This window comes from Streptomyces sp. NPDC002032 (assembly GCF_042890765.1).
Taxonomy (GTDB): Bacteria; Actinomycetota; Actinomycetes; order Streptomycetales; family Streptomycetaceae; genus Streptomyces.
The window spans coordinates 479,540-536,705 of the sequence record NZ_JBIASM010000003.1 but is presented as its reverse complement, the minus strand read 5'-3'; the positions used below and the strand labels follow the sequence as shown (position 1 = coordinate 536,705).

General features: G+C 72.6%; 50 protein-coding genes and 1 pseudogene (2 of these 51 cut by a window edge). 40 read left to right on the top strand and 11 right to left on the bottom strand.

Translation table 11 applies throughout. The features are described from left to right. The 12 genes and pseudogenes from ACFYYT_RS10590 to ACFYYT_RS10535 all read left to right on the top strand — a co-directional run. A protein-coding gene (locus tag ACFYYT_RS10590) for a DUF6716 putative glycosyltransferase (protein ID WP_351825462.1) crosses the window boundary here: on the top strand, positions 1-357 show its 3' end. Its footprint begins 996 nt before the window's first position; 357 of the gene's 1,353 nt are visible here — the last part of the coding sequence; its start codon lies off the left edge, out of view; its stop codon occupies positions 355-357. Beyond that, positions 354-743 (top strand): annotated as a pseudogene (locus ACFYYT_RS10585) (cytidylyltransferase domain-containing protein); the annotation flags it as partial. The gene ACFYYT_RS10590 and the pseudogene ACFYYT_RS10585, both read left to right, overlap by 4 nt. A 348-nt stretch (positions 744-1,091) precedes the next feature. Beyond that, complete coding sequence (locus ACFYYT_RS10580) at positions 1,092-2,015, top strand: N-acetylneuraminate synthase family protein (protein WP_351825522.1); 924 nt, start codon at positions 1,092-1,094, stop codon at positions 2,013-2,015. Between the two features lie 40 nt (positions 2,016-2,055). Continuing rightward, on the top strand, positions 2,056-3,285 hold the full coding sequence (locus ACFYYT_RS10575; RefSeq protein ID WP_351825464.1) for a hypothetical protein: 1,230 nt from the start codon (positions 2,056-2,058) through the stop codon (positions 3,283-3,285). 137 nt (positions 3,286-3,422) lie between these two features. Then, positions 3,423-4,667 carry an amidohydrolase gene (locus ACFYYT_RS10570; protein ID WP_351825524.1) on the top strand — a complete coding sequence of 415 codons (1,245 nt, stop codon included), beginning with the start codon at positions 3,423-3,425 and terminating at the stop codon, positions 4,665-4,667. Positions 4,668-4,909: 242 nt separating this feature from the next. Next, positions 4,910-5,977, top strand: coding sequence for a BMP family ABC transporter substrate-binding protein (locus ACFYYT_RS10565; protein ID WP_351825466.1), 1,068 nt, complete (start codon positions 4,910-4,912; stop codon positions 5,975-5,977). A gap of 174 nt (positions 5,978-6,151) precedes the next feature. Continuing rightward, complete coding sequence (locus ACFYYT_RS10560; RefSeq protein WP_388607598.1) at positions 6,152-7,897, top strand: ABC transporter ATP-binding protein; 1,746 nt, start codon at positions 6,152-6,154, stop codon at positions 7,895-7,897. Continuing rightward, entirely contained in the window at positions 7,894-9,009 is a 1,116-nt protein-coding gene (locus tag ACFYYT_RS10555) for an ABC transporter permease (protein ID WP_351825468.1), read from the top strand. Before ACFYYT_RS10560 ends, ACFYYT_RS10555 begins: the two co-directional genes overlap by 4 nt. After that, entirely contained in the window at positions 9,006-10,268 is a 1,263-nt protein-coding gene (locus ACFYYT_RS10550; protein ID WP_351825470.1) for an ABC transporter permease, read from the top strand. Before ACFYYT_RS10555 ends, ACFYYT_RS10550 begins: the two co-directional genes overlap by 4 nt. Further along, entirely contained in the window at positions 10,265-10,675 is a 411-nt protein-coding gene (locus ACFYYT_RS10545) for a cytidine deaminase (RefSeq protein ID WP_351825472.1), read from the top strand. The genes ACFYYT_RS10550 and ACFYYT_RS10545 overlap by 4 nt, the downstream gene beginning before the upstream one ends. Positions 10,676-10,777: 102 nt before the next feature. After that, positions 10,778-12,055, top strand: coding sequence for a thymidine phosphorylase (locus ACFYYT_RS10540; RefSeq protein ID WP_351825474.1), 1,278 nt, complete (start codon positions 10,778-10,780; stop codon positions 12,053-12,055). Between the two features lie 110 nt (positions 12,056-12,165). After that, positions 12,166-12,504 (top strand): STAS domain-containing protein, encoded by a 339-nt coding sequence (locus ACFYYT_RS10535; protein ID WP_351825476.1) that lies wholly within the window; start codon positions 12,166-12,168, stop codon positions 12,502-12,504. On the opposite strand, the gene ACFYYT_RS10530 is transcribed toward ACFYYT_RS10535, so the two are convergent. The 3 genes from ACFYYT_RS10530 to ACFYYT_RS10520 all read right to left on the bottom strand — a co-directional run bounded on the left by ACFYYT_RS10530 (position 12,391) and on the right by ACFYYT_RS10520 (position 15,685). Further along, on the bottom strand, positions 12,391-13,401 hold the full coding sequence (locus ACFYYT_RS10530) for a sigma-70 family RNA polymerase sigma factor (protein WP_351825478.1): 1,011 nt from the start codon (positions 13,399-13,401) through the stop codon (positions 12,391-12,393). The two genes, ACFYYT_RS10535 and ACFYYT_RS10530, sit on opposite strands and share 114 nt — an antisense overlap. Before the next feature lie 77 nt (positions 13,402-13,478). Next, positions 13,479-14,195 (bottom strand): L,D-transpeptidase, encoded by a 717-nt coding sequence (locus tag ACFYYT_RS10525; protein ID WP_351825480.1) that lies wholly within the window; start codon positions 14,193-14,195, stop codon positions 13,479-13,481. A 200-nt stretch (positions 14,196-14,395) separates the two neighbouring features. Then, positions 14,396-15,685 carry an MFS transporter gene (locus tag ACFYYT_RS10520; RefSeq protein WP_351825482.1) on the bottom strand — a complete coding sequence of 430 codons (1,290 nt, stop codon included), beginning with the start codon at positions 15,683-15,685 and terminating at the stop codon, positions 14,396-14,398. Positions 15,686-15,804: 119 nt separating this feature from the next. Between ACFYYT_RS10520 and ACFYYT_RS10515 the strand changes: the two genes are divergently transcribed. Then, positions 15,805-16,734 (top strand): LysR family transcriptional regulator, encoded by a 930-nt coding sequence (locus tag ACFYYT_RS10515; RefSeq protein WP_351825484.1) that lies wholly within the window; start codon positions 15,805-15,807, stop codon positions 16,732-16,734. Here ACFYYT_RS10515 and ACFYYT_RS10510 read toward each other — a convergent pair. Next, the gene (locus tag ACFYYT_RS10510) at positions 16,731-17,813 is read right to left on the bottom strand and encodes a helix-turn-helix transcriptional regulator (protein WP_351825486.1); all 1,083 of its coding nucleotides are present in this window, start codon (positions 17,811-17,813) and stop codon (positions 16,731-16,733) included. The genes ACFYYT_RS10515 and ACFYYT_RS10510 overlap by 4 nt on opposite strands. 267 nt (positions 17,814-18,080) lie before the next feature. On the opposite strand from ACFYYT_RS10510, the gene ACFYYT_RS10505 reads away from it, so the two are divergent. Continuing rightward, the gene (locus tag ACFYYT_RS10505; protein ID WP_351825488.1) at positions 18,081-19,340 is read left to right on the top strand and encodes an ATP-grasp domain-containing protein; all 1,260 of its coding nucleotides are present in this window, start codon (positions 18,081-18,083) and stop codon (positions 19,338-19,340) included. Continuing rightward, entirely contained in the window at positions 19,327-20,835 is a 1,509-nt protein-coding gene (locus tag ACFYYT_RS10500) for a CehA/McbA family metallohydrolase (protein ID WP_351825490.1), read from the top strand. The genes ACFYYT_RS10505 and ACFYYT_RS10500 overlap by 14 nt, the downstream gene beginning before the upstream one ends. 42 nt (positions 20,836-20,877) lie before the next feature. Here ACFYYT_RS10500 and ACFYYT_RS10495 read toward each other — a convergent pair whose 3' ends face one another. After that, positions 20,878-21,597, bottom strand: a complete 720-nt coding sequence (locus ACFYYT_RS10495; RefSeq protein ID WP_351825492.1) for an alpha/beta hydrolase — start codon at positions 21,595-21,597, stop codon at positions 20,878-20,880. 113 nt (positions 21,598-21,710) lie between these two features. Between ACFYYT_RS10495 and ACFYYT_RS10490 the strand changes: the two genes are divergently transcribed. The 3 genes from ACFYYT_RS10490 (at position 21,711) to ACFYYT_RS10480 (ending at position 24,177) form a co-directional block, all read left to right on the top strand. Then, complete coding sequence (locus ACFYYT_RS10490) at positions 21,711-22,859, top strand: adenosine deaminase (protein ID WP_351825494.1); 1,149 nt, start codon at positions 21,711-21,713, stop codon at positions 22,857-22,859. 139 nt (positions 22,860-22,998) lie between these two features. Then, complete coding sequence (locus tag ACFYYT_RS10485) at positions 22,999-23,268, top strand: hypothetical protein (RefSeq protein WP_351825496.1); 270 nt, start codon at positions 22,999-23,001, stop codon at positions 23,266-23,268. Between the two features lie 129 nt (positions 23,269-23,397). Next, positions 23,398-24,177 (top strand): hypothetical protein, encoded by a 780-nt coding sequence (locus tag ACFYYT_RS10480; protein ID WP_351825498.1) that lies wholly within the window; start codon positions 23,398-23,400, stop codon positions 24,175-24,177. Positions 24,178-24,216: 39 nt separating this feature from the next. Here the strand turns inward: ACFYYT_RS10480 and ACFYYT_RS10475 are convergent, their stop codons facing one another. The 3 genes from ACFYYT_RS10475 to ACFYYT_RS10465 form a co-directional block, all read right to left on the bottom strand. After that, positions 24,217-24,429 (bottom strand): PspC domain-containing protein, encoded by a 213-nt coding sequence (locus ACFYYT_RS10475; protein WP_351825500.1) that lies wholly within the window; start codon positions 24,427-24,429, stop codon positions 24,217-24,219. 80 nt (positions 24,430-24,509) lie between these two features. Further along, positions 24,510-25,085 (bottom strand): VanZ family protein, encoded by a 576-nt coding sequence (locus tag ACFYYT_RS10470; RefSeq protein WP_388607431.1) that lies wholly within the window; start codon positions 25,083-25,085, stop codon positions 24,510-24,512. Between the two features lie 83 nt (positions 25,086-25,168). Continuing rightward, a complete protein-coding gene (locus ACFYYT_RS10465) occupies positions 25,169-25,798 on the bottom strand; it encodes a PH domain-containing protein (protein ID WP_351825502.1) in 630 nt (209 codons plus the stop codon). Between the two features lie 137 nt (positions 25,799-25,935). Here ACFYYT_RS10465 and deoC point away from each other — a divergent pair, with 137 nt between their 5' ends. The 3 genes from deoC to ACFYYT_RS10450 are packed head-to-tail and all read left to right on the top strand — an operon-like array spanning position 25,936 to position 29,247. Next, entirely contained in the window at positions 25,936-26,898 is a 963-nt protein-coding gene (gene deoC, locus ACFYYT_RS10460; protein ID WP_351825530.1) for a deoxyribose-phosphate aldolase, read from the top strand. A 5-nt stretch (positions 26,899-26,903) separates the two neighbouring features. Next, the gene (locus ACFYYT_RS10455; RefSeq protein WP_351825504.1) at positions 26,904-28,340 is read left to right on the top strand and encodes an aldehyde dehydrogenase family protein; all 1,437 of its coding nucleotides are present in this window, start codon (positions 26,904-26,906) and stop codon (positions 28,338-28,340) included. Then, positions 28,333-29,247 (top strand): aldehyde dehydrogenase family protein, encoded by a 915-nt coding sequence (locus ACFYYT_RS10450; protein WP_351825506.1) that lies wholly within the window; start codon positions 28,333-28,335, stop codon positions 29,245-29,247. The genes ACFYYT_RS10455 and ACFYYT_RS10450 overlap by 8 nt, the downstream gene beginning before the upstream one ends. 71 nt (positions 29,248-29,318) lie before the next feature. Here the strand turns inward: ACFYYT_RS10450 and ACFYYT_RS10445 are convergent, their stop codons facing one another. Beyond that, entirely contained in the window at positions 29,319-29,669 is a 351-nt protein-coding gene (locus tag ACFYYT_RS10445) for a hypothetical protein (protein WP_351825508.1), read from the bottom strand. A gap of 166 nt (positions 29,670-29,835) precedes the next feature. On the opposite strand from ACFYYT_RS10445, the gene ACFYYT_RS10440 reads away from it, so the two are divergent. Next, positions 29,836-30,471, top strand: a complete 636-nt coding sequence (locus ACFYYT_RS10440) for a hypothetical protein (protein ID WP_351825510.1) — start codon at positions 29,836-29,838, stop codon at positions 30,469-30,471. 183 nt (positions 30,472-30,654) lie between these two features. Here ACFYYT_RS10440 and ACFYYT_RS10435 read toward each other — a convergent pair whose 3' ends face one another. Next, positions 30,655-31,350, bottom strand: a complete 696-nt coding sequence (locus tag ACFYYT_RS10435) for a SigE family RNA polymerase sigma factor (protein WP_351825512.1) — start codon at positions 31,348-31,350, stop codon at positions 30,655-30,657. 173 nt (positions 31,351-31,523) lie between these two features. Here ACFYYT_RS10435 and afsQ1 point away from each other — a divergent pair, with 173 nt between their 5' ends. From afsQ1 to ACFYYT_RS10405, 6 genes are all read left to right on the top strand, one after another. After that, positions 31,524-32,201: a two-component system response regulator AfsQ1 gene (gene afsQ1 / locus ACFYYT_RS10430; RefSeq protein WP_180291024.1), complete on the top strand. Its 678-nt coding sequence runs from the start codon at positions 31,524-31,526 to the stop codon at positions 32,199-32,201. Continuing rightward, positions 32,198-33,694, top strand: a complete 1,497-nt coding sequence (locus tag ACFYYT_RS10425; RefSeq protein WP_351825514.1) for a HAMP domain-containing sensor histidine kinase — start codon at positions 32,198-32,200, stop codon at positions 33,692-33,694. Before afsQ1 ends, ACFYYT_RS10425 begins: the two co-directional genes overlap by 4 nt. 10 nt (positions 33,695-33,704) lie before the next feature. Beyond that, positions 33,705-34,346: a hypothetical protein gene (locus ACFYYT_RS10420; protein WP_351825516.1), complete on the top strand. Its 642-nt coding sequence runs from the start codon at positions 33,705-33,707 to the stop codon at positions 34,344-34,346. Between the two features lie 1,203 nt (positions 34,347-35,549). Further along, positions 35,550-37,856 carry a UvrD-helicase domain-containing protein gene (locus ACFYYT_RS10415; protein ID WP_351821682.1) on the top strand — a complete coding sequence of 769 codons (2,307 nt, stop codon included), beginning with the start codon at positions 35,550-35,552 and terminating at the stop codon, positions 37,854-37,856. Positions 37,857-38,303: 447 nt separating this feature from the next. Further along, positions 38,304-39,707 (top strand): NAD-dependent malic enzyme, encoded by a 1,404-nt coding sequence (locus ACFYYT_RS10410; RefSeq protein ID WP_351821685.1) that lies wholly within the window; start codon positions 38,304-38,306, stop codon positions 39,705-39,707. A gap of 436 nt (positions 39,708-40,143) precedes the next feature. Then, the gene (locus tag ACFYYT_RS10405; RefSeq protein ID WP_007264399.1) at positions 40,144-40,425 is read left to right on the top strand and encodes an HU family DNA-binding protein; all 282 of its coding nucleotides are present in this window, start codon (positions 40,144-40,146) and stop codon (positions 40,423-40,425) included. A 194-nt stretch (positions 40,426-40,619) separates the two neighbouring features. Here the strand turns inward: ACFYYT_RS10405 and murA are convergent, their stop codons facing one another. Next, on the bottom strand, positions 40,620-41,957 hold the full coding sequence (murA, locus tag ACFYYT_RS10400; protein WP_266577095.1) for a UDP-N-acetylglucosamine 1-carboxyvinyltransferase: 1,338 nt from the start codon (positions 41,955-41,957) through the stop codon (positions 40,620-40,622). 262 nt (positions 41,958-42,219) lie between these two features. Between murA and ACFYYT_RS10395 the strand changes: the two genes are divergently transcribed. The 12 genes from ACFYYT_RS10395 to ACFYYT_RS10340 form a co-directional block, all read left to right on the top strand. After that, a complete protein-coding gene (locus ACFYYT_RS10395) occupies positions 42,220-42,780 on the top strand; it encodes a YqgE/AlgH family protein (RefSeq protein WP_351827009.1) in 561 nt (186 codons plus the stop codon). A 29-nt stretch (positions 42,781-42,809) separates the two neighbouring features. Then, positions 42,810-43,100 (top strand): DUF3039 domain-containing protein, encoded by a 291-nt coding sequence (locus ACFYYT_RS10390; RefSeq protein ID WP_267826198.1) that lies wholly within the window; start codon positions 42,810-42,812, stop codon positions 43,098-43,100. 162 nt (positions 43,101-43,262) lie between these two features. Beyond that, positions 43,263-44,957 (top strand): beta-N-acetylhexosaminidase, encoded by a 1,695-nt coding sequence (locus tag ACFYYT_RS10385; RefSeq protein ID WP_351827007.1) that lies wholly within the window; start codon positions 43,263-43,265, stop codon positions 44,955-44,957. Positions 44,958-45,339: 382 nt separating this feature from the next. Next, the gene (locus ACFYYT_RS10380) at positions 45,340-46,251 is read left to right on the top strand and encodes an FAD binding domain-containing protein (RefSeq protein WP_351827005.1); all 912 of its coding nucleotides are present in this window, start codon (positions 45,340-45,342) and stop codon (positions 46,249-46,251) included. Then, positions 46,248-48,554 carry a 2Fe-2S iron-sulfur cluster-binding protein gene (locus tag ACFYYT_RS10375; protein WP_351827004.1) on the top strand — a complete coding sequence of 769 codons (2,307 nt, stop codon included), beginning with the start codon at positions 46,248-46,250 and terminating at the stop codon, positions 48,552-48,554. Before ACFYYT_RS10380 ends, ACFYYT_RS10375 begins: the two co-directional genes overlap by 4 nt. An 89-nt stretch (positions 48,555-48,643) precedes the next feature. Next, a complete protein-coding gene (locus ACFYYT_RS10370; RefSeq protein WP_351827014.1) occupies positions 48,644-50,893 on the top strand; it encodes a xanthine dehydrogenase family protein molybdopterin-binding subunit in 2,250 nt (749 codons plus the stop codon). Between the two features lie 144 nt (positions 50,894-51,037). Then, positions 51,038-51,562 carry a DUF2563 family protein gene (locus ACFYYT_RS10365; RefSeq protein ID WP_351827002.1) on the top strand — a complete coding sequence of 175 codons (525 nt, stop codon included), beginning with the start codon at positions 51,038-51,040 and terminating at the stop codon, positions 51,560-51,562. After that, positions 51,562-52,998 carry a hypothetical protein gene (locus ACFYYT_RS10360; protein WP_351827001.1) on the top strand — a complete coding sequence of 479 codons (1,437 nt, stop codon included), beginning with the start codon at positions 51,562-51,564 and terminating at the stop codon, positions 52,996-52,998. The genes ACFYYT_RS10365 and ACFYYT_RS10360 overlap by 1 nt, the downstream gene beginning before the upstream one ends. Positions 52,999-53,019: 21 nt before the next feature. Beyond that, positions 53,020-54,177, top strand: coding sequence for a S8 family serine peptidase (locus ACFYYT_RS10355; RefSeq protein ID WP_351826999.1), 1,158 nt, complete (start codon positions 53,020-53,022; stop codon positions 54,175-54,177). Positions 54,178-54,204: 27 nt separating this feature from the next. Next, a complete protein-coding gene (locus ACFYYT_RS10350) occupies positions 54,205-55,626 on the top strand; it encodes a hypothetical protein (protein ID WP_351826997.1) in 1,422 nt (473 codons plus the stop codon). A 21-nt stretch (positions 55,627-55,647) separates the two neighbouring features. Next, complete coding sequence (locus ACFYYT_RS10345; protein ID WP_351826996.1) at positions 55,648-56,805, top strand: S8 family serine peptidase; 1,158 nt, start codon at positions 55,648-55,650, stop codon at positions 56,803-56,805. Positions 56,806-56,829: 24 nt separating this feature from the next. Beyond that, positions 56,830-57,166: the 5' portion of a hypothetical protein gene (locus ACFYYT_RS10340; RefSeq protein WP_351826994.1), read on the top strand. It continues 74 nt past the right edge of the window; the window shows 337 of its 411 coding nt (coding positions 1-337); it begins with the start codon at positions 56,830-56,832; its stop codon lies beyond the right edge, outside the window.

Sequence of the window (57,166 nt, the reverse complement as noted above, 5' to 3'; positions counted from 1 at the left end):
GGGCTGCTGCCCGCCGCCGACCCCGCCTGGCTCGCCGCCCAGGGGGTCGCCCCCGGCGCGGCCGACCCCTACGCCGCCGCCCGGGCCCGGATCGCGCAGCTGCTCGGGCCGGCCCCGAGGGCGCCCGTGGCCCCGTACTACACGCTCGCCACCGCCCCCGGCTACCTCCCCGGGATCCTGGCCCGCCACCACCTCGCCCCCGACGGGACCCCGCTGCCCGGGGCCGCAGCCCGCGCGGCAGGGGAGTCCGGGGCGCGCCGCTGGCTCCGCTCCCACCTGCGCGAAGCCGCCCGCGGCGCCTACCGGCACGGGGTCCAGCGCGTGGCCCCGGTGATCCGACGGCTGGGCGAGCTGTGAGGGTCCTCGCGGTGGTGCCGGCCCGCGGCGGCTCCAAGGGCGTGCCCGGCAAGAACACGGCGCCCGTCGGCGGGATCCCGCTCGTCGCCCGCGCGGTACGGGCCTGCCGGTCCGCGCCCACCGTCACCGACGTGGTGGTCTCCACCGATTCCCCCGGGGTCGCGGCGGCCGCCAAGGCCGCCGGGGCCGATGTGATCACCCGGCCCGCGGCCCTGTCCGGGGACACCGCGAGCAGCGAGGCCGCCCTGCTGCACGCCCTGGACTCCTTCGAGGAACTGCACTCCCTCACCGTGGACGTGCTCCTCCTGGTCCAGTGCACCAGCCCCTTCCTGACCGCCTCCGACGTGGAGGCGGTGGCCGCCGCCGTGGCCTCGGGCGCCGCGGACTCGGCCCTGACCGCGGCCCCCTTCCACGGCTTCCTCTGGCGGTCCGGGCCCGACGGCCACGGCGCCGGGGTCAACCACGAGGCGGCTCACCGGCCCCGGCGCCAGGACCGCCCTGCCGAACTCCTGGAGACCGGCGCGGCGTACGCCATGGACGCGGCCGGCTTCCGCGCCGCCCGGCACCGCTTCTTCGGCCGCGTCCTGCCCGTACCGGCCGACCCGGCGCGGGTCCTGGAGATCGACGACCCGCACGACCTGGCCCGCGCCCGCCTCCTGGCCCCGCTCTTCGACCCGCCGGGCCGCCCCGCACGCCCCGCACCCGCCCCCACCGAACGAAGGACACCCCCCGCCATGACCGACGTCACCGCCAACTCCCGCCTGCGCAGCTTCGGTTCACGGACCGCCGGCCCCGGCCGGCCGGTCTACGTCGTCGGCGAGATCGGCATCAACCACAACGGCGACCTCGGCACGGCCTTCGCGCTCGTCGACGCCGCCGCCGAAGCGGGCTGCGACGCCGTCAAGTTCCAGAAGCGCACCCCCGAGATCTGCACCCCGCGCGACCAGTGGGACGTCGAACGCGACACCCCCTGGGGCCGGATGACGTACATCGACTACCGCCACCGCGTCGAGTTCGGCGAGGCCGACTACCTGGCCATCGACGAGCACTGCGCCCACCGCGGCATCGCCTGGTTCGCCTCCCCCTGGGACACCGAGGCCGTCGCCTTCCTGGAGAAGTTCGACGTCCCCGCCCACAAGGTGGCCTCCGCCTCCCTGACCGACGACGAGCTCCTGCGCGCCCTGCGCGCCACCGGCCGCACCGTCGTCCTGTCCACCGGCATGTCCACCCCGAAGCAGATCCGGCACGCCGTCGAGGTGCTCGGCAGCGACAACATCCTGCTCTGCCACGCCACGTCCACCTACCCGGCCAAGGCCGAGGAGCTCAACCTGCGCGTCATCCACACGCTCCAGGAGGAGTACCCGAACGTCCCGATCGGCTACTCCGGCCACGAGACGGGCCTGCAGACCACCCTCGCCGCGGTCGCCCTCGGCGCCACCTTCGTCGAGCGGCACATCACCCTCGACCGGGCCATGTGGGGCTCCGACCAGGCCGCCTCCGTCGAACCCGGCGGCCTCGCCCGCCTCGTGCGCGACATCCGCACCATCGAGACCGCCCTCGGCGACGGCGTCAAGCGCGTCTACGCGTCCGAGCTCGGCCCCATGAAGAAGCTCCGCCGCTTCCAGGGCCAGGACGGCCAGGTCCCGGCCGCGCTCTGATCCGGCCCCACCCCTCCTCCTCGCAGAGCGGAGACCCGTGGTGAACTCCCCCGCCCGCACCCTGGCCCTGGTCGAGAGCCCGGTCCAGCTGCTCAACGTGCTGGAATGGGCGCACGCCCAGGCGCAGGCCCAGGCGCACGCCCAGGCGGCCGCCCAGGCCCGGCACCAGCCCGAGACCGACGCCCGGACGGGGGACGGCCCCCACCGGTGCGGCCCCCTGCTGTCCGGCGTCCCGAGCCAGCCCGGCCCCCTGGCCGGCCGCCGCCCGCAGGACGGCCCGCCCGGGCCGGGGGCCCACCACGGCCCGCACATCATCGTCCTGCCGCCCACCGACCCCATGTCCCGCGGGCAACTGCGCCGCGTCGCCGCCCTCGCCCGGGACGAAGGCCACACCGTGCGCTGGCAGGAGGCCCGCGGCGGCTCCGGCAGCCCCCTGGGAGCCCTGACCACGCTCGCCGCCGCCGTGCGCCGGGCCGAGCGGATCGTCGTCGGCGACCCCTTCTCCCGCCTCGTGCAGCTGCTGCTGGTCCCGGCCCGGGGCGCCGAACTGGTCGTCGTGGACGACGGCACCGCCACCATGGAGTTCGTGGCGCAGCTCGGGCGCGGGGAGCGGCTGCGCCGCTGGCACAGAACCGGCGGCGGGGCCCTGGCCCGGGCGCGCGAACTCGCGTACGCCCCGGTGTCGGGGACGGCCCGGCGGCGGCTGACGCCGCGCGGCGGGCGCGCCATGGAGGTGTTCACCTCGATGCCGGTCACCCCGCTGCCCGGGATGGAGCTGCGCGTCAACGACTTCGCCTGGACCCGCTCCCGCTTCGGCCCGCCCCGGCTGACCAGGGGCACCGACCTGGTCGGCACCTCCCTGGTGGAGACCGGCGTGGTGGATCCGGCCCGCTATCTGGACGCGGTCCGCGCCCTGACCCTGGAACACGGGGTGACCCGCTACTTCGCGCACCGCCGCGAATCCCCGGAGAAGCTGCGCGCGCTGAGCGAGGCGGCCGGGCTGGAGATCGTCCGTCCGGACCTGCCGCTGGAGCTGATCGCCCGGCGCGGCCCGGTCGGCCGTACGATCGTCAGCTTTCCGTCCACCGTCGTCCACACGCTGCCCTACGCGCTCACCGGCACTGGCGTGACGGTGGCGGTATGCGATATCGACCCGGCCTGGCTCACGGCCGCCGCCTCGCCCCGGGCCCGCGGGTTCCTCGCGGGCGTCACCGACACGGCCCGTGATGTGCGCAGACTGCCCGCTCAGGCCGCTCCCGCGGCCGGATGAGCGCGCGAGTTTACCCCCGGCCGCAACCGGTCATGCGTCCAGAGGCCGGGTTTCTTTCCCCTAACGGCATGAACTTTTGGTGATCTCCAGCCAGTTGAGCCATCCGTGGGCCTACCCTTCAACGGGTGAACCAGTTGATGTCCCGCGAGTCCCCGACCGCCCTGCCCGGCAAGCCCGACCGGCCCGAGCTGCCCGGCAAGCTTCCGGACCACCTGCGTGCCGAACTGATCGCCTTCCGGCGGGATCTGCACATGCATCCCGAGCTAGGACACCAGGAGTTCCGCACGACGGCGGCGATCAAGGCACGGCTGGAAAAGGCCGGCCTGCGCCCCCGCGTGCTGAAGTCCGGCACGGGGCTGATCTGTGACGTCGGCACCTGGGACGGGGGGCGGCCCATGCTGGCCCTGCGCGCGGACATCGACGCCCTGCCGATCCCGGACGCCAAGACGCACGTCTCCTACCGCTCCACCGTCCCGGACCGCGCCCACGCCTGCGGGCACGACGTGCACACGGCCGTCGTCCTGGGGGCGGGCCTGGTGCTCGCCGACCTCGACCGCCAGGGGCTGCTGCCCCACCCGGTGCGGCTGCTGTTCCAGCCGGCCGAGGAGGTGCTGCCGGGCGGCGCGAGCGATGCCATCGAGTCCGGGGTGCTGGACGGGGTGGGCCGGATCATCGCGGTGCACTGCGACCCCCGCGTCGACGCGGGCCGGATCGGCCTGCGGCCGGGGCCGATCACCTCGGCCTGCGACCGCCTGGAGGTCAGCCTGTCCGGCTCCGGCGGCCACACCGCCCGGCCGCACCTGACCACCGACCTGGTGACGGCCGCCGCCCGGGTCGCCGTCGACGTCCCGGCCCTGCTGACCCGGCGGATGGACGCCCGCTCGGGCATGTCCGTCACCTGGGGCCGCATCGAGGCCGGGCACGCCTGCAACGTCATCCCGATGCACGCGGAGCTGTCCGGCACCGTGCGCTGCCTCGATCTGAACGCCTGGTACGAGGCCCCCGACATGATCCACGCGGCGATCGACGAGGTCGCCACCATGCACGGCGCGAAGTTCGAGATCAACCACGTGCGTGGGGTCCCGCCGGTGGTCAACGACCCGGTGGTCACCGAACTGCTCCGGGAGGCGATGGCCGCCCGCCGCGGTGCGGGCTCGGTCGAGGACACCGAGCAGAGCCTGGGCGGGGAGGACTTCTCCTGGTACCTGGAGCACGTCCCCGGCGCCATGGCCCGCCTCGGCGTCCGCAGGCCCGGTGACACCGCCAAGCACGACCTGCACCGGGGCGACTTCGACGTGGACGAGAGCGCGATCGGCGTCGGCGTGGAGTTCTTCACCGCCGCGGCCCTGCTCGACGGCCGCCGCGGGGCCACCGCCCGGTAGACCGCGGGCGGCAAAGCGGGGGCAAAGTCTGTACACCGGCCGCCGGTCCGCTGGTGGAGCTGTCCAGCCCTTGGTACACAAGGGCTGGACATCGGTGCAGTTACCGATCGGTCACTGTCCGGTTCACGACGATCCGATAACGACTCATGAACGGGCCTTTAACTGACATCTACGCGCGTTACGATCGCGGCGAAACCAGCGCCGGTCGTGGCGCTTCGGTCAGGTTTTGAAGGAGCCTCCCCTTGCGCCGGATCACCAGGATCGCCACCGTGGGCATCGCGTCCGCGGCGCTGGCCCTCTCGGCCACCGCCTGTGGCGGTAAGAAGTCCTCGGACGCCGCCCCGTCGTCCTCCGACGGCACCGCCAAGGCCGCCGCGAGCGCCGCCATCGCGTACGACATCGGTGGCCGCGGCGACCAGTCGTTCAACGACGCCGCCTTCGCCGGTCTCGAAAAGGCCAAGAAGGACCTGAAGATCGGCGGCAAGGAAGCCGAGCCGACCGACGGCGAGGGCGAGGCCGACAAGGTCCAGCGCCTCACCGAGCTGGCCCGCTCCGGCAACAACCCGGTCATCGGCGTCGGCTTCTCCTACGCCCCGGCCATCAAGAAGGTCGCGGCGAAGTACCCGAACATCACGTTCGGCATCATCGACGACACCTCGGTGACCGCCCCGAACATCGCGAACCTGGTCTTCAACGAGGAGCAGGGCTCCTACCTGGCCGGCGTCGCCGCCGCCAAGGCGTCGAAGTCCGGCACGGTCGGCTTCATCGGCGGTGTCGAGGTCCCGCTGATCAAGAAGTTCGAGGCGGGCTTCGCCCAGGGCGTCAAGGACACCAACCCGAACGCCAAGGTGCTCTCCAAGTACCTCTCGCAGCCGCCGAACTTCGAGGGCTTCTCCAAGCCCGACCTCGGCAAGGCCGCCGCGCAGGGCCAGCTCGACGCGGGCGCCGACGTGATCTACGCGGCAGCCGGTCTGGCCGGCTCCGGCGCGATCGAGGCCGCTTCGGCCAAGGGCGCGTGGGCCATCGGTGTCGACTCCGACCAGTACAACCAGGCCGGTCTGTCGAAGTACAAGGACCACATCCTGACCTCGGTCACCAAGGACGTCTCCGACTCCGTCTACAACCTGATCAAGTCGGTCAAGGACGGCAAGCCCGAGACCGGTGAGATCCGCTACGGCCTCGACAAGAACGGCGTCGGCCTGGCCGACTCCAACCCGAAGTACAAGGAGATGACGGACGTCATCGCCGCGGTGGAGAAGGCCAAGGCCGACATCATCGCGAAGAAGATCACCGTCAAGACCACGCCGTAAGGCCCCGTCTGACGAACCTTCGCGGTCTGCGGGGTCCGGAAGCGGTCTCTACCGCTTCCGGGCCCCGTGCCGTGTCCGTTCGCCGGTCTCCCTCAGTCCGTGTTCACTTGTGGCCAGTTGGCCGCAAGTTTTCACTTCCGACAGTGCTACGCGCGTAGAGGCATCGTGGACGCGATACCTTCTCTCCCCCGCCCTGTCCCCCCTGCCAACTTGGCTTTCCAGCTCCTTCCGCGCCAAGGAGAGTGCGTCATCAACGCGTCCAGCCCCCCTCTCGCCGTCGAACTGCACGGCATCACCAAGCGCTTCCCCGGCGTCGTCGCCAACAAGGACATCGCGATCAGCGTCCGCAAGGGCACGGTCCACGCCTTGATCGGCGAGAACGGCGCCGGCAAGTCGACCCTGATGAAGATCCTCTACGGCATGCAGAAGCCGGACGAGGGCACCATCGCGATCGACGGGGAGCAGATCTCCTTCAGCAGCCCCGGCGATGCCATCGCCCGCGGCATCGGCATGGTGCACCAGCACTTCATGCTGGCCGACAACCTCACCGTCCTGGAGAACGTCGTTCTCGGCGGCGAGAAGCTCTACGGCATCGGCGCCAAGGCCCGCAAGAAGATCAAGGAGATCTCGGACGCGTACGGCCTCGGCGTGCGTCCCGACGCCCTGGTCGAGGACCTCGGTGTCGCCGACCGCCAGCGCGTGGAGATCCTGAAGGTCCTCTACCGCGGCGCACGGATCCTCATCCTCGACGAGCCGACCGCCGTGCTCGTGCCGCAGGAGGTGGACGCCCTCTTCGACAACCTGCGCGAGCTCAAGGCCGAGGGCCTGACCGTCATCTTCATCTCGCACAAGCTGGGCGAGGTGCTGAAGGTCGCCGACGACATCACCGTCATCCGGCGCGGCACCACCGTCGGCACCGCGGACCCGCGCAACACCACGCCCAAGCAGCTCGCCGAGCTGATGGTCGGCGCGGAACTGCCCTCCCCGGAGACCCGCGAGTCGACGGTGACCGACGTACCGATGCTGGAGGTCAAGGGCCTGACCCTGGCCGCCGGCGGCGCCGTCGTCACCGAACCGGAGAGCCTGTCCGCCCAGGAGCCGGCCGACTCCGCCGTGCGCGAGCACGTCGCGGCCGGCCGCCTGCTCCTCGACGACATCACCTTCACGATCCACAAGGGCGAGGTCCTCGGGATCGCGGGCGTCGAGGGCAACGGCCAGACCGAGCTGATCGAGGCCCTCATGGGCATGGCCGCCGCCGACTCGGGCGTCATCGCCCTGGACGGCACGGACATCACCGACGCCCCCGTGCGCGCCCGTCGCGTGGGCGGCATCGGCTACATCCCCGAGGACCGGCACCGGCACGGCCTGCTGCTGGAATCCCCCCTGTGGGAGAACCGCATCCTCGGCCACGTCACCGAGGCCCCCAACTCCAAGCGCGGCGTCCTCGACCTGAAGGCCGCCCGCAAGGACACCGAGCGGATCGTGCGCGAGTACGACGTGCGCACGCCCGGCATCGACGTCACCGCGGCCTCGCTCTCCGGCGGCAACCAGCAGAAGCTGATCGTCGGCCGCGAGATGAGCCACAACCCCAAGTTCCTGATCGCCGCCCACCCCACCCGCGGTGTGGACGTCGGCGCGCAGGCGCAGATCTGGGACGCCATCCGCGAGGCCCGCCGCGAGGGCCTGGCCGTGCTGCTGATCTCCGCCGACCTGGACGAGCTCATCGGCCTGTCCGACACCCTGCGCGTGATCTACCGCGGCCGCCTGGTCGCGGACGCCGACCCGGCGACCGTCACCCCCGAGGAGCTCGGCACCGCCATGACGGGCGCCGCCTCCGGGCACCTGGAAGCAACCGACAACCACTCCGCCGCCGGTACCGGCCAGGCCGTTACCGACTCCCCGGAGGACGAGGCCCGATGAAGAAACTCGACAAGGACCGGCTGCTCCTCGCCTTCGCCGGGCCCCTGCTCGCCCTGGTCACCGCCTTCCTGCTGACCATGATCGTGCTGGCCGCGACGGGCATCGACCCGATCGACCCGCTGCGCCTCATGGTCGAGAACGCCGGTTACGAGGACGTCCAGGTCCTCATCCTGAACCAGGCCGGTACGTACTACCTGGCAGCCCTGGCCGTCGCCATCGGCTTCCGCATGAACCTCTTCAACATCGGCGTCGACGGCCAGTACCGCCTCGCCGCGATGATCTCCGCGGTCGTCGGCACGGCGGTCACGCTGCCCGGCCCGCTGCACATCCTGCTGATCATCGCCGTCGCCATGCTGACCGGTGCCTTCTGGGCCGGCATCGCGGGCGTGCTGAAGGCCCGGCGGGGCGTCAGCGAGGTGGTCTCCACGATCATGCTGAACGCCATCGCGACCAGCCTGATCGCCTGGCTGATCCTGCCGAAGAACCTCGGCGTCCAGCCCGAGGGCTCCAACGACCTGACGACCGGCGACATCGCCCAGTCCGGCTGGTTCCCGGCGCTCACCATCGGTGACGGCCTGGAGATCTACGGCTTCACCTTCGTGGCCTTCGCCCTCGGCGTCGTCTACTGGTTCGTCCTCAACCGCACCCGCTTCGGCTTCGACCTGCGCGCCACCGGCGCCAGCGAGTCCGCCGCCCAGGCCTCCGGTGTCGACGCCAAGAAGATGATCATCACCTCGATGCTGATCTCCGGCGCCGTCGCGGGCCTGTCCGGCATGCCGCAGCTGCTGGGCGAGACGCACACGTACAACCTGTCCTTCCCGGTGGGCGTCGGCTTCACCGGCATCACCATCGCGCTGCTCGGCCGCAACAGCCCGGTCGGCATCCTCTTCGCCGCCTTCCTCATGGCCTTCATCGACAAGGCCTCGGCCTCGCTCGACACGGCCGGGTACGCGAAGGAGATCGGCACGATCATGAAGGGCCTGATCGTGATCGCGGTGGTCGTCTCCTACGAGCTCGTCCGCCGCTACGGCATCCGCCGACAGCAGCAGAAGGTCGGCGAGGAACTGGCCGCAGGCCACGCCATCAAGACCGAGAAGGAGGTCGCGGCGTGAGCACCAGCACCGTTCCCGCGAAGAACGCCGCTCCGCAGAAGCCGGCCGGCCGCAAGAAGCTGACCCTTGCGATGATCATGCTGATCATCGCGGGCGCCCTCGCGCTCGTCTCGCTGGTCCGCGTGATCAGCGGTGCCGAGGACCTGACCTCCGTCGGCCAGGTCTCCGGCGCGCTCTCCCTCGCCGTGCCGATCGGCCTCGCCGGCCTCGGCGGTCTGTGGTCCGAGCGCGCGGGCGTCGTCAACATCGGCCTCGAAGGCATGATGATCCTCGGCACCTGGTTCGGTGCCTGGGCCGGCTACCAGTGGGGCCCCTGGACCGGCGTCCTCGTCGGCATCGCCGGCGGCGCCGTCGGCGGCCTGCTGCACGCGATCATCACGGTCACCTTCAACGTCAACCACATCGTCTCCGGTGTGGCCATCAACATCCTGGCGCTCGGCTTCACCCAGTACCTGTCGAACTTCACCTTCGCGGACGCCCCCGGCGGCTCCTCCAAGCAGTCGCCGCGCGTCGATGAGATCTACAAGATCACCGTGCCGGGGCTGTCCGACTGGATGACCACCCTCCAGGGCAAGCACTGGTTCTTCGTCTCGGACCTCGCCGGCGTCGTCGGCGGCCTGGTCACCGGGCTGTCCCTGCTGACGGTCGTCGCGCTGCTGCTCATCCCCGGCACCTGGTGGGTGCTGTGGCGCACCACCTTCGGCCTGCGCCTGCGCTCCTGCGGTGAGAACCCGACCGCGGCGGAGTCCCTGGGCGTCAACGTCTACAAGTACAAGTACATCGCCGTGATCGTCTCCGGCGCCCTCGCGGGCCTCGGCGGTGTGTTCCTCTCCGAGGTCGCCAGCCCGATCTACCAGGAGGGCCAGACCGGCGGCCGCGGTTACATCGGTCTCGCCGCGATGATCTTCGGCAACTGGATGCCGGGCGGCATGGCGCTGGGTGCGGGCCTCTTCGGCTTCGTCGACAGCCTCAAGCTGCGCGGCTCCGAGAACGTGCACGCCCTGCTCCTGCTGCTGGCGATCCTGCTGGCGCTCGTCGCGGCCTGGCAGCTGTACAAGAAGAAGTACCTGCCGGGCGTCATCTCCGCGTTCTGCGCCGTCGGTCTCCTGGTCTGGTACCTGGTCACCGACTCGGTGCCGAGCCAGTTCGTCGACGCCGCCCCGTACCTGACCACGCTGCTCGTGCTCGCCCTGTCGGCGCAGCGCCTGCGCATGCCCAAGGCGGACGGCCTGCCGTACCGCAAGGGCCAGGGCAAGTGACCGCGGACCGGACGGTGGACCAGACGGTCGACTGGGACGCCCTGCGGACGGCCGCCCGGGACGCGATGACCCGGGCGTACGCCCCGTACTCGGGCTTCCCGGTCGGGGTGGCCGCGCTGGCCGACGACGGCCGGGTCGTGACGGGCTGCAACGTGGAGAACGCCAGCTACGGACTCGCGCTGTGCGCCGAGTGCGGGCTGGTCTCCTCCCTCCAGGCCACCGGCGGCGGCCGTCTCACCCACTTCACGTGCGTGGACGGCAAGGGCGCGATCCTCGTCCCCTGCGGGCGCTGCCGCCAGCTGCTCTACGAGTTCGGCGGCCCGGACCTGCTGGTGGAGACCCCGGACGGGATCCTGCCGCTGAGCGCCATGCTGCCCCAGGCCTTCGGGCCCGACCACCTGAGATAGCCGTGTCGACGGCCCTTCGCCCCACCGGGCGGAGGGCCGTCCCGCTTCCCTCCCCCGAAACTTTCTCCCCTCATCTCTATGCGCGTAGAAGGAAGTCACCTCATGGACGTCATCTCCGTCATCCGGACCAAGCGGGACCGCGGCGAGCTCAGCCCCGAGCAGATCGACTGGGTCATCGACGCCTACACCCGCGGGGTCGTCGCCGACGAGCAGATGTCGGCGCTGGCCATGGCCATCCTGCTCAACGGCATGAACCGGGCCGAGATCGCCCGCTGGACCGCCGCGATGATCGCCTCCGGTGAGCGGATGAACTTCGACTCCCTGTCCCGCCCGACCGCCGACAAGCACTCCACCGGCGGCGTCGGCGACAAGATCACCCTCCCGCTGGCCCCGCTCGTCGCCGCCTGCGGCGCGGCCGTGCCGCAGCTCTCCGGTCGCGGCCTCGGCCACACCGGCGGCACCCTGGACAAGCTGGAGTCCATCCCCGGCTGGCGCGCGCTGCTCTCCAACGAGGAGATGCTGAACGTCCTCGACACCACCGGCGCCGTCATCTGCGCCGCGGGTGACGGTCTGGCCCCGGCCGACAAGAAGCTGTACGCCCTGCGCGACGTCACCGGCACCGTCGAGGCCATCCCGCTGATCGCCTCCTCGATCATGTCGAAGAAGATCGCCGAGGGCACGGGCTCGCTCGTCCTGGACGTCAAGGTCGGCTCCGGCGCCTTCATGAAGAACATCGAGGACGCCCGCGAGCTGGCCTCCACGATGGTGGCCCTCGGCACCGACAGCGGCGTCAAGACGATCGCCCTGCTGACGGACATGTCCACCCCGCTCGGCCTCACCGCCGGCAACGCCCTGGAGATCCGCGAGTCCGTCGAGGTCCTGGCCGGCGGCGGCCCCTCCGACGTGGTCGAGCTGACCCTGGCCCTGGCCCGCGAGATGCTGGACGCGGCCGGCATCAAGGACGCCGACCCGGCCAAGGCCCTCGCCGACGGCTCCGCCATGGACGTGTGGCGCCGGATGATCTCCGCCCAGGGCGGCGACCCGGACGCGGCCCTGCCCGTCGCGCGCGAGCGCCACGTGGTCACCGCCCCCGAGTCCGGCGTGCTGACCCGCCTGGACGCGTACGGCGTGGGCGTGGGCGCCTGGCGCCTGGGCGCCGGCCGCGCCCGCAAGGAGGACCCGGTGCAGGCCGGCGCGGGCATCGAGCTGCACGCCAAGCCGGGCGACACCGTGGTGGCCGGCCAGCCGCTGATGACCCTGCACACGGACACCCCGGAGAAGTTCGAGTACGCCCTCGCCTCGCTGGACGGCGTCTTCGACATCGCCCCGGCGGGCACGGCGTTCGCCGCCACCCCGATCGTCCTGGACCGCATCGCCTGACCCGCGAGCCCCCGTCGCGACGGGACCGGCGGACCCCCGCCGGTCCCGTCGCGCGTACCGGGCGCAGACGCGCGCCGATGAGTTCCGGGCGGCGGGGGAGTCACCCCCTCGTGAAGATCACCCGGATCGCCCTGCCCGGACCCGCCCCCACGGCCCCGGACGCGGGCCGGCTGTGCGCGCGCCTGGCCCTGCTCTACGAGGCGGGGGCCACCGAGGTGGTCTGCGACGCCTCGGACGTCACCGCGCCGGGGCTCGGCGCCGTGGAGGTCCTGGCCCGGCTCCGGCTGGCCGCCCGGGGCCGGGGCGCCTTCACCGTGACCGGGGCGGGCCCCGCGCTACGCGCCCTGCTGGACCTCGTAGGACTCGTCGAGCTGCTCGGGGAGCCCGAACAGCGGGAACCACCGGTCGGTGTCGAGGAAGGCGTTGAGCCCGGTGATCTTCCCACCTGAGATCTCCAGCACCTGGAGCGCCCACGGGGTCCAGCCCGGCCGGCCGTCCTCGCGCGGCCGGTACTGCGCGAAGGCGGGCAGACCGTTCGCCGTGGTGGGCAGCAGCCGGGAGCCCTTGCAGCCGATGCCCTGGTGGAGGTGCCAGGCGGCGATGTCCGCGTGGCCCTGGAGCCACAGGTCGAACGGCGGCATCGACAGGACCGCGTCCTCGTGCAGCAGGGCGGTGAGCCGCGTGATGTCGTAGGCCTCGAAGGCGGACAGGTACCGCTCCAGCAGCTTCGCCTGCTCGGCGTCGAGCGGGTCCGCCGCGTCGCTGTCGCGCAGCCCGGCGCCGGCGAGCGTCGCCCGCGCCCGCTGGAGCGCGCTGTTGACCGAGGCCACGGTGGTCTCCAGGAGCCCCGCCACCTCGTCCGCCTTCCAGGCCAGCACCTCCCGCAGGATCAGCACCGCGCGCTGCTTGGGCGGCAGGTGCTGGAGCGCCGCCACGAAGGCCAGCCGGACGGACTCCTTGGCCAGGGCCGCCTCCGCCGGGTCGGCGGTCTGCGGCAGCACCCGCCCGTCCGGCACCGGCTCCAGCCAGGTCACCTCGGGCCGCTCGTTCAGCACGGCGGAGGACTGGTGCTGCGGGGCGCTCAGGTCCATCGGGCGGGCCCGCTTGTTCCCCGCGTTCAGCAGGTCCAGGCAGACGTTGGTGGCGATCCGGTACAGCCAGGAGCGCAGCGAGGAGCGCCCTTCGAACTTGGCGTGGGCCCGCCAGGCGCGGACGTACGTGTCCTGCACCGCGTCCTCCGCGTCGAAGGCCGAACCGAGCATCCGGTAGCAGTAGCCGGTCAGCTCCACGCGGTAGCGCTCCATCGCGGAGTCCAGCTCCGGTGAGGTCGTCGCCAGGTCGCTCATGTCATGCCCCCAGGTAGTCCGTCTCCTCCGGAAACTACCCGAGGGGTCCGACAACGGCAGCCGCTGGCGCGGGACCGTCAGGTGCCGGGCTTGCGCCCGTACACGAACACGTCCTCGCCGTTGCCCAGCAGACTCCAGTAGGCCTTGGCGTCGGCCGTCGTCATGTTGACGCACCCGCCCGAACCCGGCGGGTTCCACATGCTCTTGGTGACCGAGTGGAAGGCGATGCCGCCGTCGAAGAACTGCGCGTACGGCATCGAGACGTCGTAGATCGTCGACCAGTGGTCGATGCTGCGGTAGTAGATCTTCTTCAGTCCGGTCCGCGTCGGGGTCTCGGCCTTGCCGGTGCGCACCGGCACCGGTCCGTACTTTAGGGCCGCGCCGTCCTGGATCCAGCTGAGCTGGCGGGTCAGGTCCACGCAGGCGATCCGCCCCAGGTTGGTGGGGCAGGTCCCGTTCGCGTTCGGGTTCTTGCCCGCCGCCCGCTGCGCGAGCATCGTGCTCATGGTCTGCCAGGTCAGCGGACCGGCGTACCCCGCGGTGGGGGTGATCCCGTGGGTGGCCTGGAAGGCCTGGATGGCGCCGCAGTCGGCGGCCGACTGCACCCCGTCCACGGGCCGTCCCAGGAACTGCTCGACCTGCCGCTGGTACGGCCCCGTCGTCACGTTGCAGGCGGCGGCTCCGGCGGCCTGCGCCGCCGTGCCCCCCGTGGCCAGCGTCGCCGCGGTCAGGGCCAGCGCCCCGCCGATCACCGCCGCAGCACGCCGCCGCGCGCGCACGCGTATCCCCGCCATCCGGTCCTCCCCTGACCCGCCCCGGCGCCCGGGGGCCCGGTGCCCCGCGGACGCGGCGGGCCGCTCCGCGAGCGTAGGGGCTGCGGCCGCATCCGTCAGGGGGTCCGGCAGAGTGAACGGGAGCGGACCGGCCGCGTACGGGAGCGGACCGGCCGCGTACGGGGTGCGGACCGGCCGCGTACCGGGAGCGGCGCGCCGGGTCAGCGGGCGGTCGCGGCCCGGTGCGGGAGCTGCCGCGCGCGTTCCGCCCGGGCCGCGTGGGACCCGTAGAGGGTGATCGAGGCGACGCCCACCACCGCCAGCAGCGCGATGCCGACCGTGGCCGCCCACCCCGAGGCGTGGTACGCCAGCGCGCCGAGGGTGCCGCCCGCGCTGGAGCCGAGGTAGTACGCGGACTGGTACAGCGCGGAGGCCTGCGCCCGGCCCGACTTCGCCGTCCGGCTCACCGCCGCCGACGCCACCGCGTGCCCCGCGAAGAAGCCCGCCGTGATCAGCACCAGCCCCGCGAGGATCGCCGCCAGGGAGTCCGCCAGCGACAGCAGCAGGCCCAGCGCGGTCGTGGTCACCGCCAGGTACAGCGCCCCGCGCCGGCCCGTACGGGCCACCAGCCGCCCGGCGGCGGCCGAGGAGACCGTACCCACCAGGTAGACCAGGAAGACGGACCCGATCACGCCCTGCCCCAGCGAGAAGGGCTCGTCGACCAGCCGGTAGCCGATGACCGTGTACACGGCCCCGAAGACGGTCATGAACAGCGCGCCGATCCCGTACAGCCGCAGCAGCAGCGGATCGCGCAGGTGCCCGGCGACCGTACGTCCCACCGCGCGCGGGTTCAGCGACGCCGGACGGAAGAACCGCGCCCGGGGCAGCAGCACCAGGAAGGCCACCGCGCAGGCCAGGGCCATCAGCCCCACCGTCAGCAGCCCGGCCCGCCAGCCCCACAGCTGCGCGGCCCAGCCGGTCACGATGCGGCCGCTCATGCCGCCGATGGAATTGCCCGCCACGAACAGCCCGATCGCCCCGACCAGGGCCCTGGGCCGGACCTCCTCCGCCAGGTACGCCATCGCGGAGGCGGGGATGCCGGCGATCGCCGCCCCCTGCACCGCGCGCAGCACCACCAGCCACTCCAGACTCGGCGCGAACGGCACGAGCAGGCCGACGCAGACGGCGATCACCATCGACCAGGACATCATCCGGGTCCGGCCGAACCGCTCGGACAGGGCGCTCAGCGGCAGGACGGACAGCGCGAGCGCGCCGGTGGCCGCGGACACCGTCCAGCTGGCCTGACCCGCCGTCACGCCGAAACCGGCGGAGACCGCGGGCAGCAGGGCCTGGGTGGAGTAGAGGAGGGCGAAGGTCGCCAGTCCGGCGGCGAAGAGCGCGAGGCTCATCCGGCGGTAGCCGGGGCGGCCGGGGGAGAGGGCTTCGGGCCCGGGGGACGACGCGGTGGAGGCACCCGGGATGACGGGTGCCCCGGTATGAGCGGGAGGCATACGTCGAAGGTAGGTCCCTGTTTTTCATGCGTCCAATGCACGAATTCGGCATAATCGATCCACTCGCGCATCACCACAGCTCAGGGGCGTACATGTCAACGAACCGTTACGAAGAAGACATGGCCGTGACACGCCTGCTGGCCCCGCGCCTCGCCTACTTCGCCGCCGTCGCCCGGCACGAGCACGTCACCCGCGCCGCCCACGAACTGGGCGTACCGCAGTCCACCCTGTCCCGTGCGATGGTCCGCCTCGAACAGGACCTGGGCGTCACGCTGTTCGCCCGCAAGGGCCGCACCGTCTCCCTCACCACGGCCGGCCGCACCTTCCTGGCCTCCGCCGAACCCGCCCTGGACGGCATCGCCCGCGCGGCCGAGTCCGTCCAGCAGGACGCCGACCCCTCCTTCGGCAAGGTCGCCTTCGGCTTCCTGCACACCCTGGGCCCCGAGACCGTGCCCGGGCTGATCCGCGCCTTCCGGGCCGACCACCCGCGCGTACGGTTCTCCCTCGTCCAGAACTACGGCGAGGCCATGCTGGCGAAGCTCCGGGCCGGCGCGCTCGACCTGTGCCTGACCTCGCCCCTGCCCGACGCCCCCGACCTGGTCACCCGCCGCCTCGACGAACAGCGGCTGCGCCTGGTCGTCCCCGACGACCACCGGCTCGCCGTGCGCAAGCGGATCCGGCTCGCCGAGGCCGCCGAGGAAACCTTCGTCACCCTGGAGGCGGGGTACGGCCTGCGGCGCATCACCGACGACCTGTGCGCGGAGGCGGGGTTCACGCCGAAGGTCGCCTTCGAGGGCGAGGAGGCCGAGACCCTGCGCGGCCTGGTCGCGGCGGGCCTGGGGGTGGCTCTCCTGCCGCCGCCCGCCGTACCCCGGCCGGGGGTGGTGGAGCTGACGGTGACCGCCCCCCGGGCGGTCCGCCAGATCGGGGTGGCCTGGCTGGACGGCCACCCCGACACCCCGCCGGTGGCCGAGTTCAAGCGCTTCCTGCTCTCGCGCAGGGGCCGCCTGATCCCGGACCTGGAGACGCCCGTGGAACCGGCCCCCTAGGAGGAGTCCGACGGAAGGGCGGTGGTGGAGGCGGTGGTGGAGGCGGCGGCAGTGGCGGCGCCGGTGGCGCCGGCGGCGGTGGAGGCGAGCAAGTACCCGGCCTGGAAGCGGGACTTGGCCCCGACCGCCCGCATGACCTCCGCGATGTGCCGCTGGCACGTCCGCTCGGACATCCCCAGCCGCCGGGCGATCACCTTGTCCTCCAGCCCCTCCGACAGCAGCCGCACGATCGTCTGCCGCAGCTCGTCCGAGATCGACCGGGCCGCCTCCGGACTCACCGTCGTCGGGAACGGCTGCGCCCCCAGCCACGACCGCTCGAACGCCGCCGTCATGAAGTGCACGACGCTCGGCTCCCGCACCACCAGCGCCGCCCCCGTCCGGTCCGGCACCGCCATCAGCCCCGTCCGCTGGTCGAAGATCAGCATCCGCATCAGCCCGTCGCCCAGGGTCCGCACCTGCGCCCCGAGCGCCGTCACCCGCTCGACGTACGCCGCCGTGGGCCGCGAGTAGCGCGCGGTGTGCTGGTAGATCGTCCGCATCCGGACCCCGCGCGCCAGCAGCGACTCGTCCCGCCCGACCGCCTCCTCCAGCGTCTCCTGCGGCCGGCCGCCGCCCGGCTGCGAGGTCAGCAGCTCCCGCTCGCAGCCCGCCACCAGCTCCGCGATCAGCCCGCGCACCGCCCCCAGGTCCGTGACCAGCTCCAGCCGGCCCGCCCCGCCCTGGTCCCGGTGCGCCGTCCCCGTCTCGTACGCGGGCACCAGCGCCTCCAGCCGCCCGCGCAGCCGGTCCATCTCGTCGTGGGTCTCCCGTACGAGCAGCGCGAGCGGGGCCAGCGCCCGGGCCGCCGCCGCGCGGGGCGCCACCGCGCTCCAGCGTTCCGGGCCGGGGCCGGGGGCCCGCTGGAGCAGATGGGCGGCGGCCAGCTCGGTGACCGCCGCGGCCGCGCGGGCGCCGAGCGCCGCGGTGGCCTCGGCCGCGGTGAAGGCGTGCCGCTCGACCGCGTACGCGTACAGCCGCCGTGCGGCGGGACTCAGGTCACCGTCGTACGCGCGCTCGCCCTCGACTCCCTCTGCTGGCATATGCCTATTGGTCCCTGTGTGTGCCCATTCGTAAACCCCTCGTGTTCCCGCAAGGCGGCAACTCGACGCCTGAACGGCGGCTTCCGGCATATGCCGAACCGGCAGAGTGGGCGCACGGCGTGACGGGGGGAGCGCGGTATGCCGATCGGGACGACGACCAGCCCACGGCAGCGCCCCGTGGCGTTCCTGCTCAGCCCGGGCCCCGCCGAGGTCGCCGCCGCCCGCCGTGCGGGTGCGCGCGCCGTGGTGGTCGCGCCGGGTCCATCGGTGCCATCCGACCGTGAGGGGGCGGAGCGGCGGGTACGGACGGACTGGCGCGACCACCGCCGCCTGGTCGGGGCCCTCGGCCGGCTGGCGGAGGTCCGCCCCGGCCGGGCCTGCGTCTTCGGCTTCGGCCCCGACGCGGCCCTCGCGGCCGCCCGCGCCAACGAGGCCCTGGGCCTGCCCGGCACCCCGGCGGACGCCGTGACCGCCCTCATGGACAAGGCCGCCCTGCGGGCCCGCTCCAACGCCCTGCACGCCGCCCGGCCGGTCTCCTTCGTCCGCTGCGGCCGGGCCGCCCTGCTCCCCTTCCTCACGGCCCTCATCGGCTACCCCTGCGTCGTCAAGCCCCGCGCGGGCTCCGGCGGCGAGGGGGTGCGCGCGGTCCGGGACGCGGCCGAGGCGGAGGCCGCCGTCCACGACTACCCCGAGGTGACGGACCTGCTGGTGGAGGAGTACCTGGAGGGCCCCCGACTCGGCGTCGCCGCCCTCTCCCGCCAGGGCCACCACCGCGTCCTCGGCTGGACCCACCACCACCCGGCCCCGCACCCGGCCCCGCCCCCGGGGGTGCGCGTCGCGGCCGGGATCCGGCCCGGGGCCGGCGTCGCCCCCGGGGCCGGTCCGCGTTCGGGTGCGGCGGCGGCCGCGGTGCGGCGGGGGCCCGGGTACCAGGTGCCCGTCGCGCTCGACGCCGGGACCGCCGAGGCCGTACGGGCCCTCGTACGGGGAGTGCTCGATCTGGCCGGGCACCGCGACGGTCCCTCGCACGCCGAGGTCGTCCTCACCCCGTACGGGCCCCGCCTGGCCGAGGCGCACGCCCGGCCCGGGGCCGAGGAGTGCGCCGAACTGCTGCGCCTCACCCACGGCACCGACGTGCTCGGTACGGCCGTCGCCGCCGCCCTCGGCCTGCCCGAGCCCGTCCGCAGGTTGCCCGTCGCCGCCCACGCGGGCCTGCGCTACGTCGACTTCCCGCCCGGCTGCCGCCTCGACGGCCTCACCGGCGCCCTCGCCGCCGCCCGCGCCGTCCCCGGCGTCGTCCGCGTCCCCCTCGCCGTCCCGGCGGACGCCACCGTCCACCATGCCCCCTCCGGGTCCCTGCACCACGCGTACGTCCTGGCCACCGGACCGACCCGGCACGCCCTCGCCCGCAGCCTGGACCGCGCGACCGCCCTGCTGCGCGTTCCCGCCCCGGACCCGGCCCCCCACACACCGAATCCACGCGGGATTCACATCCCCCGGCCACGCTCGGGGCATGGCGATGACTAGACGCGATCTGCTGGCGAGCGGCGCCGCCGCCGCAGCCACCCCGCACCTCCCCGCCGACACCCCGGCCGCCGCCCCCGCCGGCACCCCGGCCCCCCGGACCACGACCCTGCGCGGCACCCTCCCGCCCGGCGCACCGGACTTCGTCGAGATACCCCTGGACGTCCCGCCGGGCGTCAGCGAGTTACGCGTCTCCTACACCTACGACAAGCCCCCCGTACCGCCCGGCACCCCCGGCAACGCCCTCGACATCGGCATCTTCGACCCGCACGGCACCGCCCTCGGCGGCCGCGGCTTCCGCGGCTGGTCCGGCGGCGCCCGCGCCGCGTTCTTCCTGCGCACCGACGAGGCCACCCCCGGCTACCTCCCCGGCCCGCTCACCCCGGGCCGCTGGCACCTGCTGCTCGGCCCCTACTCCGTGGCCCCGCAGGGCCTCGCCTACGAGATCACCGCCGCCTTCTCCTTCGGCCCGGCCGCCCCCGAAGCCCCCCGCCGCTACCCGCCCCAGCGGGCCCGGGGCCGCGGCCGCTCCTGGTACCGGGGCGACTGCCACATCCACTCCGTGCACTCCGACGGCCGCCGCACCCCGGCCGAGATAGCCGTCCTCGCCCGCGCCGCCGGGCTGGACTTCATCAACTCCTCCGAGCACAACACCCACTCCGCGCACACCGCCTGGGCCGGCGTCGTCCCCCCGGAGCTCCTCGTCCTCACCGGCGAGGAGATCACCACCCGCACCGGCCACGTCCTGGCCGTCGGCACCGACCCCGGCACCTTCGTCGACTGGCGCTACCGTGCCCGCGACGACCGCTTCGGCCGCTTCGCCCGCGCCGTCCGGGGCGCCGGCGGCCTCGTCGTCCCCGCCCACCCGCACGCCACCTGCGTCGGATGCGCCTGGAAGTTCGGCTTCGGCGAGGCCGACGCGGTGGAGGTCTGGAACGGGCCCTGGACCCCGGACGACGAGGTCGCGCTGGCGTCCTGGGACGCCACCCTGCGCGGCGGCGCCCGCGGCGAGCGCCGGCTCCCGGCCGTGGCGGGCAGCGACTACCACCGCGATCCCGACCGGGTCGGCTCCCCGCAGACGGTGGTCCTGGCCGACGACCTGACCCGCGGCGCGGTCCTGGCGGGCCTGCGCGCCGGCCGCTGCTACGCCGCCGAGTCCGACCGCGTCACGGTCGCCTTCGACGCGGTGACCCCGTACGGCGCCCACGCGGGCATCGGCGAACGCCTGCGCGCCGAAGGCCCGGACGCGGACGTACGGGTGCGCCTGTCGGCGACGGGCGCCGGAGTCGAGGGCTGCGAGCTGCGCCTGGTGACCGACCAAGGCGTGGTCCTCACCGTCCCGGCCGCCGCCGCGACGGCCCCCGCCCCGCTGGAGTGGCACACCACCCCCGCGCGCTCCGCCTACGTCCGCGCCGAGGTCCGCCATCCGCCGACGGCCCCGCCCCTGCCGGGCGCCCCGGCGGCCCTCACCAACCCGGTCTTCCTCGAAGCCCCCTGACCGGCCCGGCCCCGCCACCCGCCCGAGGGCGACGGGAGGGCCTCACCCCCGCAGGGACCGGCCGAATCCCGAGGCCAGCGGCATCCGCAGCCCCAGCGGCGGCGGCGCCGCCAGCGCGTCCGTGACGGGCCGCGAGTACCGGCCGGACAGCATCGCGCCGAGGACGAAGTCCACGGCGAGCGCGACGACTTCCGCCTGGTGCTCGCGCAGCCCATGACCGTCGGAGTGCACCTCGAACCGGCAGGTGGAACGGTTCGCCTTCTTGGCCCGGGCCGCCAGCAGGAAGGAGGCCTCCGGGTCGCTGCGCGCGTCGTTGGTGCCGTGCACGATCAGCACCTGCCGCCCGGCGAGCTGTTTCACCGGTTCAGGGGAGGCGCCGTGCGCGGCGTCCCCTAAACAAGGTGCCATCGCCAGCACGGAGTTGACGGCCCCGTGGCCAGCCGCCCGCAGCGCCGTCCCGCCCCCGGCGCCGTGCCCGGCCAGGCAGACCGGGACGTCGCCGTAGAGCCGCACCGCCTCGTCGGCCGCCCACCGCGCGGCTTCCTCGCGGGAACCCGCCCCGTAGGTGACGGCGTGCGCCACCAGGCCGTCCTGCCGGCCCGCCCGGGCCAGCGCCCGCGCGAGCGGACGTACCGGACCGGGGGAGAATCTGGACGCCCCGGGAAGCAGGAGGACCACGCCACTGACCGTCGAGACCGAGCCGTTCGCGCCGGCCGCCCGCCCCAGGCGGGCCCCGCGCGCCGGCGGCGCATGCTGTGCCATGGCGGAACAGTCTCAGACTGACAGGTGTACGCCACCCGTCCGTACGGTCTCTGTTACATATCGACCCCGGCCGCCGTCCGGCGCTCTACGCGCGTAGGAGCTAGAGTGCCCAGATGACGAGCGAGACCTCCAACCTGCCCACGCCGGATCAGATCCGCCGCTCCCCGAAGGTGCTCCTGCACGACCACCTCGACGGTGGTCTGCGCCCCGGGACCATCATCGAGCTGGCGCGCGAGGCCGGCTACGAGAACCTTCCCGAGACCGATGCCGACAAGCTGGGCATCTGGTTCCGCGAAGCCGCCGACTCCGGCTCCCTCCCGCGCTACCTGGAGACGTTCGCGCACACCTGCGCGGTCATGCAGACGAAGGCGGCCCTCTTCCGGGTCGCCGCCGAGTGCGCCGAGGACCTGGCCGAGGACGGCGTCGTCTACGCCGAGATCCGCTACGCCCCCGAGCAGCACCTGGAAGCCGGCCTGACCCTCGAAGAGGTCGTCGAGGCCGTCAACGACGGCTTCCGCGAGGGCGAGCGCCGCGCCAAGGCCAACGGCCACCGCATCCGCGTCGGCGCACTGCTGACCGCGATGCGCCACGCGGCCCGCGCGCTGGAGATCGCCGAGCTGGCGAACCGCTACCGCGACAACGGCGTGGTCGGCTTCGACATCGCCGGCGCCGAGGCCGGGTTCCCTCCCACCCGCCACCTCGACGCCTTCGAGTACCTCAAGCGCGAGAACAACCACTTCACCATCCACGCGGGCGAGGCCTTCGGCCTGCCGTCGATCTGGCAGGCCCTGCAGTGGTGCGGCGCCGACCGGCTCGGCCACGGCGTGAAGATCATCGACGACATCGAGGTCGCCGCCGACGGTTCGGTGAAGCTGGGCCGCCTGGCCTCGTACGTCCGGGACAAGCGCATCCCCCTGGAGATGTGCCCGACCTCGAACCTGCAGACCGCCGCCGCCGCCTCGTACGCCGAGCACCCCATCGGCCTGCTGCGCAAGCTGCACTTCCGCCTGACGGTCAACACCGACAACCGGCTGATGAGCGGCACCAGCATGAGCCGCGAGTTCGAGCACCTGGTCGACACCTTCGGCTACTCGCTCGATGACATGCAGTGGTTCACCGTCAATGCGATGAAGTCCGCGTTCATTCCTTTCGATGAACGGCTGGCGATGATCAATGAAGTGATCAAGCCCGGTTATGCGGAGCTGAAGTCGGAATGGCTGTTCCAGCAGACCGCTTCGACCAGCGGTTCTGTCTCCGTCTGAGACGCGCGGCCGTACACGGAAAGCGCCCGGGGGCCTCGGCTCCCGGGCGCTTTCTCATATTGAAGGATGTTTGCGGGCGGGCGTTTGAAGTGGCTAGGTTGCGGAGCCGCCCAATTCCCCTTCGCAAGGAAAATCCTTCATGAAGCTGTCAGCTGCCAAGTCCCTCGGTCTCGCCGTCGTCGGAGCCGCCCTCGCCGCGGGCGCGGCCGGTACCGCTTCCGCCGCCGGTCTCCCGGCCGCCAACCTGACGGACGCCCTCGGCTCCGTCACCGGGGCCACCAGCTCGCTCACGAACCAGACCGGGCAGGGCCACGACGGCCAGCAGTCCTCCGACCCGACCGCCCCGGTCACCGGCCTGCTCGGCGGTCTGGCCCCCGCCACCGGCGCGCTGAACGGCCTCGGCGGCTGACGCACGCCCCGAGGATTCGCACGTCCGCACGCGCGGCGCACACCCCTTCGAGGCGGTGTGCGCCGCGTCGCGCGGTGTGCCACGATCACGACCAACTGCCCGCCGACGCACTGGGTATGAGGTTCGGTCATGCGCATCAAGGCACGGTTCACGGTCCCCGCGACCACCCTCGCGCTGCTTCCCGCCCTGCTCCTCGGAGCGGTCGGATGCAGCAGTTCGACGAGCGGTTCGGGGGACGCGCCGACGGCCGGGAAGTCCCCGGACCCCAAGGGGTCCGCCGCCGCCCCCGCCCCGGGCGCCCCGGGCAGTCCCGCCGTCTCCGCCGCGCCCAAGGCCAAGGACGCCACCCTGGAGGCGGCCGCCCTCGCGCCGGGCGAACTGCCCGGCTACCAGATCTCCGCGCAGGGCAAGAACCCGAACGCGCCCGACGGCCAGCCGCAGGCCGACAAGAAGGCCTGCCAGCCGCTCGCCGACATCATGGGCGACAAGCCCGACCCGGCCGCGGTGGAGACCGTCAACCGGGGCATCGGCTCGCAGAAGCAGATCGGTCTCGCCGTCTCCGCCTCCGTCAGCTCCTACTCCGAGGGCGACGCCAAGCGGGTCCTGTCCCGGCTGCGCGACGCGGTCGCCGCCTGTGGCGCGGGGTTCACCGCCACCGTCCAGAAGCAGACCGGCAGTTACCGGGACGTGAAGGCGGTCCCGTACAAGACCGGGGGCGACGAGAGCGTCAGCTGGACCACGACCGCCGCCGCCGCGGGCGTGTCGGCGCAGGTCCACCTGGTCGTCGTCCGCCAGGGGGACCGGGTGGTGCGGCTGATGGCCCTCAACGTGGCGGCGGCCGAAAAGAAGGCGCTGGTTCCGCAAGAGGTCGCGGACAAGCAGCTGGAGAAGGTCAAGAGCGCGGGCTGAGCGCCGCTCCGGGCCCGCTCGGGCCGCGCCGGAGCGGGGTCACCAGGCGGTCTGCCCCGAGCCGGCCGCCGCCTTCTCGTTCGGCAGCAGCAGCCACAGCGCCAGGTAGATGAGGAACTGCGGGCCGGGCAGCAGGCACGAGAGCACGAAGATGACGCGCATCGTCCTCGCCTTGATTCCGAAACGCCGCGCGAGCCCGGCGCAGACGCCGCCGATCATCCGTCCGTCGCGGGGCCGGGTCAGCGCGCTCATGGTGTTCTCCTTCGTAGGTGTTCGCGCGTCCCTGGATGTTTTCCGCGAGGGCGTTCCGCGAATGCGTTCCGCGCGATGCCTCAATACTCGCGCGGTACCGCCGAAAGGACCTCGGTCCAGCGGCCGAGGCCGACCCTGGTAATTCTCGGGGTGGACCCCTGAGGCTCCCGCGAGCGCCGCACCCGGGCGCGCAGGGCCGGCACGACGGCGAGGTGGACGAGGACCACCCCGAGCGTGTTCAGCAGCAGCGAATCCACGTCCACGACCTGGCCCGGGACCGCCGTCTGGAGCATTTCGATGCTCAGGGAGATCAGCACGGCCGCGGCCGCCGTACGGGCCAGCGAGGCCCAGGCGGCCAGCGGCGTGAGCGCCAGCCGGCCCCCGGCCAGCGGCAGCAGCGCCCCCAGCGGGGCCAGCAGCGCCAGCCCGTCGCCGATCCGGTGGGCGGCCTCCAGCGGCCCGTACGAGAGGTCCGCGCGGATCCCCTCCAGCAGGTCCAGGTTGGCGGCCGCCGCCCAGGGGACGTCGAGCGGGCGCAGGGTGAGCCATCCGACGAGGACCAGATGAGCGGCCAGCAGGGCCCCGCTCAGGAGGCGGAGCCGGAGCGGGAGCTGTGTGGCGGTGGCGGCGCTGCCGCTGCCCTCATGACGGTGCACACCTGCGAGGACGCGCCCCCCGGCGGCGCCGGTTCCGCTCACCCCATCCGAGTGACCCACGTCGCTGATCGCCGGGCGCGGGATCAGCCCGTGATGAGCAGGACGGCCAGGGCGACCGCGCCCAGCACGGCGGGCACGATGACCTCGTAGGCCCACTTCACGGTGACGGAGCCCTGGGCGCCGGGCCGCGCGGCCCCGCGCTCGGCGAGCTCCCGCAGCTCGTCCACGGCCTGGTCGGCGGCGGCCCGGGGCGTCCCGGCGGCGTCCGCGGGACCGGTGTCCGCGCCCAGGCCCTTGCCGCTCAGCGCGTCCCGGCGGCTGAGCTTGCGGCCCGCCTTCTTCCGGTCGCGCAGCGACACCGGCACCGACCAGAGCTGGTACTTCGACCCCTCGGCCAGCACCTCCGCCGAATATCCGGCGCGCACCGCGTCCACCGAGGCCCACGGCAGCGTGATCACCCGGAAGGGATTGCGCACCCGCATCCGGTCGTCGTTGGCGAAGACGGCCGGCCGCAGCGTGAAGGCGACGGTCAGCGGCACCGCGAACAGCGCGACGGCCAGCCCGGCCCAGCGCGCCGTGCCCCCACCGCGGACGACGGCGTCCCCGCACAGCCAGCCGATCAGGGCCAGCAGCAGCACCCCGGTGACGACGGCCATGGGGGAGCGGTAGACGCGGTCGGCGTAGACCGGCTCGTGCGGGGAGGGCGTAGTCATGCCGCCGATTGTGCCGTACGCCGCCCGGACCCTCCCGGCCGCGGCCGGACCGGCGCACCGATGGCGGATGTCACGCTCTTATGGGCACGAGGGGGGTGACAGGTCGCTACGCGCGTAGATATGCTCATGTGGTGACCATGCCCACCACCCTCACCGCATTCGCTGACGTGACGACGTCCGACAGCGCGCTGCGCCGCTTCCTGCACGGGCTGCCCGGCGTAGACGCAGTCGGCCTGGAGGCCCGCGCGGCCTCCCTCGGCACCCGCTCGATCAAGACGACGGCCAAGGCGTTCGCCATCGACCTGGCCATCTCGATGATCGACCTGACGACGCTCGAGGGTGCGGACACCCCGGGCAAGGTCCGGGCGCTCTCCACCAAGGCCGTCCACCCCGACCCCACCGACCGCGGCACTCCGATGACCGCCGCCGTCTGCGTGTACCCCGACATGGTGGCCACCGCCAAGGCCGCGCTGAACGGAGCCGACGTCAAAGTCGCCTCCGTCGCCACCGCCTTCCCGGCCGGCCGGGCCGCCCTGCCCGTCAAGCTCGCCGACACGGCCGACGCCGTCGCCGCCGGCGCCGACGAGATCGACATGGTCATCGACCGTGGCGCCTTCCTCGCCGGCCGCTACCTGGAGACGTACGAGCTGATCAAGGCCGTCAAGGAGGCCTGCGTCCGCCCCGACGGCAGCGCCGCCCGCCTCAAGGTCATCTTCGAGACCGGCGAACTGTCGACGTACGACAACATCCGCCGCGCCTCCTGGATCGGCATGATCGCGGGCGCCGACTTCATCAAGACCTCCACCGGCAAGGTCGGCGTCAACGCCACCCCCGCGAACACGCTGCTGATGCTCGAAGCCGTCCGCGACTTCAAGGAACAGACCGGCATCCAGATCGGCGTGAAGCCGGCCGGCGGGATCCGTACGACCAAGGACGCGCTGAAGTTCCTCGTCCTGGTCAACGAGACGGCGGGCGCGGACTGGCTGACCAGCCACTGGTTCCGGTTCGGCGCCTCCAGCCTGCTGAACGACCTGCTCATGCAGCGCCAGAAGCTGAGCACCGGGCGTTACTCCGGTCCCGACTACGTGACGGTGGACTGATCACCATGGCTTCCCTTTTCGAATACGCACCGGCTCCCGAGTCCCGCTCGGTCGTCGACATCGCCCCGTCCTACGGGCTCTTCATCGACGGAGAGTTCACCGACGCCGCCGACGGCAAGGTCTTCAAGACGCTCTCCCCGTCCTCCGAGGAGGTCCTCTCCGAGGTCGCCCAGGCCGGCGCCGCCGATGTCGACCGCGCCGTGAAGGCCGCCCGCAAGGCCTTCGAGAAGTGGTCCGCGCTGCCCGGTTCCGAGCGCGCCAAGTACCTCTTCCGCATCGCCCGGATCATCCAGGAGCGCAGCCGCGAACTGGCCGTCCTGGAAACCCTGGACAACGGCAAGCCGATCAGGGAGACCCGCGACGCGGACCTCCCGCTCGTCGCCGCGCACTTCTTCTACTACGCGGGCTGGGCCGACAAGCTCGACCACGCGGGCTACGGCGCGAACCCCCGCCCGCTCGGCGTGGCCGGCCAGGTCATCCCCTGGAACTTCCCGCTCCTGATGCTCGCGTGGAAGATCGCCCCGGCGCTCGCCACCGGCAACACCGTCGTCCTGAAGCCCGCCGAGACCACGCCCCTGTCGGCGCTGTTCTTCGCGGACATCTGCCGCCAGGCCGGTCTGCCCAAGGGCGTCGTCAACATCCTCCCCGGCTACGGGGACGCGGGCGCGGCCCTCGTCGAGCACCCGGACGTCAACAAGGTCGCCTTCACCGGCTCGACCGCGGTCGGCAAGGCCATCGCCCGCCAGATCGCCGGCACCGACAAGAAGGTCACCCTGGAGCTGGGCGGCAAGGGCGCCAACATCGTCTTCGACGACGCCCCCCTCGACCAGGCCGTCGAGGGCATCGTCAACGGCATCTTCTTCAACCAGGGCCAGGTCTGCTGCGCCGGCTCGCGCCTGCTGGTCCAGGAGTCGATCCACGACGAGCTGCTGGACTCCCTCAAGCGCCGCCTCTCCACGCTGCGCCTGGGCGACCCGCTCGACAAGAACACCGACATCGGCGCGATCAACTCCGCCGAGCAGCTCTCCCGGATCACCGCGCTCGCGGAGACCGGCGAGGCCGAGGGCGCCGAGCGCTGGTCCCCGGCCTGCGAGCTGCCGTCCGCCGGCTACTGGTTCGCCCCGACGCTCTTCACGAACGTCACCCAGGCGCACACCGTCGCCCGCGACGAGATCTTCGGCCCCGTGCTGTCGGTGCTGACCTTCCGCACCCCGGACGAGGCCGTCGCCAAGGCCAACAACACCCAGTACGGGCTGTCCGCCGGGATCTGGACGGAGAAGGGCTCGCGCATCCTCGCGGTCGCGAACAAGCTCCGCGCGGGTGTGGTCTGGGCCAACACGTTCAACAAGTTCGACCCGACCTCGCCCTTCGGCGGCTACAAGGAGTCGGGCTTCGGCCGCGAGGGCGGCCGCCACGGCCTGGAGGGCTACCTCGATGTCTGAGTCTTCGTCGGCGACGCGTCTGAGCGTCTTCAAGACCTACAAGCTGTACGTCGGGGGGAAGTTCCCCCGCTCCGAGAGCGGCCGGGTGTACGAGGTGACCGCGAAATCATCGTCGGGCAAGGGCAAGTGGCTGGCCAACGCCCCGCTGTCCTCCCGCAAGGACGGCCGTGACGCGGTCGTCGCCGCCCGCAAGGCCTTCGGCGGCTGGTCCGGCGCGACCGCCTACAACCGCGGCCAGATCCTCTACCGCGTCGCAGAGATGCTGGAGGGCCGCCGCGAGCAGTTCGTCCGCGAGGTCGGCGAGGCCGAGGGCCTGTCCAAGTCCAAGGCCGCGGCCGTCGTCGACGCCGCCATCGACCGCTGGGTCTGGTACGCGGGCTGGACCGACAAGATCGCCCAGCTCGTGGGCGGGGCCAACCCCGTCGCGGGCCCGTTCTTCAACCTCTCCACCCCCGAGCCCACCGGCGTCGTCACCGTCATCGCCCCCCAGGACTCGTCCTTCCTGGGCCTGGTCTCGGTGATCGCCCCGGTCATCGCGACGGGCAACACCGTCGTCGTGATCGCCTCGGAGCGGTCCCCGCTGCCCGCCCTCTCCCTGGGCGAGGTGCTGGCCACCTCCGACCTGCCGGGCGGCGTCGTCAACATCCTGTCCGGCAAGGCCGCCGAGATCGGCCCGCACCTGGCGTCCCACCAGGACGTCAACGCGATCGACCTGGCCGGCGCCGACGCGGCCCTGGCCAAGGAGCTGGAGATCGCGGCGGCCGACAACCTCAAGCGCGTCCTGCGTCCACAGCCTGTGGACGACTGGAGCGCCGACCCGGGCACGCACCGCATGACGGCGTTCCTGGAGACCAAGACGGTCTGGCACCCGACGGGTTCCCTCGGCGCGGGCGGCTCCTCCTACTAGGAGCGCCCCCACGAGACCGGCCCCGGCAGCGTCCCCCGCGCCGCCGGGGCCTTCCCGTACCCGCTCCGCGCCTACTTGGGGAGTACGGGTCCCAGCAGCGAGGACACGGCCGCGCCCGGCAGCTCGCCCACCGAGGACCCCCTGGTCAGGCTCCCGGTGACCATGCCCGTACCGACGGACGGGAAGTCCGCGACCTTGGTCGCCACCCCGTTGTCGAGCGGGTCCACGCCCGTGTTCGCGAGCGGGTTCACCTTCAGGTTCGAGATCGGGTCCGCCACCCCCGACAGCGCCGCCGGGATGTCGAGCTCACCGGCCTGCGCCCCGCCGGCCGCCACGGCCAGGGCCGCACCGGCCATCGAAAGGGTCACTCCGGCGGCGCGGAGCCGCTTCGCGGAGGAGTGGGGGGCTGCGTGACGTGCCATGGGTTCCCGCCTGTGGTCGTAGTCGCGTGCGCACACAGCGTAGTCGAGAGGGCTTCCCGGATTCCAACCGGCGAACCGCGGCCGCCCGTCGGGCCGGTGTGAGGGTTGTCGCAGGCGCCGTCGGCGGTATGTCGATACCGCCCGTCATGCCCCACACTGGTGACCCGTGAGCTGTTCATCTCCCCTTCCCACGCGCGTCGTCCTGCTGACCGGTCCCTCGGGATCCGGAAAGTCCCGGCTCGCGGCCCGCTCGGGCCTGCCCGTGCTGCGCCTGGACGACTTCTACAAGGAGGGGACGGACCCGACCCTCCCGCTGGTCGAGGGAAGCCGCGACATCGACTGGGACTCCCCGCTGTCCTGGGACGCGGACACGGCCGTCGCCGCCATCGCCGAACTCTGCGCGACCGGCCGGACCGAGGTCCCCGAGTACTCCCTCGCCACCTCCTCGCGGACCGGCACCGAGACCCTGGACATCGCGCGGACCCCGCTGTTCATAGCCGAGGGGATCTTCGCCGCCGACATCGTCGCGCGCTGCCAGGAACTGGGGCTGCTCGCCGACGCGATCTGCCTGCGCGGCCGCCCCTCGACCACCTTCCGCCGCCGCTTCGTCCGCGACCTGCGCGAGGGCCGCAAGTCCGTGACGTTCCTGCTGCGCAGGGGATGGCGCCTGATGCGGGCCGAGCGGGGCATCGTCGCCCGCCACACCGCGCTCGGCGCCCACGCCTGCGGCCGCGACGAGGCCCTGGGCCGGCTGGCCGCCGCCGCGGCGGGCCGCCACCGCACCGCCCGCACCCCGGCCTGAGCGCCCCGGGCCCGGCAAGCCCGCCGATGAGTGCCGCCGCCCCCGCGGGGCGCGGCCCCGGAACGCCGAAAAGGCGGGACCACGCGGACCCCCGGCCGCGTGATCCCGCCTTTTCTCCCCCCGTCGGCCGCCGTCCCACCCCCGTAGGACGGACCCCCCGGCCCATGGTCTTCCGATCGCGCGTTACGCGACGAGCTCCCCGAAGGACTCCGCCTCGTCCCGCCCGAAGCTCAGTACCTCGTCCTCGCGCAGCCGGCGCAGCGAGCGCCAGATGCTCGACTTCACGGTGCCGACGCTGATGCCCAGGATCTCCGCGATCTCCGGGTCCGTACGGCCCTCGTAGTAGCGCAGCACCAGCATCGTGCGCTGCGGCTCCGGGATCCGGGACAGCGCCTGCCACAGCACCGCGCGCAGCTCCGTGCCGCGCATCGAGTCCGTGTCCGAGGCCGTCTCCGGCAGCTCCTCGGTCGGGTACTCGTTCAGCTTCCGCCGGCGCCACGCGCTGATGTGCAGGTTGGTCATCGTGCGCCGCAGGTATCCGCCGACGGCGGCCTTGTCGCTGATCCGGTCCCAGGCGCGGTAGGTGGAGAACAGCGCGCTCTGGAGCAGGTCCTCGGCCTCGTGACGGTCACCGGTCAGGTGGAAGGCCGTCGCGTACAGCGCGGCCCGCCGCTCCTGGACGTACGCGGTGAACTCCGCCTCGGAAGTCGAAGACGGGGTCCGCGCCGCGGGAACCGCCTGGTACTGGTTCGCGTCAATGGCTGTGACGTGTGCCGGCCGCGGACGGGCGACCGTCACGTTACGGACACCCGCCCGACGGTTCACATCGTGCAGCCGCGTGACGACCGCGCTGGTCGTGGTGCTGTGCAGCGTGTTCATCTCGCGCCCCCCGTCGTGGAGTCTGCTTCGGTCCGTGCTCGATGACAGAAGCCTGCCCGCCCGACATAACCGGGCTGTCCTGCGACTGTCACAGACCTGTCACAGCCGTCCCCGCGCGGATCCGGGAGGCGTGACGGTCGAACTCCCGACGGCCGATGGGACAGAATGAGCCCGTGCCTTTCCTGTTGCTGATCGAGGACGACGACGCCATCCGCACGGCCCTCGAACTTTCCCTGTCACGCCAGGGCCACCGTGTGGCCACCGCGGCGACGGGCGAGGACGGCCTGAAACTGCTGCGCGAGCAGCGGCCGGACCTGATCGTGCTGGACGTGATGCTGCCCGGGATCGACGGTTTCGAGGTGTGCCGGCGCATCCGGCGCACCGACCAGCTGCCGATCATCCTGCTCACCGCCCGCAGCGACGACATCGATGTCGTCGTGGGCCTGGAGTCGGGTGCCGACGACTACGTCGTCAAACCCGTCCAGGGCCGGGTGCTCGACGCCCGCATCCGGGCCGTGCTGCGCCGCGGCGAACGCGAGGCGAGCGACTCCGCCGTGTTCGGGTCCCTCGTCATCGACCGCGCCGCGATGACGGTCACGAAGAACGGCGAGGACCTCCAGCTGACCCCGACCGAGCTGCGGCTGCTGCTGGAACTCAGCCGCCGCCCCGGTCAGGCGCTGTCCCGCCAGCAGTTGCTGCGCCTGGTCTGGGAGCACGACTACCTCGGTGACTCGCGGCTCGTCGACGCCTGCGTGCAGCGGCTGCGCGCGAAGGTCGAGGAGGTCCCGTCCTCCCCGACGCTGATCCGTACCGTCCGCGGCGTCGGGTACCGGCTGGACTCCCCGCAGTGATCAGAGCCCTGTTCGCGGGCCGGCGCTGGACCAGCCTGCGGCTGCGGCTGCTGGTGGTGTTCGCGCTGGTCGCGCTGACGGCCGCGGTCTCCGCGTCCGGGATCGCGTACTGGCTCAACCGCGAGGCGGTGCTCACCCGTACCCAGGACGCGGCCCTCGGGGACTTCCGCCAGGAGATGCAGAACCGGGCCGCGGCGCTGCCCGCCGACCCGACGGCCGAGGAGATGCAGCGCACCGCCGAGCTGATGGCGGGCAGCAGCCCCGGGTACAGCGTGCTCCTGGTGCACGAACGCAAGGACGGACGCAAGGTGTTCGGCGCGGCGGGGGCGGACTCCTTCGGGCTGGACGACGTACCGTCCTCGCTCCAGCACGCCGTCAACGACCGGCAGAAGACGACGGTCGCCAACGACGCCGAGTACCACATGTACTGGCAGCGGACGAAGCCGCACGGCAACCCGTACCTGGTCGGCGGGACCCGGATCGTGGGCGGCGGGCCGACCGGCTACATGTACAAGTCGCTCGCCACCGAACGGGCCGACCTCAACGCCCTGGGCTGGTCCCTGACCATCGCGACCGGCCTCGCGCTGCTCGGCTCGGCGCTGCTCGCGCAGGCGGCGTCGCGGACCGTGCTCAAGCCCGTACAGCGGCTCGGGGACGCGGCGCGCCGGCTCGGCGAGGGGGAGCTGGACCACCGGCTGGAGGTCTCGGGCACCGATGAACTCGCGGACCTGGCGCACACCTTCAACATGACGGCGGAGGCGCTGGAGAAGAAGGTCGCCGACATGAGCGCGCGCGAGGAGGCGAGCCGGCGGTTCGTGGCGGACATGTCGCACGAACTGCGCACGCCGCTGACGGCGTTGACGGCGGTGGCCGAGGTGCTGGAGGAAGAGGTCGACGACCTCGATCCGATGATCGCCCCGGCGGTGGGGCTGGTCGTGAGCGAGACGCGACGGCTGAACGACCTGGTGGAGAACCTGATGGAGGTCACCCGCTTCGACGCGGGGACGGCGCGCCTGGTGCTGGACGACGTGAACGTCGCCGACCAGGTCACGGCGTGCATCGACGCCCGGGCCTGGCTCGACGCGGTCGAACTCGACGCCGGGCGCGGGATCGTGGCCCGGCTCGACCCGCGGCGCCTCGACGTGATCCTGGCCAACCTGATCGGCAACGCCCTCAAGCACGGCGGCTCGCCGGTGCGGGTGTCGGTGGCCGTGGAGGGGGACCGGCTGGTGATCGCGGTCAGGGACAACGGGCCGGGCATCCCCGAGGAGGTGCTGCCGCACGTCTTCGACCGCTTCTACAAGGCGAGCGCCTCCCGGCCGAAGTCGGACGGGAGTGGGCTGGGCCTGTCGATCGCGATGGAGAACGCGCACATCCACGGCGGTGACATCACGGCCGCGAACGGGGCGGCCGGCGGAGCCGTGTTCACCCTGCGGCTGCCGATGGACGTGGGGAAGGTGATCGCCGATGACGCGGATGACGCGGGCGCGTAGGGCGCTTGGGGTGCGTGGGGTGCTGGGCGGGGTGGCGGCGCTGCTGGTGCTCTCCGGGTGCGGGATCCGGGCGACGACCGTGCCCGTGGACGTGGGCGCGGCTCCGTCCCGGGTCTCCTGCGACACCCCGGCACAGGCGGCCGGGGAGAGCGGCGTGCAGGGCTTCCGGGCCACCCTTGAACTGGTGTGCGGATCGCAGCTGGTGGGCGTGGACCGGGTGGTGCCGGTGCCCGAGAAGCGTGTCGTACGCGATCCCGTGGTGCTGGTGGCGCAGGCGCTGCTGGAAGGGCTGGAGAAGACCCTTTCGGGGGAGGAACGCGACGCCGGCTTCACGAGCGCGGTCCCGGACGGGCTGACGGCCGGCCCGGCGCGCCCGGGCGACCCGGCGGGCACGGTACGGCTCAGCCGCAAGCCGGAGGACCTGCCGCCGGTGGCGCTGGCGCAGGTGGTGTGCACCCTGTCGGCGAGCGACGCCGTCTCGGCGGGATCGGGCCCGGTGGTGCTGGGCGGCCCGGACGCGGACCCGCCGCGGGCGTGGGAGTGCACGGACGCGGTCCGCTCCCGCCCGGAGTCGGTCCCCACCCTGGGCGAACTGGTCCGCCCGAGCGCGTCGCCGTCGGGGGCGGGGGCGGGGGCGGGGTCGGGGAGCTGAGCGGGGGCCTGCGGGGCGGGGTGTCAGTTGATCGGCCTCAGGGAGGGTTTGGTGGTCTCCCGTCAGTCTCATCGTCCTTCCGTGTCGTGCCGGTCCCTCAAGGGCGCTCCTTCGTCGCGTCGCTTCGCGATGGCCTTCGGCCACCCTTGACCGACCGTCCCGCCCCGGAAAAACGAAGACTGCCGGGAAACCCCCAAAAGAACGTTCACGGGGCAGAGAGCCTGGCCGATCGTCGTCAGGGAGCCAAGACCCCTCCCCACAAGGCCCAGGTGGGCCCGACATCCGGCCCTCCCAGACCAGATTCCGGGCCGGGGGCGGCCAGACCACACGAGACAGCGATACGACGAGCCTGCGGCTCCAGCAGAGGCCCTCGCGCATCAGATCGCTACGCGCTTCGCCCGGCATAGCGTCCGCCGGCCGTCTGTGGCTGGACATAAGCCGCCCAAGGCGAAGAAATGGCCCTACTTGACGGGCGACTGACCCTCGGAGGACGGAGAGCGGCCGGAGATCGGCTCAGACTGCACGAAAAGTCACTCCTCTCGCTCTCTCACTCCATCACGGCTGCAGACGCGTGATTGCCCGCCCTCCACGGGCCTTGGGCGGCCTATGTCCGGCCACAGACGGCCGGCGGACGCTATGCCGAGAGAAGCGCGTAGCGATCCGATGCGCCGGATGTCCCGGTTGGTTGTTCTGGTCGCTGTTTGGTGTGGTCTGGCCACCCCCGGCCCGGAATGGCAGCACGCGGGCCTGACGGCGGGCCCACCTGGGTGACCTTGTGGGCGGGGGTCTCGGCTCCCTGAGGAGGAATGGACAGGTCCACTGCCCCGTGAACGTTCTTTTGGGGGTTTCCCGGCAGTCTTCGTTTTTCCGTGGCGGGACGGTCGGTCAAGGGTGGCCGAAGGCCATCGCGAAGCGACGCGACGAAGGAGCGCCCTTGAGGGACCGGCACGACACGGAAGGACGATGAGACTGACGGGAGACCACCAAACCCTCCCTGATGCTGCTCCGCGAAGACCCCGCCCCCCCGGCCCCGCCCAGCAGGCCCCCGCTCAGCTCCCCGACCCCGCCCGACCCCGCCCACCCCCCCCGCCCCGTACCCCCACGTACCGCCCCGATTCGGTCGCCGCGCGGAACGGGCGTGCGGACCGGGGCTGGATTCGCGTACGGTTGACGGTCGCCCATGCACGTCAGAAGGGGGCCTTGGTGGCCGCGCAGAATGCCGCTGTCGACAGCACGGCGGATTCCGTCCGCGATCGCGAGATCGCGGCCGAGCAGACGCACCTCGATCAGGTGTACCGACGCCTAGAGGAGAAGATCCACGAGGCCGAGTTCCTGATGAACGACGCCGCCAAGCGGGGGCAGGTCGGCACGCCCGGCGCGCTCGCCGAGCGCGACGCCCAGGTGTTCCGCGCCGGGATCCACCTCAACCGGCTGAACAACGAGTTCGAGGACTTCCTCTTCGGACGCATCGACCTGGTCCTCGGCAAGGACGGTGAGCGCGGTGCCGACGGCGCCTACACCTCCGTCGAGCCCGCAGACGACGCGATCCGCGCCGACCTCACCGCCGACATCGCCGAAACCCTGCACATCGGGCGCATCGGCGTACTCGACACCGACTACACGCCGCTCGTCATCGACTGGCGCGCCCCGGCGGCCGCGCCGTTCTACCGCTCCACCCCCAAGGACCCCGGCCGCGTCGTGCGCCGCCGGGTGATCCGCTCGAAGGGCCGCAAGGTGCTCGGCGTCGAGGACGACCTGATGCGTCCCGAGCTGACCGCCTCCCTCGACGGCCGGGAGCTGCCCGCCATCGGCGACGGCGCGCTGATGGCCGCCCTGGGGCGGGCCCGTACGCACTCGATGCGGGACATCGTCTCCTCCATCCAGGCCGAGCAGGACCTGGTCATCCGGGCTCCCGCCGCCTCCGTCGCCGAGGTCGCGGGCGGCCCCGGCACCGGGAAGACGGCCGTGGCCCTGCACCGGGCCGCGTACCTGCTCTACCAGGACCGGCGGCGCTACTCCGGCGGCATCCTGATCGTCTCCCCGACGCCGCTGCTCGTCGCGTACACCGAGGGCGTGCTGCCCTCCCTCGGCGAGGAGGGCCAGGTCGCCATCCGCGCGCTCGGCTCGCTCGTCGACGGCGCCGAGGCGACCGTGTACGACGATCCCGCCGTGGCGCGGATCAAGGGCTCCTCCCGGATGCTCAAGGTGCTCCGTAAGGCCGTACGGGGCGCGCTGGAGCTCGGCGCGGCCCCCGAGCGGCTGCGCGTGGTGGCTTTCGGGCGGCGCCAGGAGCTGGAGGCGTCCGACCTGGAACGGATCCGGCAGACGGTGCTCAGCGGAACCGCCCCGGTGAACCTGCTGCGCCCGCGCGCCCGCAAGCTGCTCCTCGACGCCCTCTACGCGAAGTCCGGCGGGGCGGGCCGGCACAGCGACCCGGAGCTCGCGGCCGAACTGCGGTCGGCCTTCGACGAGGACATCTCCACCGAGGACGACTTCATCTCCTTCCTGAACGCCTGGTGGCCGGAGCTGACCCCGCGCAAGGTGCTGGCTGCCATGGCCGACGAGCGGCGCCTGGGCCGCTGGTCGCGCCGGGACCTGAGCTCCCGCGAGATCCGCCAGCTGGCCCGTTCCCTGCGCCGGGTCGGCCCGGACGGCAAGGGCCCCCTGTCGGTGCACGACGTGGCCCTGCTCGACGAGCTCCACCAGCTGCTCGGCGCCCCCGCGCGGCCGAAGCGCAAGCGGGAGATGGATCCGCTGGACCAGCTCAGCGGGCTGGAGGAGCTGATGCCGACCCGTGAGGAGACCCAGTGGGAGCGGGCCGAGCGGCTCGCGGCCGAGCGCACCGAGTACGCCCACGTGATCGTGGACGAGGCGCAGGACCTGACGCCGATGCAGTGGCGGATGGTGGGCCGCCGGGGCCGTTCGGGCACCTGGACGGTGGTGGGCGATCCGGCGCAGTCCTCCTGGACCGATCCGCAGGAGGCGGCCGCCGCCCGTGACGAGGCGCTGGGGCGCCGGCCGCGCCGGCGGTTCACGCTGACCGTGAACTACCGCAACCCGGCCGAGGTGGCCGAGGTGGCCTCCCGGGTGCTGAAGCTGGCGATGCCGGACATGGAGCCGCCGACCGCGGTGCGCTCCACGGGCCTGGAGCCGCGTTTCACGGCCGCGGCGGAGGATCTGGCGACCACGGTCCGGGAGGAGACCCGGCGGCTGCTGGAGCAGGTGGACGGCACCGTCGGCGTGGTCGTGGCGATGGACCGGCGGGCGGAGGCCGCGGCCTGGCTGGCGGACCTGGGCGAGCGGGCGGTGGCGCTGGGCAGTCTGGAGGCCAAGGGGCTGGAGTACGACGCCACGGTGGTCGTCTCCCCGGCGGAGATCGCCGAGGAGTCCCCGGCGGGCCTGCGCGTCCTGTACGTGGCCCTGACGCGCGCCACGCAGCAGCTGACGGTGGTCTCGGCGGCGGCCGACCGTCCCGGCGCGGACGGGGTGCCCGAACTGCTGCGGCGGTGACGGAGGGGGCCCGGCCGGGCCCTTGGGGCCGGATGGCCCGCGGCCAGGCGCGTGAGCCGGGGAACGGACTCGCGGGAGGGGGGATCACATCCGGCGATCCTTTGTTAGCCTGGTTACGACACCGGCTCGATCCAAGCCCCCGGGCCCAACCTTCGTCGCCTAGAGCGACCACTTGCCGCGAGGCGAGCATGGCGGGTCGGTGTCATCAGTCGTGGTGAGAAGAACAGGTCCGCGCCCCCCGCTCGTGGGGGGCGCGGACCTGTTTTGTATTAACCCACGATTCCGCCGGCCCCTGATATCTCGTATGGTGGAAGTGTTCTTCCGAAATTTGTAGCTGGTTACCTTGTACTGGCTGGTAGGTGGGACGATCGGACAACGGGTCCCGTCACACCAGCGGTGTGCGGGCCCTGTGTACAGCGAAATCAGGGACAGAAGAGGAACACGGCCATGGCAACGGCGCCCAGCGTCTCGTATTCGATGACGGTCCGCCTGGAAGTGCCCGCGAGCGGAACCGCGGTCTCCCAGCTCACCACCGCCGTGGAGTCTTCCGGGGGGTCGGTCACCGGCCTCGACGTGACCGCATCGGGCCACGAGAAGCTCCGTATCGACGTCACCATCGCCGCCACCTCCACCGCGCACGCCGACGAGATCGTCGAGAAGCTGCGCGGGATCGAGGGCGTCAGCCTCGGCAAGGTCTCCGACCGAACCTTCCTGATGCACCTCGGCGGCAAGATCGAGATGTCGTCCAAGCACCCCATCCGCAACCGCGACGACCTCTCGATGATCTACACCCCGGGCGTCGCCCGCGTGTGCATGGCCATCGCCGAGAACCCCGAGGACGCGCGCCGCCTCACCATCAAGCGCAACTCCGTCGCAGTCGTGACCGACGGCTCCGCCGTGCTGGGTCTCGGCAACATCGGCCCGATGGCCGCGCTGCCCGTCATGGAGGGCAAGGCCGCCCTCTTCAAGCGCTTCGCCGGCATCGACGCGTGGCCGATCTGCCTCGACACCCAGGACGCCGACGAGATCGTCGCGATCGTCAAGGCCATCGCCCCGGGCTTCGCCGGCATCAACCTGGAGGACATCTCCGCGCCGCGCTGCTTCGAGATCGAGGCGCGGCTGCGCGAGGCCCTCGACATCCCCGTCTTCCACGACGACCAGCACGGCACCGCCATCGTCGTCCTCGCCGCGCTGACCAACGCACTTCGCGTGGTCGGCAAGGCAGTTGGCGACGTCAAGGTGGTCATGTCGGGCGCCGGCGCGGCCGGTACCGCCATCCTCAAGCTGCTGCTCGCGGCGGGCGTCAAGAACGCGGTGAGCGCCGACATCCACGGCGTCGTGCACGCGGGCCGCCCCGACCTCGTCGACGCGGCCCCCGACTCTCCGCTGCGCTGGATCGCCGACAACACCAACCCCGAGGGCTACACCGGCACCCTCAAGGAGGCCGTGGTCGGCGCCGACGTCTTCATCGGCGTCTCCGCCCCGAACGTGCTCTCCGGCGAGGACGTCGCCGCCATGGCGGAGGGCGCCATCGTGTTCGCGCTCGCGAACCCGGACCCCGAGGTGGACCCGGCCGTCGCCCGCCAGACCGCCGCCGTCGTGGCCACCGGCCGCTCGGACTTCCCGAACCAGATCAACAACGTGCTGGTCTTCCCGGGCGTCTTCCGCGGCCTCCTCGACGCCCAGTCGCGGACCGTGAACACCGACATGATGCTGGCCGCCGCGGCCGCCCTGGCCGACGTCGTCGGCGAGGACGAGCTGAACGCCAACTACATCATCCCGTCCGTCTTCAACGACAAGGTCGCGGGCGCGGTCGCCGGAGCCGTCCGCAAGGCCGCCACGGCCGTCTAGCCGGCCTCCGGGGGCCCGCCCCGGCCCCGGCCCCCGGCGCGGCCGCCGCGCCCCGCAGCCCGCAACGCACTGTGACGGTCCCCACGGTCCGATTCCGGCGCGTCGCGGGATGCGGGCCCGGCAGGGCGCCTCTAGGGTTGCGGGGATGCCCGCGTGGCCCGCGGTCCGCATCCACGGCGGTCCGCCGGGTCCCCCCGGGCGCACGGACCCGTCGAGGCCTTTGGTGCGGACGGAGCGTCACCGCGGCGTGACTGTGGCGCTTTTCGTGTGACCCTGGCGGGTGCCGGATTGGCTTTCCCGCCGCTGGTGGGGGCAGGATGCGTAACCGGGCGAGAGGGTCTGACGTTCAGACCCGGGTCCGGGGACTGTCCGAGGGCCCTGGCAGCATCGGCTTCGATCTCACGCCTCTAAGGCAAGTTGAACACGGGAGTACAACATGAACCGCAGTGAGCTGGTGGCCGCTCTGTCCGAGCGCGCCGAGGTGACCCGCAAGGACGCCGACGCCGTTCTGGCCGCGCTCGCCGAGACCGTCGGCGAGATTGTCGCCAAGGGCGACGAGAAGGTCACCATCCCCGGCTTCCTGACCTTCGAGCGCACCCACCGTGCCGCTCGCACCGCGCGCAACCCGCAGACCGGCGACCCCATCCAGATCCCGGCCGGCTACAGCGTGAAGGTCTCCGCGGGCTCCAAGCTCAAGGAAGCCGCCAAGGGCAAGTAGCACCGCCCTTGTGCCGAGGGCCGCAGCGGCCCTCGGGACGGCAGTGGTACGTAGCACTGAGCAACGCCGAAGGGCGGCCACCCCCCGCGGGGGGTGGCCGCCCTTCGGCCTGTCCGGCCCGTGCACCGGCCCTCACGGGCCTGTACGGGCCCTTCCAGGGCCCCTTGGGGGCCCCGGAAGGTGATCGGACGGAATCAGACGAGGTCGCCGTTCGGCAGCTCGACCTTGGCGCCCAGCTCGACGAGCTTCTCCATGAAGTTCTCGTAGCCGCGGTTGATGAGGTCGATGCCGTGCACGCGCGAGGTGCCCTCGGCGGCCAGCGCCGCGATGAGGTACGAGAACCCGCCGCGCAGGTCGGGGATGACGAGGTCGGCGCCCTGGAGCTTGGTCGGGCCGGAGACGACCGCCGAGTGCAGGAAGTTGCGCTGGCCGAACCGGCAGGCGCTGCCGCCCAGGCACTCGCGGTACAGCTGGATGTGAGCACCCATCTGGTTGAGCGCCGAGGTGAAGCCGAGCCGGGACTCGTAGACCGTCTCGTGGACGATCGACAGGCCCGAAGCCTGCGTCAGGGCGACGACCAGCGGCTGCTGCCAGTCCGTCTGGAAGCCCGGGTGGACGTCCGTTTCCAGCGCGATGGCCTTCAGCGGGCCGCCCGGGTGCCAGAAGCGGATGCCCTCGTCGTCGATCTCGAACGCGCCGCCGACCCGCCGGAAGGTGTTCAGGAACGTCATCATCGAGCGCTGCTGCGCCCCGCGGACGTAGATGTTGCCGCCGGTCGCCAGCGCCGCGGAAGCCCACGAGGCGGCCTCCAGGCGGTCCGGGAGCGCCTTGTGGTTGTAGCCGCTCAGCCGGTCCACACCGGTGATGCGGATGGTGCGGTCGGTGTCGACGGAGATGATCGCGCCCATCTTCTGCAGGACGCAGATGAGGTCTTCGATCTCCGGTTCGACGGCCGCGTTGCTGAGTTCGGTCACGCCCTCGGCCAGGACGGCCGTCAGCAGGACCTGCTCGGTCGAGCCGACCGAGGGGTAGGGGAGGCGGATCTTGCAGCCGCGGAGGCGCTGCGGGGCCTCCAGGTACTGGCCGCCTTCGCGCTTCTCGATGGTCGCGCCGAACTGGCGGAGCACGTCGAAGTGGAAGTCGATCGGACGGCCGCCGATGTCGCAGCCGCCCAGGCCCGGGATGAAGGCGTGGCCGAGGCGGTGCAGCAGCGGGCCGCAGAAGAGGATCGGGATCCGGGAGGAACCCGCGTGCGCGTCGATGTCGGCGACGTTGGCGCTCTCGACGTAGGTCGGGTCGAGGATCAGCTCGCCCGGCTCCTCGCCGGGCCGCACGGTCACGCCGTGCAGCTGGAGCAGCCCGCGCACGACTCGCACGTCACGGATGTCGGGAACATTGCGCAGCCGGCTCGGCTCGCTGCCGAGCAGGGCGGCGACCATGGCCTTCGGCACGAGGTTCTTCGCGCCGCGGACACGGATCTCGCCCTCGAGCGGGGTTCCGCCGTGGACAAGCAGGACATCGTTGCCGGTCATGGATCTCGCGTTCCGGAGAGGATGGGCAGGGGGCCAGTGAAAAGGGTAAGGGTCACTACCCCCTTGTTTGTATGGCTGACGTGGCCGTAGGACTGTCATGAATTCGGCACAGCACCCTCAGTGTGCGGAAGGTGGCGGAGTGTCGCGTTCCGGCCGTCGGAGCGGCGCGCGCCGCGCTCTGCCGCCGTGCGCCCTGAGCTGCGCTTGATCGGATACGGCCGCCCGCTCCCCCTGAAGGGCGATTGTGGGGGATCATGGCCGCATGACCGAGGTGTCCTCCCTCACAGGGCGGCTGCTCGTGGCCACCCCCGCCCTCGCGGACCCGAATTTCGACCGCGCGGTGGTGCTGCTGCTCGACCACGACGAGCAGGGCTCCCTCGGCGTTGTCCTCAACCGGCCCACCCCGGTGGACGTCCGCGACATCCTGTTGCCGTGGGCGCCGTTGGCCGGTGACCCGGGGGTGGTCTTCCAGGGCGGCCCGGTCGCGCTGGACTCGGCCCTGGGCGTCGCCGTGATCCCGGGCGAGGAAGGGCCCCTGGGCTGGCGCCGGGTGCACGGCGCGATCGGCCTCGTCGACCTGGAGGCCCCGCCGGAACTGCTCGCCGCCGCCCTGGGCGGCCTGCGCATCTTCGCCGGCTACTCCGGATGGGGGCCCGGCCAGCTGGAGACCGAGCTGCGCGACGGCGCCTGGTACGTCGTCGACTCCGAGCCCGGGGACGTCTCCTTCCCGGACCCCGAACGGTTGTGGCGGGCGGTGCTGCGGCGCCAGCGCAGCGACCTGGCCATGGTCGCCACCTATCTGGACGACCCGTCGCTGAACTGACCCGCGCGGGGTTCAGTACCCTGGATTTCATGAGCACTCTTGAGCCCGAGCGCGGGACTGGTACGGGGACCCTCGTAGAGCCGACGCCGCAGGTGTCCCACGGCGACGGCGACCACGAGCGCTTCGCCCACTACGTCCAGAAGGACAAGATCATGGAGAGCGCGCTCGGGGGCACCCCCGTCGTCGCGCTCTGCGGCAAGGTCTGGGTACCGGGCCGCGACCCGAAGAAGTACCCGGTCTGCCCGATGTGCAAGGAGATCTACGAGTCCATGGGCGCCGGCGGCGACAAGGACAAGGACAAGGGCGGCAAGGACAAGTAGCGGAAGTCCTGGCCCTCGAAGGCGAAGGCCCCCGGTGCGCGGATGCGCGCGCCGGGGGCCTTTTGCGTGCCCCGGGGGCGGGTTAGGGTCGGCGCCAAGAGCACTCTGTGAAACAGGCGTTGCGCAGGGTGCAACGGATCTGCCGTTGCGAAGGGCTGACGCATGGACCTGGACCCGGACGCCGACCTCGACCCCGCCCCCGACCTCGACCCGCTGAACCTGATCCCCGCACCCCGGGTCGCCGTCGTGGACACGGAGGGCCGCCGCCACCGGTTCGGCCCGGATCCCGCCCTGGCCGCCGGGCCCGGCGCCGAGGGCGTCGCCCGGTGGGTGCGCCGGGAGATCGGGGCCGCCACCGGCTGGGCGCTGCTGCCGCCCGCGGCCTCCGGCGCGCGGGCCGACGTACGGCTGGCCGTGGACCCCGGACGGGCCGGCGGGCACGGGCCGGAGTCCTACCGGCTCACCGTCGGCGCCGACGGGGTGGAGCTCACCGGAGCCACCGCCGCCGGGCTCTTCCGGGGCGCGCAGACGCTGCGCCAGCTGCTCGGCCCCGACGCCCACCGCAGGGCCCCGCTGCCCGGACGGCCCGCGCGGGAGATCCCGTACGCGACGATCGAGGACGGCCCCCGCTTCGCGTGGCGCGGGCTGATGCTGGACGTCGCCCGGCACTTCACCCCCAAGGACGGGGTGCTGCGCCACATCGACCTGCTGGCCGCGCACAAGCTGAACGTGCTGCACCTGCACCTGACGGACGACCAGGGCTGGCGCGTCGAGATCAAGCGCCACCCCAGGCTCACCGAGGTCGGCGCCTGGCGGGCGCGCAGCCGGTGGGGGCACCGGGCCTCGCCGCTGTGGAACGAGACCCCGCACGGCGGCTTCTACACCCAGGACGACATCCGCGAGATCGTCGCGTACGCGGCCGAACGGCACGTGCGCATCGTCCCCGAGGTCGACATTCCCGGGCACTCCCAGGCCGCCATCGCCGCCTACCCCGAGCTCGGCAACCGCGACGTCGTCGACACGGCGGCGCTGGGCGTGTGGGACGACTGGGGGGTCAACGAGAACGTCCTGGCCCCCACCGAGGACGTACTGCGCTTCTACGAGGACGTGTTCGAGGAGCTGCTGGAGCTGTTCCCGCCGGAAGTCTCGCCCTTCGTGCACGTGGGCGGCGACGAATGCCCGAAGACGCAGTGGCGCGCCTCGGAGCTGGCGCAGGAACGCATCCGCGAACTGGGTGTGGACGGGGAGGACGGCCTCCAGGCCTGGTTCATCCGCCACTTCGACCGCTGGCTCACCGCCCGCGGACGCCGGCTCATCGGCTGGGACGAGATCCTCCAGGGCGGCCTGGCGGAGGGCGCCGCCGTCTCCTCCTGGCGCGGCTACGCGGGCGGGATCGCCGCCGCCGAGGCCGGGCACGACGTGGTGATGTGCCCCGAGCAGCAGGTGTACCTGGACCACCGTCAGGCGCCGGGCCCGGACGAGCCGGTGCCCATCGGGTACGTGCGCTCCCTGGAGGACGTCTACCGCTTCGAGCCCGTACCGCCGGGGCTCTCGCCCGAGGCCGCCGCGCACGTGCTGGGTGCGCAGGCCAACGTGTGGACCGAGGTGATGGAGCACCAGGGCCGGGTCGACTACCAGGTGTTCCCGCGGCTGGCCGCCTTCGCCGAGGCGGTCTGGTCCCGGCTGCCCGAACCGGAATCCCGTGACTACGCGGGCTTCGAGGGCCGGATGACGGCCCACTACGCACGGCTCGACGCCCTCGGAGTCGAGTACCGGCCACCGGCGGGACCGTTGCCGTGGCAGCGCCGGCCGGGACTCCTCGGACGCCCGCTCGAAGGTGCGCCCCCGATCGTGTGACCCGGGGCCCCGGCCGCCGGCCCCGCGCCGGACGGCCGGAAGCGGAACTCTTCGGAAACCTTTGGAACTCTGCCTCTAATGAGGCGTATCCGGAGGAAACCGGTCGTTCCGGGGATGTCCGAGGATGTCCGGGAGGTAGCGGGGCGCGTCGTGCGCGGGGCGGTGTGCGGGGGCGTGCGGGGGGTGCGCGGGCCGCCTCCCCGGCGTACGGCGGCCGCGCCGGGGCCGCGCCGGGGCGCGGGAGGCCGGCGGTGCCCGGCGGACCCTCGCGCGGGGCGGTCCCGAAGATGTGCCAGAGTTGCCACGTCCCGGCGGTGAGCACGTACCGTACGGCGGACAGGCGTGAGCGCCGGGACCGGGACATCGGGAAGGGGCAGCTGGGTTGACCACGCACGCACCGCACGCATCGCATTCGACTCAGGGGCCGCACGCGGCCCGGGCGGCGCAGTCCGTGACGCTGCCGGCCTCGCTCGACGAGGCCGTGGCGGCACTCACCGCCATGCCCGCGGCCGTCCCCGTCGCGGGCGGCACCGACCTCATGGCCGCCGTCAACGCCGGGCTGCTGCGCCCCGCCGCGCTGGTCGGCCTCGGGCGCATCAACGAGATCCGCGGCTGGCAGTACCAGGACGGGCACGCGCTGCTCGGCGCCGGACTCACGCACGCCCGGATGGGACGGCCGGATTTCGCCGCTCTCATCCCGGCGCTCGCGGCCGCCGCGCGCGCCGCCGGACCTCCGCAGATCCGCAACGCCGGCACCCTCGGCGGGAACATCGTGACGGCCGCGCCGACCGGTGACGCCCTGCCCGTGCTGGCGGCGCTGGAGGCGGTGCTGGTCATCGTCGGCCCCGGCGGCTCGCGGCGCGAGATCCCCGTCTCCCACCTGCTCGCCGGCCGCGACATGCTGCGTCCGGGCGAGCTGATCGGCTTCGTGCGGGTGCCGCTGCTGCACGCGCCGCAGGTCTTCCTGAAGGCCACGGGGCGTACGGGCCCGGGGCGCGCGGTGGCGTCCGTGGGACTCGTACTGGACCCCGCGCGCCGGGGCGTGCGGTGCGCGATCGGCGCGGTGGCCCCGATGCCGCTGCGGCCGCTGGAGGCCGAGCAGTGGGTGGCCTCGCTGATCGACTGGGACGGGGACCGCAGCCTGGCCCCCGAGGCGCTGGAGGCCTTCGGCGAGTACGTCGCGGCCGCCTGCGTGCCCGACCAGGGGGAACCGGTGTCCTCCGGAGTACTGCATCTGCGGCGGACGGTGGCCGTGCTGGCGCGCAGGGCCCTGGGGAGGGCACTGACCTCATGAGTGAGAACGAGAACGTGAGCGGAACGACCGGGAATTCGGGCCACGCGGGTGGCGCCGGCGGCACGGGTGGTGGCGCGGGCAACGGCTGGGGCTGGGAGCCCGTGCCGCACGGCGGCGAGTACGACAACGAGGCCACGGCCTTCGTGAAACTCCCGCAGGACATGCTGGACGCCCTCGACAACGGGGAGCCCCTCGCCGCCCCCGGACACGGGTACGTGCCGCCGCCGATGATCGTGCCGCTGGGCTCGGCCAGCGCGGACCCCAGCGCCACCGGCGCCTGGACGATGCCCGTGCAGTGGCCCGAGGCGCCGGCGGCCCAGGCCCCCGCGCCTTCGCGGGGGCCGATCCCGGCCTCCATCCCGCTGCCGCCGTCGGTGGCGGCGGCCTACGGGGAGCCCGAGCAGACCGCGGTGGCGGGGGGCGCGGGGAGCGCGGGGAGCGCGGGTGGTACCGGCGGGGCCGGTGGGGTCGGCGGGGTCGGCGGGGTCACGGACTTCGGGTCGACGGCCGAGTGGCAGTTCCCCGAGGCGGTGCACCAGCAGCCCGAGTCGCACGGCTCCGGGACGGCGCACCTGCCCGACGAGCACGCGGCCACGGGGCAGTGGACGCTGCCGACCGGCGGCGAACCGCTGCCGGGGGCGGGGGAGTTCCCGGGTGCGGGTGACTACCGGGACGGTGAGTTCCGGGACGGTGACCTTCCGGGTGGTGACTTCCGGGGCGCGGAGTTCCGGGGCGGCGAGTTCCGGGGCGGCGAGTTCCGGGACGGTGACTTCCGGGACGGTGAGGGGTTCCCGGGTGGCGGCGGCCTCGGGGGCGACACGTTCGGTGGCGACGGGTTCCGCAGTGACGTCTTCGGCGGCGCGGGCGGTGCCCCCGTGGGCGGCACCACGGGCGCCGGGGACTGGAGCCAGGCTCCGGCGACGCTGCCCGGCGGGGCCTCGGCTCCGTGGGCGCAGCCCGGGGTGCCGGGTGGCGCGGGCGCCGGGCTGGCCGGGTCCGACGGACAGATGAGCTCCGGGGTGCTGCCGGGCGAGGGGCCCGCGGCCGGCGCCCAGGGACGCGGACCGAGGGTGCTGGGCGGCCCGGGGGTCGGGACCCCGCTGCCGGAGAGCTTCCCGCAGCCCGGGCCGGAGCCGGAGGGCGTGCCGCACGCCGCCCCCGACATCGACGCCGCCCACGGCCCGGCGCGGGCGCCGGCTCAGGAGCCGGTGCAGGAGCAGCGCCCCCGTCCGGTGGACGCCGGGGCGGAGGACGGTGCCGAGTCCGCGGGGGCTCCGGCCGAGGACGCCGCGGCTGCGGGGCGGGAGCCCGAGCACGGGCACGGGCACGGCTTCGTGGCGGGTGGGTCCGCCGGTGTCGCGGAGGAGGCGGATCCCGTCGCCGAAGCGGGGGCCGCGCCGGTGCCGGGTGAGGACACCGCCGACAGCGCCGTGACACCCCCGGACGAGGGCGGCGCCGAAGGTTTCCCGGTGCAGGAGGCGACGTACGAGGAAGAGGGAATCCCCGCCGTCGCGCACCACGAGCACCCGTCGGCGTCCTACGTCCTGCGCGTCAACGGCGCCGACCGCCCCGTCACCGGGGCCTGGATCGGCGAATCCCTGCTGTACGTGCTGCGCGAGCGGCTCGGCCTGGCCGGCGCCAAGGACGGCTGCTCGCAGGGCGAGTGCGGTGCCTGCGCGGTGCAGGTCGACGGCCGGCTCGTCGCCTCCTGCCTGGTTCCGGCGGCGACCGCGGCCGGCAGCGAGGTGCGGACCGTGGAGGGCCTCGCGACCGACGGGGAACTGTCGGACGTACAGGAGGCGTTGTGCAGGTCGGGCGGGGTGCAGTGCGGGTTCTGCGTGCCCGGCATGGCCATGACCATCCATGACCTGCTGGAGGGCAACCACGCCCCCAGCGACCTGGAGACGCGGCAGGCGCTGTGCGGCAACCTCTGCCGCTGCTCCGGCTACAAGGGCGTCATCGAGGCGGTCCGCGAGGTCGTCGCGGAGCGCGAGGCGACGGCGGCCGGGGAGACGGCGCCCGCCGCCACCGGTACCGGCGCCCCCGAACCGCGGATCCCGCACCAGGCGCCGCCCGGCGAGGGCAGCGTCCACGGCGGGCAGGGCGGGCACGGTTCCCACGACGCCTTCGGCGGCCAGGGATTCCAGAACGGCCACGACACCTTCGGCGGCCAGGGTCTCGACGTGCTCAACGGACAGCAGCAGCACGGGCACGACGGACCCCACGGCAACGACGACCAGTACCAAGCGAACTACGGGCACGACGGGCACGACGGGAACCACCACAACGGAGGCATGGCGTGAGCGGGCACGACGCGGCGGCCACGGCGACCACGGCCGTCACCACGGTCGGCGGCGCGGCGGAGGGCGACGAGCCCCAGTCGTCGTCCGGCCTGCGCGGAATCGGCGTCTCCGTCCCCTCGGCGGACGTCCGCGCCAAGACCGAGGGCACCTTCCCCTACGCCGCCGACCTGTGGGCCGAGGGCCTGCTGTGGGCCGCCGTCCTGCGGTCCCCGCACGCCCACGCCCGCATCCTGTCCATCGACACCTCGGCCGCCGCCGAGATGCCCGGCGTGCGCGCCGTCATCACCCACACGGACGTCCCCGGCGCCACCACGCACGGCCGCCGCATCGCCGACCGGCCGGTCTTCGCGCACGACGTGGTCCGCCACCACGGTGAGCCCATCGCCGCCGTCGCCGCCGACCACCCCGACACGGCGCGCCTCGCCGCGGCCGCCATCGCGGTCGAGTACGAACTGCTGGACGCCGTCACCGACCCCGAGCAGTCCTTCGGCGCCGCCCCCCTCCATCCGGACGGCAACCTGATCCGGCACATCCCGCTGCGCTACGGCGACCCCGAGGCGACGGGGGAGGTGGTGGTCGAGGGCCTCTACCGGATCGGCCGCCAGGACCCCGCCCCCATCGGCGCCGAGGCCGGGCTGGCCGTACCGCGGCCCGACGGGGGCGTGGAGATCTACACCGCCTCCACCGACCCGCACACCGACCGCGACCTCGCCGCCGCCTGCTTCGGGCTCGACCCGGACCGCGTCCGCGTGGTCGTCACCGGCGTCCCCGGCGCGACCTCCGACCGCGAGGACCCCGCCTTCCAGCTCCCGCTCGGCCTGCTCGCGCTGCGCACCGGCTGCCCGGTGAAGCTGGCCGCCACCCGCGAGGAGTCCTTCCTCGGCCACGCCCACCGCCACCCGACGCTGCTGCGCTACCGCCACCACGCGGACGCCGAGGGCCGGCTGGTCAAGGTCGAGGCCCAGATCCTGATGGACGCCGGCGCCTACGCCGACTCCTCCGCCGAGTCCCTCGCGGCGGCGGTGGCCTTCGCGTGCGGCCCGTACATCGTTCCGCACGCCTTCGTGGAGGGCTGGGCGGTCCGCACCAACAACCCGCCGTCGGGGCACGTGCGCGGCGAGGGCGCGATGCAGGTCTGCGCCGCGTACGAGGGCCAGATGGACAAGCTCGCGGCCGCGCTCGGCATCGACGGCGCGGAAGTGCGCATGCGCAACGTCCTGTCGACGGGCGACCTGCTACCCACCGGGCAGACGGTGACCTGCCCGGCGCCGGTCGCCGAACTGCTGCGCGCCGTACGCGACTACCCGCTCCCCTCCCTCCCGAAGGACACCCCGGAGGAGGAGTGGCTGCTGCCCGGCGGCCCCGAGGGCGCGGGCGAACCGGGCGCGGTGCGGCGCGGGGTCGGCTACGGCGTCGGCATGGTCCACATGCTCGGCGCGGAGGGCGCGGACGAGGTCTCCACCGCCACCGTGAAGGTGGTCGGCGGCACGGCCACCGTCATCTGCGCGGCCGTCGACACCGGCCAGGGCTTCGCCACCCTCGCGCGTCAGATCGTCCAGGAGGTCCTCGGCGTGGACGAGGTGGCGATGGCCCCCGTCGACACCGACCAGCCGCCGGCCGGCCCGTCGGCGCACGGCCGCCACACCTGGGTCTCGGGCGGCGCGGTGGAGCGGGCCGCGAAGATGGTCCGTACGCAGCTGCTCCAGCCGATGGCCCACAAGCTCGGCATGTCCACCGAGCTGCTGCAGATCGCGGATGGCCGGATCACGTCGTACGACGGCGCCTTCTCGACCACGGTCGCGGAGGCCATAGAAGGCAAGGAGCTCTGGGCGACGGCCCAGTGCCGCCCCCACCCGACGGAACCGCTGGACGCGGACGGCCAGGGCGACGCCTTCGTCGGCCTGGCGTTCTGCGCGATCCGCGCGGTGGTCGACGTGGACATCGAGCTCGGCTCGGTGCGGGTGGTGGAACTGGCGGTCGCCCAGGACGTCGGCCGGATCCTCAACCCCCGCCAGCTGGAGGCCCGTATCGAAGCGGGCGTCACCCAGGGCGTGGGCGCGGCCCTCACGGAGAACCTCCGCTCGGTCGCGGGCCTCGTCCGCCACCCCGACCTGACGGGCTACGCCCTGCCGACGTCCCTCGACGCCCCGGCGGTGCGCATCGTCCGGCTGGTCGAGGAGCGTGACGTGGTGGCGCCGTTCGGTGCGAAGGCGGCGAGCGCGGTGCCGGTGGTGACCACCCCGGCGGCGGTTGCCTCGGCGGTCCGCGCGGCCACGGGGCGTCCGGTGAACAGGATCCCGATCCGGCCATCGGCGGCCGTGGCGGCGCCCAACTCGTGACCGTGTGACCCGCATTGCACGTGCAACCCGAGCTTGGGCCTGTCGGCGCTCATCGATAGAGTGATCGACGGCGCTCGGAACGTGCGGGTGCGAACGGGGGCGGGCGCTGTGCCCGCGGGGTGACGGGGATTCGGGGAGGCCATCGTGGCAGGGGACAAGGGGCCGGTGCCGGGACCGGGGCCGGGGCTGTTCGAGATGAACGTCGGGGCGAGCGTGGCGGACGCCCTCAGGACACAGGCGCAGGCCCTGGCGGTCGAGTACGAGTCGATGACCGGGTACAAGAAGCTGGTCGACGACCTGCTGAAGGACCTCGACGGCTCGGAGGCGGACGACAAGCGCCTCGCCCACGGCACCCTGCCGACAGGCACCCTCGGCACGGGCTTCGCCGAGGCGGACGCCCTGTTCAAGGCGTATTCGACGGTCCACTCGGAGTTGCAGAAGCTCTCCCAGGGCCTGGCCGCCCAGATCGAGGCCCTCGGCATCGCGATCATGACGGCGGGCAAGGGCTACGCGGGCGTGGACGAGGAGACGCAGGCCCGGATGCGCACGATCATCCGGCAGTCGAAGAAGGACTACGTCCTGGACCGCGACCCGCTGGCGCGCGAGGCGAAGGCGTCGCCGGGCGCCCCCTCGACGCCGTCGCCGAGCACGTCAAAGGGCACGATCTGATGGCGACGGACTTTGAGGGTTACTCGCACGAGCAGTTGCTGGGGATGATCGCTTCGCTGGATGCGGAGACGGTGAAGGCGCGGGCGGCGCAGCTGGACAAGGCGGCGACGGCGATCAAGGAGATCGGTGAGGTGCTGAAGAAGCACCGGGTGAAGGGCTGGGAGGGTGAGGCGGCCCAGAAGTATGAGGAGTGGGTGAGCAAGGCGGGGAGTGCGACGCTTCGGCTGGGTGATTTCAGTGCGGAGGGCAGTAAGTGGATGACGCATGCCGCGCAGACGATGATCGAGGTGAAGGCGAACACCCCGAAGTACGATGCGGCGGCGGCGTCGAGTCTTGAGGCGGCGCACAAGTTTCACAATGACCCGGACTCGCAGGAGATCGGCCGTAAGGCTTTCACGAAGCTGAACGGTGATCACCAGGAGGCGGTGCAGCAGCTGACGAAGCTGGCGCAGTCGTATGAGGCGTCGACGACGCAGATGAACAAGGCGGAGATCCCGACCTTCCCGCCGCCGCCTCCGGTGTTCAATCCCCCCGGCATCGTCGGCGGTCACCATGTTGACCGTGAGACCAGCCACGGTGGCAGCGGTGATCCGGGGGGAAGCGGTGCCTTCTCCTCCCTGCCGTCGGCCTCGAACGGCGGCTCTTCGTCCGGACCTGGCTCAGTTCCGGCCCACCAGCTTCCTGCGGGTGGCACCTTGGCGCCCACGCCGGGGAGTGAGCCGACGCCGGTGCTTCCGGACCGGGCGGTCGACGTAGGCCTGGACCACGTCGCGACGCTTCCGGACAAGACGCTGCCGCCGGTCACCGGTTTGCCCGGTGGTGGTGGCCCCGTTGTTCCGGGGGGTGGGGGTCCCAGCCCGCTTCCGCCCATGCCCCGGCTGACGCTTCCCCCGACCCGTGGAGTTCCCGGTTTGGGGGGCGGTGGTCAGCTGCCTGCTGTGAGGCCTCCGGCGGGTGGTATCGGCGGCAAGGTCGGCCTTCCTCCGCGCGACAGCGGCATCGTGGGCGGTAAGCCCGTTTCCTCTGGTCCCTCTGGCGCCGGGATTCCCCGTGGCACCGTGATCGGTGCGGAGGGCGCGCAGTCGGGTGGTCGGGGGATGGGTGGCCCGATGGGCGGTGGCGTCGGTGGCGGCTCGCAGAGCCCGCGCGGTGGTTCCCCGGTGGGGCGCCGACTGGCGACGGAGCCGGGTGGCGTTGTCGGTGGTAGCCGGGTGGGCGCGGGCGGTCAGCCGTTCACTCAGGGTGGCTCCGGTCTTGTGCGCAACGGATCGGGGTCTGGCATGGGCGCTGGCCGGATGGGCCATGCCGGCGCGGGTGCGTCCGCTCCGTCGTCCGGGCGGCGTGGGAACCAGGGGGGCGCGCGCCCCGATTACCTGGCCGAGGACGAAGAGACCTGGCAGGGTGACCGTCGTGTCGTTCCGCCGGTGATCGACTGAGCGGAACGGACGTTGCACGGGATGCGTATGCGCAAGGCGGCCTCGGCCCTGGTCGGTCTGCTGCTCGCCGGGGTCGCCGCGACCCCGGCGCATGCGCAGACGATCCGCGAGAAGCAGTGGCACCTGAATGCCATGAAGGCCGACGACATCTGGAAGACCAGCACGGGCAAGGGCGTCATCATCGCGGTCATCGACACCGGTGTGGGGCGGGTCTCCGAACTAGAGGGGCAGGTTCTCCCGGGTAAGGACCTCGCGACGTCGCAGGAGGGTGACGAACGCACCGACTATGACAGGCACGGCACAACCATTGCGGCGGTGATGGTCGGAACGGGGAAGCACCCCAGCGGCGATGGGGCGCTCGGCTTGGCGCCCGGCGCGAAGGTTCTCCCGATTCGGGTCCCGATCGAAAGTAACGCCATGTACCCGAGCGTGACGCAAGCGATCCGCTATGCGGCGGACTCCGACGCAAAGATCATCAACATCTCCCTGGGCCTTGACGCGGAGGATCCTGCGCGGCTCGACGCGGTGAAGTACGCCCTTTCGAAAGGGAAGCTGATCTTCGCAGGCGTCGGAAATGACGCGGAGGGGCTCAACGACGTCAAATATCCCGCGGCGACGCCGGGCGTGGTGGGCGTCGGGGCGATCGGCCCTGACGGCGGTGTCACCCAGGAGTCGGAGCGCGGTCCCCAGGTGGACATGTCCGCCCCCGGAATCGATATCTACGCCGCCTGCGAAGGCCAGTCGGAGGTCTGCGTCACCCACGGCACCAGTGACGCTTCCGCCCTCGCATCCGCCTCCGCGGCGCTCCTCTGGTCGGTCCACCCGGACTGGACGAACAACCAGATCCTCCGTGTCCTGCTGAACACCGCGGGAAAGCCGGTCGACGGCGCTGAGCGGAACGACCTCGTCGGCTACGGCGTGGTCCGGCCGCGGGTGGCCGTGCCCACGCCCGGAGACCCGGGGCCCGCGGATGTGTATCCGTTGCCCGATCTGGCGGCCGCCGACTCCGGTGGGAAGCCGGCCGAGGCCGGTTCCCCGAAGCCCGCGCCGAAGCCGCAGTCAGCCGACAGCGAGAAGGGCGGCGGAAGCAGTCTGCCGTGGATCGCGCTCGGGCTGGGCGCCTGCGTCGTGATCGGCGGAGCCGTCACAGCAATCGTCGTGCGCCGGAACCGAGGCTGAGGCTCCTATGTCGAAGGGCAGGCGTTGATGGCGACGGACTTCGAGGGTTATTCGCACGAGCAGTTGCTGGCGATGATCGCCTCTTTGGATGCGGAGACGGTGAAGGCGCGGGCGACGCAGTTGGCGGAGGCGTCGAAGGCGATCAAGTCGATCGGTGAGAGCCTGAAGAAGCACCAGGTGAAGGGCTGGGAGGGTGAGGCGGCGCGGGCCTTCCAGAGCTGGGTGAGCCAGGCGGGGAGCGCGACGCTGCGGCTGGGGGAGTACAGCGCGGAGGGCAGCAAGTGGATGACGCACGCTGCCCAGACGATGATCGAGGTGAAGGCGAACACCCCGAAATACGACGCGTCGGCGGCCGCCAACCTGGAGGCGGCGCACCGCTTCCACAACGACCCGGACGCCCAGCAAATGGGCCGCACGGCCCACTCGAAACTCACCGCCGACCACCAGCAGGCGGTACAACAGCTCACGAAGCTGGCCCAGTCCTACGAAGCCTCAACGACCCAACTGAACAAAGCCGAGGTCCCCACCTTCCCCCCGCCGCCGCCGGACTACGATCCGCCGGCGGCGGTCGGTAGCGACACTGTGATCTCCCGTCCGGGCAACGGACCTGGAGGATCGGGCTTCGGTGGCTCCGCATACGCATCTGCCGCTCTCGCAGAACCTGCGGGTTTGCCCGGCCCGCACACCTCCGCGTCGGGGCCTGAAGGTCCGTCGGGCGGTCATGCCCCAGGCGGTATCGGCCTCGTTCCCACGCCTCTCCTTATTGGGCGAGATGTGAATGTAGATCTCGACAGTGCGGCGACGCTGCCCGTCAGTTCCCTTCCGCTGGTAAATGCGCTCCCTAGCAACGCTGTTACGGGCCGGGGCGGCAACGCCAACCCAGTTGTGCCGGGGCCGCCGCTGGTGCTTCCGCCGACAGCGGGCCCGAACATGCCGCGTGGCGGTTTTCTGACGAATACGAAGCCTCCGGCAGGGATCGGAGCCGGCAAGGTTGTCGGGCTCCCCCCGCATGACACCGGCATTGTGGGTGGGCGCCCCGTGTCTTCCGGCACGCCAAACACGAGTATCCCGCGAGGCACGGTCATCGGGGCGGAAGGTGCGCACCCTGTGGGCCGCGGCCCGGGCGGTTCGGTGAGCGGCGGGCTCGGTGGCCCTCACGGGCCATCGGGTGGTTCTCCGGTCGGCCGCAGGCTGGCCACGGAGCCGGGCGGGGTCGTCGGTGGTAGACAGTCCGCTGTTGGCGGTCGGTCGGCCGTCGGTGGCCAGCCCTTCACCCAGGGTGGTGCGGGACTCGTTCGCAACAGCGGCGCGGCGGGCCATGCCGGTGCGGGAACTCGCTCACCGGGCATGCGGCGCGGAGAACAGGGGGGCGAACGCCCCGGCTACCTGGCCGAGGATGGAGAGACCTGGCAGACCGACCGGCGCGTCGTTCCGCCGGTGATCGACTGAGTGGATCGGATGTTGCACGGGATGCTTATGCGCAAGGCGACCTCAGCCCTGGTGGGTCTGCTGCTTGCTGGGATTTCCGCGACACCCGCGCAAGCGGAGACCGTGCGATCCAGGCAGTGGCATCTGGATGCGATGAATGCCGCCGAGGTCTGGAAGACTGCCACCGGTAAGTCGGTCACGGTGGCAGTAATTGATACCGGCGTGGCCGGAATTCCAGAGCTGGATGGTCAGGTTCTTCCCGGCAAAGACTTTCTGCCGGACGAAAAAGCGGGTGACGAGCGCACCGACTATCAGGGGCATGGCACGACGATGGCTGCGATTATTGCTGGCAACGGGAAGGGGCCGGGTGGCGCTGACAGCGCCTTTGGGTTGGCGCCTGGGGTGAAGATTTTGCCACTCCGTGTCGACCTTCACGGCAACGGCCTGTCTCGCGATACGACCCTGAGAGATGCAATTCGATACGCGGCCGATTCGGACGCAAAGATCCTCAATATTTCCATGATTGGGTGGCCGGATTCGCCTGACCTGTCGGACGCCGTTAAATATGCCATCGGTAAGGGTAAGCTGATTTTTGCAGGTGTGGGAAATGATGGCAATGACGAGGCCTATTTCCCGGCGGCGACACCCGGGGTAGTGGGCGTTGCAGCAGTGGATCAAGCTGGCAGCGCGACCAAGGAGTCCCAGCACAACGCGGCAGTAGATCTCTCCGCACCGGGAGTCGACATCGTGACCGGATGCGCGGGAGGGTTGTGCAATAGCCACGGCACCAGCGACGCCACCGCCCTTGCCTCCGCGTCCGCGGCCCTGCTCTGGTCCGTTCACCCCGACTGGACCAACAACCAGGTCCTCCGGGTCCTCCTGAACACCGCCGGCAAGCCCGTCGATGGCGTCGAGCGGAACGACTTCGTCGGCTACGGCGTTGTCCGGCCGCGGGTGGCTGTGCCCATGCCTGGGGATCCGGGGCCTGCGGATGTGTATCCGCTGCCTGATCTGACGGCTGCTGGCGGGGTCGGCGGGAAAACGGCCGAAACTGGTTCACCCAAGCCCGCACCGCAGGCTCCGTCGGCCGTTGAGAAGGGGGACGGCGGCAGTAGTCTGCCCTGGATCGCGCTCGGGGTCGGGGCCTGCGTCCTGATCGGGGGCGCTGTCACCGCCGTCGCCGTACGCCGCAACCGCTGAGCCCACGACCGCCTGGAGGCCCCGATGTCGTTCGACGAGGAATGGGCCGCCGCGCGCACCACGGCCGCCGCCAACGTATCCATGAGGCTCAACCAGGCCCCCGGAAGCGGCGGTCAGGACCTCGAACTCAACCAGGACCACATCGGCGCGGTCGGCACCGAAGCGCACAAGCTGCACTCCCGTCTCCAGGCCGACGGCAAGCACGCCGCCACCGCGACCGCCGAAGCGGCCGGCGCGCTCGCCAAGGAGGGGTTCGCGAGCGGAGCGGCCCTCACGAAGCTGAACTCCCGCTGGGAGGGTCAGGTGAAGACCCTCGTGGCCGCCTGCGCGCAGATCTCCAACGGGCTGAACTACTCCCTCG

What these genes read in the sequence shown, in the direction of transcription:
- ACFYYT_RS10465 (WP_351825502.1), bottom strand. Translation starts at nt 25,798, where the DNA reads ATGACTACGCCCTCCCCGCACGAGCCGGTCTACGCCGACCGCGTCTAC.
- ACFYYT_RS10490 (WP_351825494.1), top strand. Translation starts at nt 21,711, where the DNA reads ATGACGAGCGAGACCTCCAACCTGCCCACGCCGGATCAGATCCGCCGC.
- ACFYYT_RS10360 (WP_351827001.1), top strand. Translation starts at nt 51,562, where the DNA reads ATGGCGACGGACTTTGAGGGTTACTCGCACGAGCAGTTGCTGGGGATG.
- ACFYYT_RS10455 (WP_351825504.1), top strand. Translation starts at nt 26,904, where the DNA reads ATGGCTTCCCTTTTCGAATACGCACCGGCTCCCGAGTCCCGCTCGGTC.
- deoC (WP_351825530.1), top strand. Translation starts at nt 25,936, where the DNA reads ATGCCCACCACCCTCACCGCATTCGCTGACGTGACGACGTCCGACAGC.
- ACFYYT_RS10445 (WP_351825508.1), bottom strand. Translation starts at nt 29,669, where the DNA reads ATGGCACGTCACGCAGCCCCCCACTCCTCCGCGAAGCGGCTCCGCGCC.
- ACFYYT_RS10570 (WP_351825524.1), top strand. Translation starts at nt 3,423, where the DNA reads ATGTCCCGCGAGTCCCCGACCGCCCTGCCCGGCAAGCCCGACCGGCCC.
- ACFYYT_RS10510 (WP_351825486.1), bottom strand. Translation starts at nt 17,813, where the DNA reads ATGCCAGCAGAGGGAGTCGAGGGCGAGCGCGCGTACGACGGTGACCTG.
- ACFYYT_RS10520 (WP_351825482.1), bottom strand. Translation starts at nt 15,685, where the DNA reads ATGCCTCCCGCTCATACCGGGGCACCCGTCATCCCGGGTGCCTCCACC.
- ACFYYT_RS10355 (WP_351826999.1), top strand. Translation starts at nt 53,020, where the DNA reads ATGCGTATGCGCAAGGCGGCCTCGGCCCTGGTCGGTCTGCTGCTCGCC.
- ACFYYT_RS10385 (WP_351827007.1), top strand. Translation starts at nt 43,263, where the DNA reads ATGGACCTGGACCCGGACGCCGACCTCGACCCCGCCCCCGACCTCGAC.
- ACFYYT_RS10530 (WP_351825478.1), bottom strand. Translation starts at nt 13,401, where the DNA reads ATGAGCGACCTGGCGACGACCTCACCGGAGCTGGACTCCGCGATGGAG.
- ACFYYT_RS10345 (WP_351826996.1), top strand. Translation starts at nt 55,648, where the DNA reads ATGCTTATGCGCAAGGCGACCTCAGCCCTGGTGGGTCTGCTGCTTGCT.
- ACFYYT_RS10410 (WP_351821685.1), top strand. Translation starts at nt 38,304, where the DNA reads ATGGCAACGGCGCCCAGCGTCTCGTATTCGATGACGGTCCGCCTGGAA.
- ACFYYT_RS10475 (WP_351825500.1), bottom strand. Translation starts at nt 24,429, where the DNA reads ATGAGCGCGCTGACCCGGCCCCGCGACGGACGGATGATCGGCGGCGTC.
- ACFYYT_RS10485 (WP_351825496.1), top strand. Translation starts at nt 22,999, where the DNA reads ATGAAGCTGTCAGCTGCCAAGTCCCTCGGTCTCGCCGTCGTCGGAGCC.
- ACFYYT_RS10500 (WP_351825490.1), top strand. Translation starts at nt 19,327, where the DNA reads ATGGCGATGACTAGACGCGATCTGCTGGCGAGCGGCGCCGCCGCCGCA.
- ACFYYT_RS10350 (WP_351826997.1), top strand. Translation starts at nt 54,205, where the DNA reads ATGGCGACGGACTTCGAGGGTTATTCGCACGAGCAGTTGCTGGCGATG.
- ACFYYT_RS10580 (WP_351825522.1), top strand. Translation starts at nt 1,092, where the DNA reads ATGACCGACGTCACCGCCAACTCCCGCCTGCGCAGCTTCGGTTCACGG.
- ACFYYT_RS10375 (WP_351827004.1), top strand. Translation starts at nt 46,248, where the DNA reads ATGAGTGAGAACGAGAACGTGAGCGGAACGACCGGGAATTCGGGCCAC.
- ACFYYT_RS10515 (WP_351825484.1), top strand. Translation starts at nt 15,805, where the DNA reads ATGGCCGTGACACGCCTGCTGGCCCCGCGCCTCGCCTACTTCGCCGCC.
- ACFYYT_RS10540 (WP_351825474.1), top strand. Translation starts at nt 10,778, where the DNA reads ATGGACGTCATCTCCGTCATCCGGACCAAGCGGGACCGCGGCGAGCTC.
- ACFYYT_RS10480 (WP_351825498.1), top strand. Translation starts at nt 23,398, where the DNA reads ATGCGCATCAAGGCACGGTTCACGGTCCCCGCGACCACCCTCGCGCTG.
- ACFYYT_RS10525 (WP_351825480.1), bottom strand. Translation starts at nt 14,195, where the DNA reads ATGGCGGGGATACGCGTGCGCGCGCGGCGGCGTGCTGCGGCGGTGATC.
- ACFYYT_RS10395 (WP_351827009.1), top strand. Translation starts at nt 42,220, where the DNA reads ATGACCGAGGTGTCCTCCCTCACAGGGCGGCTGCTCGTGGCCACCCCC.
- ACFYYT_RS10555 (WP_351825468.1), top strand. Translation starts at nt 7,894, where the DNA reads ATGAAGAAACTCGACAAGGACCGGCTGCTCCTCGCCTTCGCCGGGCCC.
- murA (WP_266577095.1), bottom strand. Translation starts at nt 41,957, where the DNA reads ATGACCGGCAACGATGTCCTGCTTGTCCACGGCGGAACCCCGCTCGAG.
- ACFYYT_RS10390 (WP_267826198.1), top strand. Translation starts at nt 42,810, where the DNA reads ATGAGCACTCTTGAGCCCGAGCGCGGGACTGGTACGGGGACCCTCGTA.
- ACFYYT_RS10435 (WP_351825512.1), bottom strand. Translation starts at nt 31,350, where the DNA reads ATGAACACGCTGCACAGCACCACGACCAGCGCGGTCGTCACGCGGCTG.
- ACFYYT_RS10450 (WP_351825506.1), top strand. Translation starts at nt 28,333, where the DNA reads ATGTCTGAGTCTTCGTCGGCGACGCGTCTGAGCGTCTTCAAGACCTAC.
- ACFYYT_RS10405 (WP_007264399.1), top strand. Translation starts at nt 40,144, where the DNA reads ATGAACCGCAGTGAGCTGGTGGCCGCTCTGTCCGAGCGCGCCGAGGTG.
- ACFYYT_RS10495 (WP_351825492.1), bottom strand. Translation starts at nt 21,597, where the DNA reads ATGGCACAGCATGCGCCGCCGGCGCGCGGGGCCCGCCTGGGGCGGGCG.